The following is a 46,491-nucleotide window of genomic DNA, read 5'->3' on the forward strand; positions in this document are numbered from 1 at the left end:
CGGCGAGCATGGCAAGGGCTTTGCCGTCGTGGCGTCGGAAGTGCGCAAGCTTGCCGAGCGCAGCCAGTCGGCCGCGGCGGAAATCAGCGCCATGTCGGGCGACACGGTCCAGGCTGCCCAGGAAGCCGGCGAGATGCTGTCCCGCCTGGTCCCCGACATCCGAAAGACGGCTGAACTGGTCTCGGAAATCACCGCCGCCTGCCGCGAGCAGGATATCGGCGCCAGCCAGATCAACGAAGCGATCCAGCAGCTCGACAAGGTCACGCAGCAGAACTCCTCGGCTTCGGAGGAGATGGCATCGACATCGGAGGAGCTCGCAGCCCAGTCAGAAGAGCTGCAGACCTCGATCGCCTTCTTCAAGGTCGACACGAATGCATCCGTCCGGTCGGCGCAGAAGCCTGTCGCGTCGCGGCCTGTGGCGAAGCCGTCAGTTCACCGGCCGGTCGCGCATGCCGCGGCACCGAAGCAGAACTCCGTCGCCCATCAGCAGGCCCGCGTGAAGGGTTTTGCTCTCGACCTCAACCATGGCGGACCGGATGCCGGCGACGCCGATTTCAGGGAAAGTGCATGATCATGGCATCCTCTTCCAGCGAAGCACAGTTCGTCACGTTCAGCCTCGGCGAGGAAGTCTTCGCCGTCCCCGTCGAGGTCGTGCGCGAAATCCTCGACTATGAGGAAGCGTTCAAGATCCCGAACGGCCCCGACTATCTGCTCGGGCTGCGCAATGTGCGGGGGCAAGGCGTGCCGACGATCGATCTGAGACTGAAGCTTGGTCTCAGCAAGACCGTGCCGACGCCGCATACGCGCGTGCTGGTGCTCGACATCCCGCTGGAAGACCGCCTGCTGACTCTGGGCCTGGTCGCCGATCGCGTCTTCGAAGTGACGCCGTTCCGCAAGGAACAGATCGAACAGGCGCCGGATATCGGCGTGCGCTGGCGCTCGGACTATATATCCGGTGTGGTGCGTCGGGAGACCGGCTTCGTCGTCATCATCGACCTCGCCCGGCTGCTCTCCTCCAGCGACACCGCTTCGCTGGCGCCGAAGGAAGCCGCCGCCTGATCCCTGAGAATGACGTGGAGTTCTGCGTATGTCATCTGTCGCCAACCGCGCGCTGCAGCCAGTCAATGACGGCCTGAGCAAGCGCAATTTCGATCGACTTGCCGCTTTCATCTACGACTATTCCGGCATCAAGATGCCGCCGACCAAGCTGACCATGCTCGAGGGCCGCCTGCGCCGACGGCTGAGAGCCACCAACCAGCCGAGCCTCGATGCCTATTGCGACTTCCTGTTCAAGCAGGGCGGGCTCGAACAGGAAACCGTCTACCTGATCGACGCGGTCACCACCAACAAGACCGATTTCTTCCGCGAGCCGAACCACTTTAACTTTATGACCCGGCAGGTGCTGCCCGAGCTGCAGCGGCAGGGGGTGCGCACTGTGCGCGCCTGGAGTTCGGCCTGCTCAACCGGCGCCGAGCCCTATACGATGGCGATGGTGCTGTCGGAGTTCGTCGGCGACCGTACCGACATCAACTATACCATCCTTGCGACCGATCTCAGCACCGAGGTGCTGCAGGCCGCCCGGCGGGGCATCTATGCGAGCGAAATGGCCGATCCGGTTCCACCCGAACTGCGCCAGCGCTATGTCATGCGGGCACTGGCCAAGGACCGGCGCGAAGTGCGCATCGTGCCGCGGCTGCGCTCTAAGGTGGCATTCGCGCGGCTGAACCTGATGGATGACAAATACGGCATCGGCGATCCCGTCCACATCATCTTCTGCCGCAATGTAATGATCTATTTCGACAAAGATACACAGGCAGGTGTCTTGCGCCGCCTCTGCGACTGCCTTACCCCCGGTGGCTATCTCTTCATCGGCCATTCCGAATCCGTCGGCGGGTTCGATCTGCCGCTGAAGACTGTCGCCAACACTGTATTCCAACGGATTTGAGGGCAGATGCCGACCAAGAAGACCCGCGTGCTGATCGTCGATGACTCCGCCAGCGTCCGCCAGACACTTTCCCAGGTGCTGCAGCAGGACCCTGAAATCGAAGTGATCGGCACGGCATCCGACCCCTTCATCGCCGCCAAGCGCATTCGTGACGAGATCCCGGACGTCATAACGCTCGACGTCGAAATGCCGAACATGGACGGCATCACCTTCCTTCGCAAGCTGATGAGCCAGCACCCGATCCCGGTGGTCATGTGCTCATCACTGACCGAAGAGGGCTCGCAGACGCTGCTGCAGGCACTTGAAGCCGGCGCGGTCGACATCATCCTCAAGCCGAAGATAGGCGCTGCCGACCACCTTTCGGAGATCGGCGACAATATCCGCCACGTCGTCAAAGCCGCCGCCAAGGCGCAGCTCGGCAATCTGCGCCGCAACCGCGACAGGGCAATTGCCCATCCGCTCAATCCGGAGCAAAAGCTGACCGCCGACGCCGTGTTGCCGCCCCCCAGCGGCAGGGCCATGGCCAAGACCACGGAAATGATCGTCGCCGTCGGCGCCTCGACAGGCGGCACGGAAGCGTTGAGGGAAATGCTCGAAAAGCTGCCGGCCAATGCGCCCGGCATGGTGATCGTCCAGCACATGCCGGAGAAATTCACCGCCGCCTTCGCCAGCCGCCTCAACACGCTCTGCGAGGTCGAGGTCAAGGAAGCCGCCGATGGCGATGCCGTGCTCCGCGGTCATGTGCTAATCGCCCCCGGCGGGCTGCACACGCTCATCGAACGCCGCGGCGCCCGCTACCACGTCTCTGTCCGCGAGGGACCGCTGGTGTCGCGCCATCGGCCATCCGTCGACGTGCTCTTCCGCTCCGCCGCCCGCGCCGCGGGCTCCAATGCCATGGGCGTGATCATGACCGGCATGGGCGACGACGGCGCTCGTGGCATGGAAGAAATGCACAGCGCCGGCGCGTTTACGGTAGCCCAGGACGAGGCAACCTCGGTGGTGTTCGGCATGCCGAAAGAGGCAATCGCCAGAGGCGGCGTCGACCGGATCGCGCCGCTGGACCATATTGCCCGCGAAATCATGGCGGCGCAGGCAAGGTTTTGATCAGCAGGCCGGGCGCATAAGCCTATCAGCGCCCGGCATGATTCCAGCATGATTAAAGTCACGCGGCGGCTGCAGCCAGCTTCGCCTTCGGCCGCGCCAGGAACAGCACCGACAACGCCGCGACGACACACATCCCACCAGCCACCTGCAAAGCTGGCATATAGGAGGCGTAATCCGTCCGCACAGTGCCGGCGCCGAAGGCGGCGGTCGCGGCACCCAATTGATGGCCGGCAAAAACCCAGCCGAAGATGACATTGGCCTTGTCGCGGCCGAACTTCTCCGCCGTCAGCTTGACTGTCGGCGGCACTGTTGCCACCCAGTCGAGCCCGTAGAAGACCGCAAACACCGTCAACTGCGCAACGGCAAAACCGGACATCGACAGATAGATCAGCGACAGCCCGCGCAGGCCGTAGAACCAGAACAGCAGGTAGCGGTTGTCATAACGATCCGACAGCCAGCCGGCGAACAATGTGCCGCCGAAGTCGAAGATGCCGACCATGGCAAGCAGGCTCGCGGCATGCACCGAGTCGATGTTGAAATCACCGCAGATCGAAATCCAGTGGGTCTGGATCAGCCCGTTGGTGCTCAGCCCGCAGATATAGAAGGTTCCGAACAGAACCCAGAAGGTCGGCGATCCCGAAACGCTATGGAGCGCTTTGAGCGGCACCAGCAGCAATTGCCCAAAGGTCTTGTCGCGCGCCGGCGGTGCCACGATCGCCCGCTCGCCGAACGGCCCCAGGCCGACATCGGCCGGATAATCACGGATCAGCGCCAGCACCAGAAGCATGGCAACGATGAGCGCGGCCACCACCACGGTCAGCGCCATGCGCCAGCCGATCGTCTGGGTCAATGCGGCGATCATCGGCAGGAAGACGAGCTGGCCGGTGGCGTTCGACACGGTCATCATCGCCACCACGAGGCCGCGCCGGTGCGAAAACCAGCGCGTCGCCACGGTGGCGCCGAGCACCAGCGCCGTCATGCCGGTGCCGACCCCGAGAATAATCCCCCAGAACAGCACGAGCTGCCAATACTCAGTCATGAAGAACGAGCCGACAATGCCGACGGCGATGAGGCTGAGCGCCGCCGTGACCACCGCACGGATACCGAACTGGTTCATGAAAGCCGCCGCGAACGGGCCCAGCAGACCGAACAATATCAGACGGACCGAGAACACGGCCGAAATGCTCTCATTGCTCCAGCCGAATTCCTTCTGCAGCGGCTGCAGCAATACGCCGGCCGAACCCATGGCGCCGGCCGTCGCCAGCATGGTGAGGAAGGTCACGGTCGCCACCACCCAGCCATAGTGCAGGTTCCTGGTGCCCATCCACACCGACAATCTCTGAGACAGCATGTCCATTCCCTTCCAAATTACAGGTATATACCCTCTTTTGCCCAAAATCAGAGCACTGCAAGCAGCTGCTTGAGGTCATTCGTCTTGTCTTCGCCCAGCCGCTCGTCGAGCTTGACCTGGACGTCTTCCCAAACCGGTGTCGCGCTTTCGAGCAGCGCCCTGCCCTTTCCGGAGAGTGTCAACAACGCCTCGCGCTGGTCTTCGCCCGACGTCGTCTCCACCAGTCCCATCCGTTCCAGCACCTTGGTGTTGCGCCCGACCGTGGAGCGATCGAGTTCCATGATCCCGGCAAGGTCGGTCAGCGAAATCGGCTCATTGCGCCGGATATTGCGGATATGGCTGAACTGGCCGATATTGATGCCGAACGGGGCAAGCGCCTCGTCATAGAGCGCCGAGAGCCGCCGCGACGCCTTTCTGAGAAGGATGCAGTAACAGGATGAGCTCGTCATTTCGCGGGTATATACCCGCAGATTTCCGAAGGTCAAGCGGAACTTATAGCGACCCGCGAAAATTACCCCGACAGAATCGGTTGACGCCGCCAGGGTCTCGCGATACAAACAGAACATAAAGGGAACAAAGAGGTGAAATCATGCTTCATCAGGGAAGCTGCCATTGTGGCCGGATCGCGTTCGAAGTCGAGGCGGATTTCACCCAAGCGGTGGATTGCAACTGCTCGCTCTGCCGGAGACGCGGCAGCCTGCTGGCCTTTGCGCCGCGCGACCGGCTGAAATTGAAGACGCCTGTCGAGGCGCTTTCCACTTATAAATTCAACCGGCATGTCATCGACCATCACTTCTGCTCGACCTGCGGCATAGCGCCTTTTGCCGAGGCGGATATGAAAGAAGGCGCCAAGGGTGCGATGATCAATCTGCGCTGCCTGCCCGATTTCGACCTGTCGAGCATCGAGATCGTCAAATATGACGGCGCCAGCCATTAGGCGTGTCGCCTCCAAGCAGCATCACGACCAGAGATCGCTGCCGTCGATATGATCACCGGCATATTTGATGTGCTTGATCACATCGGTCAGGTCGAAGCTATCGGCCGAACTGTCGATCAGCGACTCGATGCGATGGTTCTTGCTCGAAAAGAAATCGACGATGCGGGTTTCACCCTGGTAGCCGTCGACCTCGATGACCAGATCGTTGAGATCATGGGTAAAGACCAGATCATCCTTCGAGACATAGTGGAATTGCAGCTTGTCGGTGCCGCTTGCATCTGAAATTTCGATCTGCGAGTCGGAATTGTTGATCTGGTACTGATCGTTGCCGCTCTTGTCGACCATGGTCACGTGCACGCCGGCGCGATCGTTTATGCCGACGGCATAGATGTCGTCGCCGGTGCCGCCGTTCATGCTGTCATTGCTGACCAAGGACTGAAGGCTGTCATTGCCCGTGCCGCCGATCAGCGTGTTCTTGCCGGCGCCGCCCATCAGGTAGTCGTTTCCGTCACCGCCGTCGAGATAGTCCTTGCCATTGCCGCCGAACAGGAAATCGTCGCCGACCCCGCTGAAGATCCTGTCGTCGCCGCCGTCGCCGCTGAGATACTGGCTGCCTATTGCACCCTTGAGAACATCGTCGCCGGTGCCGCCATAGGCCTCGTCGGACTGGTGGAGGCCGTCGACCGGCTGCGTGCCGTCATTGCCGCAATTGATCCGGTCGTTGCCGCCGCCGCCATAGAGATGGTCGAGCCCCGAGCCGCCATCGATCATATCGTCGCCATTACCGCCATTGATGGTGTCGTTGCCGGTAAGCCCATAGAGCCGGTCCTTGTCGGACGTGCCATCGAGTTCCTCGGATGCGTCTGTGCCTCGTCTCGTCGTCATGGCGAAATCCCAAAGGTGAGTCGGCCGCGAATTGCGTGCCGACGGGCGCAAATGCCGAAAGAATCATCCCGAACCATCCGGCGTGTCAGAAAAATTCTGTGAGCCGCAGCCATGCACAGGTCAACTTCTCTTCGAGAATCAAGGCATTAACGATTGTGGCGAAGCAAGTTTTAGGCAAGCTTTGCCCGCCCTGCCCTTGTCAAATGAATAAAGTCAACTAAATATGCGTCACAGCTGAAGACGGTACGTGGCCCGTAGGATTCAGGCTTTTTATGCTTTTTTGGGCTGAAATGCTTGACGCGACACAAAATAGCGGGAATCACCATTTCAGGCAAAAATCGTGAATTTAAATCTCAGGAAGATCGGGATTGGAACCTATGGGTCGCAGGCTGCGGCAAGTGCCGGTTTCTGTTGAAGAAACAGCCAGCGTCGTAACGGGTCCTTTAACCCTCTTCCTGTTACTTCGTTTGGGCTGATTCGCAAGGCTTGTGCGCCCGAAGGCTGCGAACCAATCCGGCACAGCGAAGTTTTTGTAAAAGATCGGCGTCAGAGAGAGTCGTAAAATATGGCAACCAAGGTCAAAGAGAACGAAGAAGCGGAATCTGAACGCGAAAGCGCGCCGGATGGTCCTCTTCTCGACCTTTCCGACGACGCAGTCAAGAAGATGATCAAGGCCGCCAAGAAGCGCGGTTACGTGACCATGGACGAGCTCAACGCCGTGTTGCCGTCCGAAGAGGTGACCTCCGAGCAGATCGAGGACACGATGGCGATGCTGTCCGACATGGGCATCAACGTCGTCGAGGACGAGGAGCTCGAGGAGCAGGCCCAGGACAGCGCCAGCGAGAGCGATAGCAGCGACGAGGAGAGCGAGAGCGAAGGCGGCGAGCTCGCCACCACCACCGGGACTGCCTTGGCAACCGCCAAGAAACGCGAACCCACCGACCGCACCGACGACCCCGTGCGCATGTATCTGCGCGAGATGGGCTCGGTCGAGCTCCTGTCGCGCGAAGGCGAAATCGCTATCGCCAAGCGCATCGAGGCCGGCCGCGAAACGATGATCCAGGGCCTCTGCGAGAGCCCGCTGACCTTCCAGGCGCTGATCATCTGGCGTGATGAACTCAACGAAGGCAACACGCTTCTGCGCGAGATCATCGACCTCGAAACCACCTATTCCGGTCCCGAGGCCAAGGCGGCACCGCAATTCCAGAGCCCGGAAAAGATCGAGGCCGACCGCAAGGCCGCCGAGGAAAAGGAAAAGAGCCGCAAGGCCCGCATGCCGCAGCTCGGCGGCGACGACGACGACATCACCAATGTCGGCGGCGACAACATCGTCTTTGAGGAAGAAGAAGAAGACGAGGACGAATCCAACCTGTCGCTGGCGGCCATGGAAGCCGAACTGCGTCCGCAGGTGACGGAAACCCTCGACCAGATCGCCGAGACCTACAAGAAGCTCCGCAAGCTGCAGGACCAGCAGGTGGAGGCCCGCCTCGCCGCCTCCGCGACGCTGTCGCCCGCCCAGGAGCGCCGCTATAAGGAGCTCAAGGACGAGCTGATCACTGCGGTCAAATCGCTGTCGCTCAACCAGAACCGCATCGACAGCCTCGTCGAGCAGCTCTACGAGATCAACAAGCGCCTGGTGCAGAACGAAGGCAAGCTGCTCCGTCTCGCCGAAAGCTTCGGCGTCGCCCGCGACGAATTCCTCAACCAGTATATGGGCGCCGAGCTCGACCCCAACTGGATGAAGTCCATCGGCAACCTCTCGGCCCGCGGCTGGAAGGATTTTTCCAGGAGCGAGAACCAGACGATCAAGGACCTGCGCCAGGAAATCCAGAATCTGGCCAGCGAAACCGGCATTTCGATCACCGAATTCCGCCGTATCGTGCAAATGGTGCAGAAGGGTGAGCGCGAGGCGCGCATCGCCAAGAAGGAAATGGTCGAGGCCAATCTGCGCCTCGTCATCTCGATCGCCAAGAAATACACCAACCGCGGCCYGCAGTTCCTCGACCTGATCCAGGAAGGCAATATCGGCCTGATGAAGGCGGTCGACAAGTTCGAGTACCGTCGCGGCTACAAGTTCTCGACCTATGCGACGTGGTGGATCCGCCAGGCGATCACCCGCTCGATCGCCGACCAGGCGCGCACCATCCGCATCCCGGTGCATATGATCGAAACGATCAACAAGATCGTCCGCACCTCGCGCCAGATGCTGCACGAGATCGGCCGCGAGCCGACGCCGGAAGAACTGGCCGAAAAGCTCGCCATGCCGCTCGAAAAGGTGCGCAAGGTCCTGAAGATCGCCAAGGAGCCGATCAGCCTCGAAACCCCCGTGGGCGACGAAGAAGATTCTCATCTCGGCGACTTCATCGAGGATAAGAACGCGCTGCTGCCGATCGATGCGGCGATCCAGGCCAACCTGCGCGAAACCACGACCCGGGTGCTCGCCTCGCTGACCCCGCGCGAAGAACGCGTGCTGCGCATGCGCTTCGGCATCGGCATGAACACCGACCACACGCTGGAAGAAGTCGGCCAGCAGTTCTCGGTCACCCGCGAACGCATCCGCCAGATCGAAGCCAAGGCGCTCCGGAAGCTCAAGCATCCGAGCCGCTCCAGGAAGCTCCGCAGCTTCCTCGACAGCTAAGAGATCTGCACTTGCGGTTTTCGAAAGCGGCCCTTCGGGGCCGCTTTTGTTTTATCGATTTGCAGTCGATTTCCCGCAAGCGTATCCTGTCCGCGGCTGCGGCATGGGGACGGCGTCGATGAGGCGGCGCCGAACGGGAGAGTTGCGATGTCTGCTGCTTATATCCTGCTGATCAACTGGACGGACCAAGGCATCAAGAATGTGCGGGACTCCCCGTCACGCCTGGATGGCGCCAAGAAAATGCTCGAATCCATGGGCGGCTCGTTCAAGGAATTCTATCTGACCATGGGCGAATACGACATGGTCGCCGTCTGCGAGGCGCCGGATGACGCCGTGTTCGCACGCTTCGTCATGACGCTGGCGATGGGCGGCTCCGTCCGGACCAAGACATTGAAGGCCTTCCGCGAAACTGCCTATCGCGAGTTGCTCGCTACGCTCTGACGCCGCGTGGCCAACCGAGCCGGTTTCAGCACCACCTCCAACAGATCGAAGGAGGCGGATGAAGTGAACAGTGCCGCATGATGTCAGCGTCCGCCCAGGACATCGGCCCCGCGGATCATCATCTCGAGCCCCCTCTCGAAAAAGCCCTCCGCGCCCATGGTCCGATAGTGCCGGATCGCCGCCCTCGTCAGCGGAAACCCTTCCGCCGCCCGATCCAGCGCCTCCTGCTCCGGCGGCGGCTCGGATTGTTCCTCGATGACGCAGCCGACCGTGTAGCGCCCGATCGCCACCAGCAGTTCCATCGCCTGCTCGACGCGCATGCCGGCGCCGGCCAGCACGGCGATATGCCGCTCAATATCGGCAAGTTCCTTCGGATCGGCCTCGGTGCCGGCATGCACACGCCCGCCGTCGCGAAAAGCCAGCAGCGCCCTGCGGAAACTGCGCGCATCCTCAGTGACGAATTGCCGCCAGTTCGCCGGATCGACCGGCCAGGTGTGCGGATGCCCGCGTCGCAGGATTTCCTTGTTCATCGCCTCGATCAGCGCCCGCTTGCTACGAAAATGCCAGTAGAGCGCCGGCTGCTTGATATCGAGCCGCTCGGCAAGCGCCCGGGTGGAAAGCGCATCCAGCCCCACTTCGTTCAGAAGTTTCAGCGCCTCATCGACAATCCGCTCGCGGTCGATCTTCATCCTCAGAGTTTTCCCCGTTGCCACGCCTCTTTATCATCGATAAGGAATTTATCAGTGATAAATTTTGAGTTCCACCATGAGAAAATCGCTGCTCGTCGTCTATGCGACGGTCATCCTCGACGCGGTCGGGATCGGCCTCGCCCTGCCGATCTTCCCGGCATTGCTGCGCACGGTCGGCCATGCCGATGATCTCGGCTGGCGGTTCGGCGCCTTCCTGGCGCTCTATGCGCTGATGCAATTCGTCTTCGCGCCGATCCTGGGCGCGCTGTCCGACAGGCATGGCCGCCGGCCGATCCTGATGCTGTCGCTGGCGGGCGCGGCGATCGATTATCTGTTCATGGCCTGCGCTCCGTCGCTCTGGCTGCTGTTCGTCGGCCGCGCGATCGCCGGCATTACCGGCGCCAGCATGGCCGTGGCTTCGGCCGCCGTCACCGATCTCACCGAGGAACAGGAGCGCACGCGCCGCTTTGCCCAGATGAGCGCCTATTTCGGCATCGGCTTCATCGCCGGCCCGGCGATCGGCGGCCTGCTGGGCGAAATCTCGGTGCGCCTGCCCTTCATGGCCGCAGCCGGGCTGAATGCCGCCAATCTGCTGCTCACATGGCTGCTCCTGCCTGAAACCCGGTCGCAGGGTCAACGCTCCGAAGAACACGCGCTCTCGCCGCTCGCCCATTTCCGCTGGCTTGCTGGCGCCGGCACGCTGATGCCGCTGGTCGCTATCTATTTCATCCTGGCCATTGTCGGCGAAGTCGGCGGCACCGTCTGGGTGCTCTATGGCACCGACAAATTCCACTGGTCGACGATGCTGACCGGCCTTTCGCTGGCCGCCTTCGGCTTCTTCCATGCGGTAACCCAGGCCTTCATCGCCGGCCCGATCAGCGAACGCTTTGGCGAACGCCGCACCGTGCTGATCGGTGTGCTGACGGACAGCGCGGCTTACGTCGCCATCGCGCTTGCCACCCATGGCTGGATGGCGTTTGCGCTGATGCCGCTCTTCTGCCTCGGCGGCATCGGCGCGCCGGCGGTGCAATCCCTCCTCGCGGCCGGCGTCGACAGCGGCAGCCAGGGCCGCCTTCAGGGCGTGCTCGCCAGCACCGCGAGCCTCGCCACCATCGCCGGACCGCTTGTCATCAGCATGGTCTATTTCGCCTCGCGCCACAGTTTTCCTGGCCTGGTCTGGGTGCTCGGCGCAGCGCTCTACATCGTCTGCCTGCCGCTGCTGGTGCGGCGCGAAATGCCGCGCATGTCCTGAGCGATTTCCCGCATTCCTTGCTGCCAAACGAAGCCGAACGCATTATAAAGGAACGATGGTTCGGCCGCGAAGCGGGACAAAACGATGAGATGGCATCTTTCCGCCTCGCTGCTCCTGCACGCAGCCCTTCTCCTCGCCCTGATCTTCCTGCAGCCGGTCCCCCTGCCGAAAGCACCGGGTGAACAGCCCGTCAACGTGGTGATCGTGACGCAGCCCGATCGCATGCAGCCGGTCGCTGCGGAAGACAGGCTGCGGCCGGCGCTCGACCAGCAGCAAAAACTCTCCCCCCTCACTCCGGAAGGCATGCTCCAGGCCGAAAACAACCATGCCGCCGAGAAGACCGCCAAAGCGACCACCGCGAAGCCCGAGCCACCTGTGGGATCGCTGATCCCCGCCACGCATCTCTACGCCGATGCCACGCTCGCCGACCGCCACAACAAAAGCGCCCGCGAGGCGATGAAGACGCTTGCCGGCGACGAGCGCATGATCCAGCTCTGCGACATCGAGGCCATGGAACAGGTCAGGCGCAGCGGCGCCACGTTCAAGCCCGACTACGTCATCGCCTATGCCATGGCCGACCTGAAACTCTCCGGCGACGAGGTCGATGCCGAGGGCGGCGCCTTCCTCAGCCACCGCAACTGGTACGGCCTGAAATTCCGTTGCAGCGTCTCGCCTGCCGACGGCAAGGTCACCGCCTTCGCCTTTCTGGTGGGGCAGCCGATCCCTCACGCGCAATGGGCGGCTCACAATCTCACGGCAGACGCGGATCCGGACGATTGAACCTTCGCCTATGCCGGAAATCCCGTCTTCGGATCAGCAAATTCAAATATTTATCGGATTCTCTCATCCTGAATGCAATCTGAACGCGGAATTCCAAATCCGTTCAGGCAGCGGCTGATAATTTCCGCTCAACACTTCGGAAACGGCCACTGCCGAGAACCCGGAGAACCAAGGAGAGTTGAGAAGAGAATGACCAATCTTATCACCAGGATCGCCGTCACGGCCATTGTTGCGCTCAGCACAGTCGGCGGTGTCGTGGCGCAGGCCAATGCCGCGCAGGTGGACGTCGTCATCAAGAAGCCTGTCGTCGTGGTGAAGCCGGTTGTCCGCAAACCGGTCGTTGTCGTCAAGCCAGTCGTCCGCAAATCCGTCCTGGTCGTCAGGCCTTTCGCGCGCAAGCCGGTGGTCATCATCAAGCCCGTGGTGCGCAAGCCCGTCTTCGTGGTGAAACCCTTCGTTCGCAAGCCGGTCGTCGTCGTCAAGCCGGTGGTGCTTAAGCCTGTCGTCGTGGTGCCGGCCGGCCGTTGCACGCAGGCCTTGGCGCTGCGCAAGGCCACCAATCACGGCCTCAACCGTGCCGCCGTCACCCTCATCACCCCGAACCGGATCACGGTGGTTGGCAAGATCGGCGGCGTCTCGACAAAGATGAGATTCGCCAACGCTGCCGGCTGCCCGAGCCTCTGAGCTTACGCCAATCGTCGGTCCGCCACGTCTCCCCACCCCCCCTGTCATGACGGATTGACGTACCCTCCGTGGCACAGCGCCACGGAGGGTTCATTTTTTGCGCCTCTCCTATTTATGAATCTAGGTGACACGCTTCGCTCTTTATTCTCGCGCATGTCGTTATCCCGAAACCGGTGACCACTTTCGGGCGACATGCGCTTGCGCTCATTGTTCTCGCGCATGTCACTATCCCCAAACCGGCGACCACTTTCGGGTGACATGCGGTGGCAGAACCTCCTACTGTTCGATCGCAAAGGTGATCGAGACATTGACCGTATAGGTATTCTCGCCGGCGGCGACCGGCACGGCAGCGTCCGCCCGCTTGGCCATCGACATCCGCTCCAGAGGCTGTGGCTGCGGCTGGCTGCTGGCCTCGCTGATCTCGATCACCCGACCGAGCTTGACGCCGGCGGCATCGGCAAGCGTCCGCGCCTTGGCAAAGGCATTCTTGACGGCGAGCTTGCGCGCCGCCTCGATCGTCTGTTCCGGATTGTCATTGGTAAAGCGGATATCGCCGCCCTGGTTGACGCCGAGCGTCACGGTGCGATCAAGAATGGCGCCGAGCTTTTTCAAGTCCCGGATACGCACCGTCAGCGTGTTGCTCACCTGATAGCCGGTCAGCACCGGCGGCTTCTGCTCGCCATTGCTGTTGTCGGGATAGACATATTGCGGCTGGGTCGAAAAATCCGAGGTCTGCAGATCCTTATCGGCAATGCCCTGATCCTTCAGACCCTTGAGCACCGCGCTCATCGCCTGGCTGTTGCCATCGAGCGCCGCCCGCGCCGTCTTTTCCAGCGTCGCAACACCGAGCGTCACGACCGCCATATCCGGCGCAACCGACGAATCGGCTTCCCCGGAAACAGCGATGACCGCTTCGCGCTTCTCCGCTTCGGCAGCACGGACAGCGACCGGCATGGCGATCATGGTGGCAAGGATGAGCGTGGTCAAACGGATCGGACGAAGGGTCATGGCAGCTTCCATAAGTTGCGGGTTCCAATTTGTCGCAGGCGATTGTGCAGCTTTTGCGACGGACGCTTGCCCGATGATAGGATTTCCGCTAGAGCCTCGCCAGACGTTTGACCATTGCGACGCGCGGCGCGCGTTTAGGGCCTGTAGCTCAATGGTTAGAGCCGGCGGCTCATAACCGCTTGGTTGGGGGTTCGAGTCCCTCCGGGCCCACCACTGCTGTCTTCGGACGTTGTTTTTCCATCGTTTTTTCCTCGATTTGTCTCACCGGAATTCCGGGTCGATGAAAGTGGGACATTTTTGCGTGCCATATGGCTCTTGCGTCGCTCAAAGCCGGCATCAATGATCAGCTTTGACTGAGCAGCTTTGGTGTAAAGCTGAGCCATCTTTGAATCGGACCAACCGAAGATCGCCATAAGCTGATGTTCGGTCGCTCCTGCTTCCGCCAGGATGGTAGCAGATGCCTTTCTGAGACCATGGGATGAGCATTCCGGCAGATGCGCGTCGTTGCACCATTGGCGCATCTTGTTTCCAAAGCCGTTCGAACTGAAAGGCTTGCCATACTCGGTAATCAGGAAGGTGGGCTCTTCGTGCGTCATGGCATCAAGTGCTTCGCGGAGATCATCAGTCATCGGAAGGCTGAGCCACCTTTCATAGTGCGCAGCGCCCTTCTGCGGTGAGAACTCAATTCGGTCGCCGTTCATGTTCTTCCAGCCGAGCTTTACAAGGTCCGACCGCCTCACACCGAGGTTGAGCATCAGCTCCATCGCAAGTCGTGCCATCGAGCCAAGGCGGTAGGTTTTACGAAAGCGCGCCACCTCTGCCTCGCTCCAGGTGTGAAAACCTGGAGACCTATGAATTTTCCCAACGCCGGTCGCGGGATTGAAGGTCGCCAGCTCGGCGCTGATGGCCCAGTTGAACAGCGCCTTCAGATATTTCACCAGCTTATCCGCCGCGCCGGGTGTGCCAACCCGCTTCATCTGGCTGGCTTCGATGTCCGATTTACGGATTTTCTTGAAAGGTAATTCGCCGACATTGGCGCAGTAGCGGTCGAGCACGCTCTTCTTGTCCTTCTTCGTCGCCGGCGAGTGACTTTGGAAGGCTTTGGAGCGGTAGTAATTCTGCACAAGCCAGAGCACCGAACCGGGTCGGATCTGCGAGATCTGTGGTTCATCCTTCTTGCCACGGTCGCCAGACATCACACGGTGATACTCCGCTGTAAATTCCTGCGTCACGCTGCCCTGTTCATCACGATGGGGGGACTTCATCCGATATTTGGGCATTCCCGGCACGCGGATATAAAAGCGCTCATTTCCGTGCCGATCAGTATCGATCGAGCAATACTTAAAGGGGACACGTCGGCTAACCGACCGTGTGGTCGAACGGGTTTTCACCATCGTCGTCCTCTTTTCCATTACGCTGCAATTCGACGAGTTTACGCCACGATGACAAGACGTCGCCTGTGTCCCACCGGCGTAGTGCGCCGACCTTAATGCCATGTGGCATCCATCCCTTTCTGATCCATTCGTCGAAAGTGGAAATGGATATGTCTAGCAGAGCCGCAGCCTCGGGCCTGCTAACGGCTATGGGTAGAGTGATTGTGTTCGGTATACGGCTTTGTGGGGCAACCATTGAAGTACGCGCCTCTCGACATAACGTCAGTCTTCATAGAATTGAAATGAATGCTCTGTCCCATCATAGGCCAGAAAATCTGTTCGCAAAATTGTAGGATTCTACATGAGGTGGGACGAGAGTCAGGGCGTCGAGCCCGGTACGACCGTCAAGAGCGCCGTGAGGCAACAAGGAACCGATAAACTGCCCAGGCACCCGAAAGAGTCTTCATGCAGTTTTGGGAGCGCCGCATAGGGACCGTCCAGGTGGAGTTGCCATGCCGGAAAACGGAACCCGCGCTTGGCGCCATCCAGGCCAAGCACCTGGCCGTTTTGACGCTTGGTATTCACCGCGACCCGCGAAACGCCAAGAAGATCGGAAAATGCGTCCGCATTGAGCATGTGCTCCTCGCCGAGGATCTCCGCAACGCGGCGCCGGCCACGTTCTAGCGCGGCCGCGAGGGCGGCTTCGAGTTCGCCATCCGGCGCACCAACCTTTCCCACCGGAAACGCGCCTTCGCGAACCACCGGATCATCCTCGACGATCGAGATCGTCTGTGCCCCAGCAAGCGAATCCACGACGACGCGGAAACTCACCTGATGGCCAGCCTTCTGGCTCGGTTGCACCGCCTTGGCATACTCCTTGAGAAGCGCTTTCTCGAAATCGGCCTATCGAGGCGGCTTCATCGATAGCGCGATGGTTGGGGTTTCGCTTGCGGTCGTTTTCGTGACCGGAATGACAATCCCCTTCCACAAATCAATGCAGGCAAGTGGGGTCAGTTCGTCAAGTTCGTTAATGCAACAACGATCGGGTGGCTGTTCGAAGTCGCCTTGCAAGTCAGCCATAACTGCAAATAGCGAAAATAAAGTGCGCAGTTTCCTGGGGAGCCCAAAGATTGACTGCAGTTTCTGTATTGACCTGAATGCAATGTCGCAGTTATCTGCATGACTGAAATAAGTTGCTCCAGTAAACGGGTGACGCCCACAGAGACACCCATTATGCCCGTAATTCTCACCGCCTGCACGCAAAGAAAGCGGGTTACCCCCAGTCCTTTGTTGTGCGCCCGAGATTTGCCAATCGGCACTTTAGGGCAAGTCGCCAACGCGTGGATGGCGAGGATCGCAACTGTTGCGGACGTGGCTCCGGCAAAGGATATTTATTGCGGCCGATCATTTGTGGAGGCAAAAAAAGCGGCGGACTTCGCGCAGGCGGATCTCCATGTCGTGTCGGCCGGACTCGGGCTCATCCACAGCCAGCAGGACATTCCCTCCTATAACCTTACTGTTTCCAAAGGCAGCCAGGATTGCATACTGGACAAACTCCAGGATCATGGCGACGCCGATTGGTGGGCCGCGCTTGGCGGCTACAAGACGATGAATGAAGTGCTCGACAGGTCGAGCGGCCTTATCATAATTGCACTTCCTTCCCCCTATTTGCGAATGGTGGCTCCGGCTCTTCAGGGCGTTTCGGACGCGTTGTGTGATAGGATAAGGATTGTCGGCGGTCGCGATGTACCCGAACTGAACCCTCGGCTGGAAGGCGTCCGACTTCCTTATGATGACCGCCTGGACGGCCCGCAAAGCACTCTGCCCGGCACCCGATCTGATTTCGCGTCCCGTGCCGTTCGCCATTTTGTCGAGAACGTCCTTTCCGCTGCGCCACTTGCGACAGCCAAAGAACATGCCGAACTCGTTGAGGTCGCGCTTGCGGGATGGGGTCGCCCCTCTTCCAAGTCGGGCACGCGGATGTCGGATTGTGATCTCAAATCCATAGTCCGAGATCACTGGTCGCGCGCCGATGGCCGGTCGACAAAGCTGCTTCGGATATTGCGAGATGAATTGAATATCGCCTGCGAGCAAAAACGATTTGTCAGATTAACGGCCGAGATCCGCGAAGAGAGGGCGCTATGAAGAGCGTCAAAGACAATCTGATGGTTCGGGCGGTCAAAACGCAACAAGGCGATCGTATCGACGTCTATGCGTTTTTTCTGCATGGCTCGGATCTGACGCGGATTGCCAACATTAGTCGTATCCATCGCGATGAAAAGGACCTGAAGGGCTTCCAGCGCAAGGAAATCAAAAGCCACGTTAAGGCCATCGTCGAGTTCCTAGACAGCGGCCCGGTCCTCTTTCCGAACGCTATTACCCTTGCTCTTTCATCCGAAGTGACATTTGACGTCTCACGCGGCCCAAAGCCAAAAGGGCTTTCGGAAGTCGGCGTTTCAGGCACGTTGAATATTCCGCTCTTTGAGGACGGCAAGCGAGCCGCTTGGATCGTCGACGGCCAACAGCGATCCCTGGCGCTCGCAAAAGCCAAAGACAGTCGCTTCCCCGTCCCTGTTGTCGGCTTCGTTTCACAGGATGTTCAGGTCCATCGCGAGCAGTTTATTCTGGTCAACAAGGTCAAAGCGCTGGACGTCCGGCTGATCAACGAACTGCTCCCTGAAGTCGGGTCACTCCTGCCAAAGGACCTTGCCGCCAACCGCTTGCCAAGCGAACTTTGTAATCTCCTCAATCRGCAGCAGAAGTCACCGTTCTATCGCTTGATCCGACGTGCCTCCGATGCCGGTGATGAGCAGAGCGTCGTCAATGACACGGCTTTGATTGATGCAATCAAGCAAAACCTCAAGGGCCCTCATGGGGCTCTCAACCAGTACAAGCTTTCGGCGGAAGCCTATGATCCCGACGCGATGTACGAGGCACTTGCTCTCTACTGGACGGCGGTCCGCGACGTATTTCAGGAGGCATGGGGCAAACAACCGACGGAAAGCCGGTTGATGCATTCTGCTGGCATCAAGGCAATGGGCGCATTGATGGATCAGGTGATGTTACGTGCCGATAGTTCTGCGACGCCGGAAGCCGAAGTCAGGGAGGCGTTGCACCGGATCGCGCCACTTTGCGCTTGGACGGAAGGAACTTGGGAGGGGCTTGGCCTTCAGTGGAATGAGATCCAGGGTACGCCGCAGCACAACCGACTGCTTGCCGAGCACCTGATGCAACTCGACCGTAAGCTATCGAGGCCGACGCGATGAAGTTCATTTTTGCCGACAGTCTCGATCACGTCGACCCCGGTTACGACTTTCTCCGGGACCGCTATTCGGAGGGCCGCACGCCTTACTGGGATGACGCTTATCCGCACGAAATCATGGGATATGCCCCATACAAAGGCATGCTCGTTTCGCGCGGGATCGTTGGCGGTGCAGCAGTTGGCGGAAAATATACGGAAGCACAGTCAATGCGCTTCCGCCGAGTGGGTGCGCGGGAGTTTCTCCGCCTCGACAAGCCAGCATTTGAACATCTGCCCATTTTTGGCGATTGCGGCGCGTTTACATATCATAAGGAAGATAGGCCTCCCTACACGCCCGAGGACACGGCAGAATTTTATGACGATGCGCGGTTTACCCACGGCTGCTCGGTTGACCATATCATTTTCGACTTCGACGAGAGCCTGACTGGTTTTGAAGGCGGCACTGAAGAAGCACGCCGGCGATTTGAGATCACGCTTGAGAACGCGGCCGCCTTTCGGACGGCAACGCAGCATATGTCAAGCCGCTTCACTCCGATGGGCGTCATCCAGGGCTGGTCCCCTGGCAGCATGGCCGAGAGCGCGCGCCGTCTGGTGGCGATGGGCTACGATTATCTGGCACTCGGCGGCACCGTTCCGCTGAAAGCGGCACAGATCAAATCCTGCCTGGTCGCGATCCGAGATGCCATTCCGCAAAGTACCCGCCTTCATATTCTAGGCTTTGCAAAAGCTGATGAGATCCATACCTTTGGCTCTTTTAACATCACCAGCTTCGACACGACGTCGCCGTTAATCCGCGCATTCAAGGATGCGAAGGCAAACTACTTCCTTCCGACCAAGACCGGTAAACTCGAATATTACACAGCCATCCGCGTGCCTCAGGCGCTCGAGAACCCGAAGCTGCAGCGCCTTGCAAAGCGCGGGTCGCTCAACCAGGAGCGCCTCGTTTCCATGGAGAAAACCGCGCTCGCGGCCCTGCGCTCCTACGATAAGGGCGAAGCGCAACTGGAAGAGACGCTCGACAGCGTCCTAGCCTACGCCACGCCCGCAGTCATGGGGACGACGATCGACGAATTACCCGGCGCCAAGGCAGTCAAGGACCTTCGCGATCGCTATGAGCGAACGCTTCGCGACAGGCCCTGGAAGCGGTGCAACTGCCCCATTTGTTCGTCGCTTTCGATCGAAGTAGTGATCTTTCGAGCGAGCAATCGCAACAAGCGGCGCGGCATTCACAATCTGGGCGTCTATGATGCCCTGGTCGACCAACTCCCAAGTAATAGTGGCCGAAATGACAAAATTGAAGTTCCAAGCGATCAGAGCCAGACAGAGCGAAGCGCACACAGTCCTTTCATTTGCAGCGCTAGCGTCTGATCTTCAGAGGTTTGCTGTTATCGAGCGGGTTGCACGCGATGACGCAGGTGCACTGAGCGGTTTTCAGCGTCCGCAGATCGCCGGCCATATTCGTGAGATCCGTGATTATCTGGAAAAGCCGGAAGCAATTTTGCCGAACCCGATCGTCGTTGCTTTCACAAACAGCGTCCAGGTGTTCGATCAAAGCGCCGACGGACGCTGCACGGTTGAAATCGACATCGCCGGCGGTGCACCCGGCATGGTAGTCGACGGCCAGCAACGGCTCACTGCACTGGGGCAGGTCCACGAGAAAGATTTCCAAGTTTTCGTGTCTGCAATCATCTGCCGCGACGACGAAGAACTCCGCCGCCAGTTCGTGTTGATTAACAACACACGGCCTCTGCCGAAGTCGCTGATTTATGAACTGCTGCCGACCGTCACCGGCCTACCGCGTCGCCTTGGCGACCGTTCAGTCGCTGCAGAGATCGCAGCGCGCTTGAACTACGACGCAAAGTCGCTGCTAAAAGGACAGGTGTATCAGCATACCAACCCAACCGGATTTATCAGGGACACCGCGATCCAGCGTGTAATCATCAATTCGCTGAGCGATGGCGTTATGCGGGAGCTCATTCGCGAGCCCGACGGCGCCGATCTTTGCTTCAAGCTGATCAGCGATTTCTATGGCGCTGTGCAATACGTTTTCCGCAAAGAATGGGTCGATCACACACCGAAGACATCTCGTCTTGTGCACGGCGCAGGGATCATGGCGCTTGGCTATGTCATGGAACTGTTGGCGTTGCTCGACGGGGCAAGAACGTCAGATGAGTTTTCCAAGGGCCTCGCCTGCCTGATCGACAATACAGCTTGGACGTCGGGGGAATGGAACTTCGGCGAAAACGACAAGCGCAACTGGAAGTCTGTTCAGAACGTCAATCGCGACATCGTCACGCTTGCACAGTACCTAGTTGGCATTGTTCGAGCTGATATCAAGCGCCGCCGTAGCCAGGCGACCGATGCATCCGAGACTGTTCCGCAAAAACTGGTGGGCCTATCATGACCTATTCTGTCAAGGAGTTATTCAAGACACTCCAGGGGGAAGGTGCCCAAGCTGGCCGCGCCGCGGTGTTTTGCCGTTTTGCTGGTTGCAATCTTTGGACCGGCCGCGAGGAAGACCGGCATAAGGCGGTGTGCCAGTTCTGCGATACAGACTTCATCGGGACAGATGGCGAAGGCGGCGGTAAGTTTCGCGATGCCGTCGAGCTTGCTTCGGCGATCGCTCGGACATGGGGGAGCGTTGAGAGCAGGCGCTATGTCGTCTTCACCGGTGGAGAACCGCTTCTACAAATCGATGACGCGCTGATTGCGGCGGTCCACGAACACGGTTTCGAGATCGCCATCGAGACGAATGGAACAATCGAACCGCCAAAGGGCATCGATTGGATCTGCGTCAGTCCAAAAGCCGGCGCGCCATTCAATCTCAAATCCGGCAGCGAACTGAAGCTGGTTTATCCGCAGGCGCGGCTGCTTCCGGACGATCTCCCCGACGTTTCCTTCGAGCATTACTTCCTGCAGCCGATGGACGGGCCAGATCAAATCGAGAATATCGCGGCCGTGACGGCATTTTGTCTTGAAAACCCCCGCTGGCGGCTCAGCTTGCAGACACACAAAATGATCGGGATCCCATGAAAATCACGCAAGCATTTACATTTGAGGCTGCCCATAGACTTCCGAATGTGCCCCCAACGCACAAATGCCATCGCATGCACGGGCACTCGTACCGGGTCGAACTGCAGCTAAAAGGCGCCGTCGATCCACAAACCGGTTTTGTGATCGACTTCTTTGATGTGGAGAAAGTTTTCGGGCCGGTTCTCGAAAGCCTCGATCATCATACACTCAACGATATCGACGGCCTCGAAAACCCGACGGCGGAGAATATCGCTGTCTGGATTTGGCAGAAGGTCAAGCCGCTACTCAACGAGTTGAATTCCGTGAAGGTATTCGAAACGCCATCCTGCTGGGCGGAATTTGAAGGCAATTAAAAGGAATCGGGCAATGTCGACGACTGCGCTGGTACTATTTTCGGGCGGCCAAGATTCAACGACCTGCTTGGCCTGGGCGCTCAACCGCTTCGAACGCGTGGAGACCGTTGGTTTCGATTATGGTCAACGCCATCGGATCGAACTCGAATGCCGAGACACGTTGCGCGCGAGAATGACCGCGCTCGATCCTGTATGGGCAGATCGTCTTGGAGATGATCACACGATATCGCTCGCCGCGCTCGGTGAGATTTCGGATACGGCGCTGACCAGCGGCATGCAGATCGAGATGTCCAAATCCGGCCTTCCAAACACGTTCGTGCCGGGCCGCAACTTGATATTTCTGACGTTTGCGGCGGCCTTGGCCTATCGGCGCGGCGTAAAGCATATCGTCGGGGGAATGTGCGAGACGGATTATTCCGGCTATCCCGACTGCCGTGACGATACGATCAAGGCCCTCCAAGTCGCCCTCAACATCGGAATGGAAAAACGGTTCGTCCTCGACACGCCGTTGATGTGGATCGACAAAGCGCAAACCTGGCAACTGGCCAAGGATTTAGGCGGCCCGCCGCTGGTGGATATCATCGTGAAAGATAGCCACACGTGCTATCTCGGCGTGCGGGGCGAGTTTCATGATTGGGGTTATGGCTGTGGCACATGCCCGGCCTGTGAGCTGCGGGCAAAAGGCTACGAAAAATTCGTCGCCGAAGAAGTGTGACAAGGAGAGGCGGGATGACGACGCGCAACAGGCAGTGGATTGAGGGCGGGATCTTTCTGGCTGGCTTTGCCGCCTGCATCCCACTCGCCAATTATATGATCGATCATGTCGGCACGGTTTGTGTGCCAGAGGGACCCTGCCTCATCCCTGTCGGCTTCGGCTTGACGGCACCGAGCGGGGTCCTGCTGGTCGGGCTTGCGCTTGTTTTACGCGATCTGGTTCAACGCCGCCTTGGGCTCTTGTGGGCGATCGGCGCGATTATCGTCGGCGCGTTCCTGTCGACGACCTTCACTGCACCGACCTTGGCCTTGGCCTCTGCCAGCGCTTTCTTAGCCTCGGAAATTGTCGATCTGTTCGTATTCACACCACTGCAGAAGAAAGGCTTGGTCAAAGCAGCGTTCGTTAGCAGCATCGCCGGTCTCATCGTCGACAGCGTGATGTTCTTGTGGTTGGCATTCGGTTCGCTGGACTTCCTCGCCGGGCAAGTTGTTGGGAAGGCCATCATGGCGATAGCGGCGCTCCCGGTGCTGTTTTGGATTCGTAACCGTGACCAACGACTGGGATTGATTGCGGCATGACAACGAAGGTAGAGGAACTTGGCATCTTTCGGGCTATCTGGCAGTCCCTTACAGATGTCGAAATTTCGTTCTTCCCTCGGGTAGAAAACGACAAAGGCGAGCTCATTGCGCTCGATGCTCAACTCGCCATCACAAGGATGGCCAACGAGATAAAACTCCTATCTCCGACCCTGAAGAAAGACGATCTCGACGATGCGATGAAACTGGCTCGCCAGTCGCTCGACGAGGTGACGTCGCAAACCGAGTATCAGGATGGGAAAGCGACAAGGCTTCTTACCATACTGACATTTATGTCAGCCTTTTCCGGTCTACTCTTCAATCGCCTAGCTGACGGCTATCCTATTGCGCACCTCTCCTGGACGGACGCTTCAAGCACCACAGTCAGCCTGTTTGTCATCATCTGCTATGTCGTATTCGCCATATTCACCCTTTTGGCGGTCTCGGGCGCGCTGGTGACCTTCCACGCCATTCGCGCAAGGTTTCGCTATCCTAAAGAGGCGGCTGAGGACTTACGCCCGAAATCACTACTATTCTACATGTCGATCTCTCGGACTCAGCCGGACCGATGGGGGAAGGCTTTCTTAGATCCTTTAGATTCATCAAAGCTCAAAGGCGACCTCAAAGTCGATTATTTGCGGAACTATATAATCGAGTCCTATCTTGTCGCGGCGAAAGTTGCAGACAAAATGCGATTTTTAGAGCCTGCCCAGCGCCTGCAATCCTGGGCGATCAAGGCGTTGCTACTGTGGCTTGTGCTCATTGCCGGTGCATTTGCCTTTGTACCGGCGGTAAAAAAGGAGTCTAATCCCATGATTCGCGCGATCGTCACTCCGACGTCAAGCACATGTATCATTGGTGGCACAGATGGTTTCGCAGAGGCGTCTGGAAAACGGTGCAATAAAACTCGCTAGCCCACGTGGCTCCGGGCCTTTGGTGCTGATCGACGCAGACAATACACTCTGGGATACGGACGGCGTGTTTGCCGAGGCTCAGTTGCGGATACTGGACGCGGTCGAAAAAGAGGTGAAGCTAACCGCTTCGACCGATGATCGTCTCGCCTTCGTTCGGGGCTTCGATCAAGATATTGCTGAACAACACCACCTCGGGCTCCGATATCCGCCTCGTTTGCTGATCGATGCCTTGGCTTATGGATTGCGGGGCGTACCTCTGAGGGAAGCCGTCCGCCGGGCTTGGAACGATGCTGCATACTCTGGAATAGAGCGTCAGATTGTCTCAGAAATTGAACACGATTTCCTAGAAGATATTTCAAAACAACCCAAACTGCTCAAGGGCGTCATGACTGGTTTGCGCGAGCTCGCCTCGATTGGCGCAACTATGGTCGTTTTCACCGAAGGGAGCCGGCGCAGAATTTTGCGTAGCGTGGAATATCACCAACTCAATGCTTATATTGATCGCGTTTTTGAGGCCCCAAAGACGGAAAGAATGTTCGCTCGTGTTAAGACTTTGACCAAGCCAAAACAGTCCATCTATGTCATTGGCGATCAACTCACTCGCGACATTGACCCTGCAAATAAGGCTGGTATCCAGAGCATCTTTGTTCCCGGCAAATTTCAGCCAAAGTGGGAAATTGAAGCCAAAGTTCAGCCAACCTTCCGCGCACAGTCTTTCGATGCCGCTACCGCCTTTCTCGTCAGTCGGGAGAATGACACCCCGCAGGACAGCAGCCACGATCGCCTGTGAACGTCGTCAGGAAGCCGGATCATCTAGCGCAACGAGAAGCAGTTTTATGCGATCTATTGCGGCCTCCTCAGGATGATGCTTGTTGTCGTAACGTGCGCTATGACATCTGCTCCGACCACGGAAATGGGACGGCCGTGGCGGCCCCCTCAGTTGTTGATCGTTCAACGGACTTAATTCGGATCCTGAAGTGCAGCGCTGACGATACCGCCGTCTCCAGCGGCAAGACCGCCCATACTCAGGATATAACCAGCAGTAGCTTTGATACCGGGGCCGGTGTTATTTACGCGGTCACCGATCATCGCAACACCGTGCCAATGCCCTCCCTTGTTCCAGTCAACAGCTCGCAGGCAATGTGCCAAGCCCTCCGACCAATCGTCGCGTTCGTCCTTAATAAGAGCGGCGGCAACTGTCGCGATCGCCTGCCAGCCTAGGCCGAAAGCGAAGACATATCCTGCCGTGCCGTTGGCTGGGTCCCCTTCTCGCAGTTGGCGAGCCGAGACCTTGCCTTTCATCAGCAGGTCCCACTCTGGGATATTGTCGATGACGACCTCCCAGACGTCGCGGAGCTTCTTCGCTACAATACCAACGCGTTCATCAGCCGGATCGACTTGCCGAAGATCGGTAATGTCGCTTTTCTCCTTATATTTCGACCCGTAAAGCGCCTCCAAAAGAATATGGTGAGCCTGCACCAAAGTCCCCATCGTAATGACATCAGGAGACTTTTTAGCTAGGGAATTCGAAAGTTCGTTCACACGCTTTTCGAATAGCGGCACATCCCTCATGATCCGCTTGGTGAGGACAACGACCGGATCGCGGCTTTCGAAAGCATAGCCCATTGATTGAGAAACCGGCTTCGCGTTAAGATTGAGGTCGCTGAAATGCTGTCGCAACTTCTCCTTGTTAACGTAGGGCAAGAGGACGACAGGAACTTCTTGAGATGTCATCCTACCGCGGTCTTGTTTGACCGCGTTGATGATTGCCGCCGCACGGTGTTGTCCGTCTGCTGGGAACATATCGACACTTTCGTCAATTTCGAGCATGCCGATTTTGCCATCTGCGGCGGTCGGAATAAACTTGTAGTCCGAGCCTTCCCTAAGAGGCTTTCCGGTTGAAGGAACAAGGATCAGTGCCAGGGATGAAAAGAAGGCGTCATCGCTATTGAGAAGATAGGGGACAATTTCATTGGTCACGCGCGTCTTGGCGAGTTTTCGCTGCGCCTCCTGTCCGCCCTTTCCGCCAAACACGTGATCCCAGTCGGTATTTTCCGGAAGTTTCACATATTTTGAAATCGCCGAAAACGACAAGCTTCCCAACCAGTATTCGGTCGAGAGCGTCTTTCCCTTAACGACGGGAATCTGAATCGCCATGATATCGGGGTTCCTTCACTGACTCACATTTTGCGGACCGAGTACAGGGGCCCTGGTGCTGGGCCTCTCTCGTTGTCCGATCACTCCAACTATCGCTACGCATTTTGGGCGACCGGCCCTCTTATATTTATAACCGGCATTCTTTCCGTCGAACACCGGTTCATCCAAGAATCGAACCGGATCACTTGTGTGGTCGACCGGTATATTCGTGCGTAGTCCCTATAACAATAAACTAATCGCTGACGCAGGGATACTTCTTGCATTTTACGATATACCACTGACAGTTGTTTTCCCATCTTGCTAGACGTTCAACCGGCAACAAAATCAAACGCTTGCGCTCCACCGTTCTCACCGTCATCGTCTGACTCGAACTTCGAATCGCAAGCACGGGTTGAGAATGGCAAAGGGTTTCAGCGCAACAACTGTCAAATCTTGGTTCCAGTACCGATGCGAGCGGAAGGTCCGATATGAATTGTCGAGCGACGAGGAACTCGCCAGCATCCCAGTTGTCAAAGACGTAAGGGAGCAGTCGTGGGCGATCCTCGGCAAAAAATTTGAAGATGGTATTGTCGATGCCCTGGGTGCTTTGGTCCTGAAGCCTAGACGGGATGAAAGAGCCCTGTCAGAGAGCCTCACCGCGGCATTTTTGAAGGGACAACGACCAGAGCGGTATGCGGCGCAGGTGAACCTATTTCCGCGGAACACCCCTCCGTTCCTTCAAGACAGCGGTCTTTTCCTCAATCGCAATATCGCTGACCTGCTTCGCATAAATCCATCGGCGTCGCGGCCGGGGTCAAGCGAACTGACGATCATCGACATCAAAGCCACACGTCGCGCCACGCCTTTTCACAAAGCTCAGGTCGCATTTTACGTTCGGGTGCTGGAAGAAGTCATTCGCGAAATGAACCATCCAAACCTCATGGTAAGCGATCAAGGCGAGATATGGCGCATTGCAGATCACGCGACGGCAGAATCGACGGAATATGACGTCGATCGTTTTGCGCTTACACCCTATCTTCGGCTTGTTGATGACTTTTGCGCCAATGTCCTCCCCGACATCGCGAGAAAGAAGCTGGGGGATGGCATCGATGAGACGTTTTTCCACATTTATTTCAAATGCGAACAGTGCAGTTTTCTAGAGCACTGTCGGCGGTCTATCGGACCCGAGCGGGTCCGGTCCTCCCGTGACGTGTCGGCTGTCGCCGGCCTGACGCATGAAGCCAAGCGCACACTCAACAAACGCGGCGTCTTCAATGTAGGACAATTAGCATCGGCGGAAGGGCTCGGAAGGATGCCAGGTCTGAGCTGGTCGCTCAGCAAGCGTGCACCACTGCTGGTGACCAGAGCAAAATCACTGGCTGCCGAGGCGATTCTGCGAACCGAGGACGAACATACCTACTTGATGCCGRCAAAGATTGATTGTGCGCTTCTCATCAGCGTCGATCACGATCCCGTCGATGACCGCATTGCTGCCTTGGGCTACGCCCGGATCGAGAACGGTAAGCCTGTCCGGCCACCTTCCATCGTCGTGCCAAAAACAGGTATTTTGGACGACGAACGCGACGCCCTTATCGTCGTGCTCAGCGAACTCATAATGGATCTGGGCCAGATCGACGATCACAACTTGGCGATCGACGAAGGCCGCAGCCAGGCCGAACCTCTTTTCGCACACATTTTCCTCTACGAACCATCCGAAGCGATCAATCTACAGGCGGCAATTGGCCGCCACCTCGACAGCGATGCGATCAGAAATGGCCTTCTGCACTTGGTGCGTCTGTTCCCCCCCGAAGACGTTGTCCCAGAACCCGAGTTTCGGGGCATGCATCATCTTCCGGCAACCGCTCTGCGAAGTGTCATTGAGCAGCTGTTTGCACTTCCCGTCGCGGTCGCCTACGACCTTCGCCAAGTTAGCCAAGCCGTTCTGGGACCCGGCGCGAATGCATATAGACCTAGTGCCGAGTTCGAACGACCGTTTTCCTCCCTTTTGTCTATCGAGGTCATCCGCGGATTGCGGGAAAACGCCGCCAAAGCGCAGTCTCGTGAGAGCATTGCAAAGGACGTCGATGCGCGATTGATAGCGATGCAGGGATTAATCTCTTGGCTTGTCGAAGAGAACCACAGTGCTACTGAGAAAGGAATTCCATTGCTCCGCTTAGCGAAGCGCCCCTTTCGCTTTCAGGCGAGTTTCGACCCTCTAAATGCGATCGACTTGGACATTTTGCTGGCATGCGAACTCCTTGAAAACCGCGCCGGTCTTCTAGAATCCCTCGTCAACCTAGCAAAACCATTTCAACGTCGGCGCGACGCCGGTCGCAGTTTGGCGAAGATCAGCCGGGACAGGGACTTCAAGGGCAGCCAATGGGGGAGCCGCCGGTTCATTTTCAAAGTACCCAGCGAAAGTCGCGAGGCGGAACTGTCCTCGGGCGATATGGATCTCATACTGCATGATGATACCCCAGACCTTCGCCTTAATCCGTCGCTGTGGCAGGACATTGCCTGCCGGATCGTTGATCTCGATCCACCTCTTCCCTCGAATCAAATCTGCGTTGAGGTCCGGAAGCAAGTTCTCGACAGCCTTACCTTTCAGGCGCTCCTAGATCGCACCGCAGACGATGGCTGGTTTATCGATAGGGCGTTTTTCGACGTGAACAGCCAGCGTGCCGCATCCTTCATCAGCTATCTCGGACGGGAACTCTCGGCATGACCATCCGCAACCAGATTCTCGAATTCCTACGGGACCCTTCGGCTTTTGGCGATTTGTCTGACGATCCTGATGTCTGGCGCGAGGCCTTAAACGACTTTGCAGTCCCTGGTCTGGCCCGTCATCACGACCATCCGCTGACATCGGCGCAGATTTCCGCTTGGCTCGGTTTGGCGAAGCAACGCGCTGGCCTGATCTTGGGGCCGCCGGGGACGGGCAAGACGCATCTTCTGGCCTGGCTGATCCTCGGCTACATTCAGGCACGAAGGCGCCGAGAAATGCGCGCTCGTGTCTTCGTTACCGCCTTCACGCGCAATGCGATCGGCAATGTCATCGACAGCGTGGCTCGAGGAAGTGCGCGCCACTGCGCGGGACTCTTCCAGACGCATTTTCTTGGAACCGCGCCGTCGAACGGCCTTGACCCTCTCATTCAACATAGGGCGATCCCGGGTAGAAAAGGTGCAGAAGCCGCGCTCGCTGACCTGGACCAGGAGGCAGTGGTGGCGGGCGGGTCGGTCTGGTCGCTTTACCGACTTCTTGGAGAAAGTGGCGCGGGCGACGGCTTCACCTCGGATCTGTTTGATCTTGTCTGCGTCGATGAAGCGTCGCAGATGGTTGTCTCTCATGGCCTGATGGCAATGGGGGGTCTTCGCGAAGGCGGTCGCCTTATCATCGCCGGAGACGATCGACAACTGCCGCCGATCCGGGCCGGCAGAGAAATCTCAATGGGAGAACGTCAATTGGGCGGCTCCCTCTACGCCCTCCTTAAATCGGCTGGCCTTCCTGAATATGCGCTAGACGAGACGTTCCGGCTCAATCAGCCGCTGGCGTCATTCCCCGAGAAGAAATTCTATCCTGGAGTCTACCGTTCATCGAATCCGGACAGTCGGTTGGCGCTGGTTTCGAACTGGAGGGATAGCCTGGAGTCTTGGGAAGAAGCCGTTCTCGATCCGGACTACCCAGTTACTGTCCTCCTATACGAGGGACCAACAGCGGCAACATCCAATCCATTTGAGGCACGAATTGTTGCCGGCTTGGCAGCAAAACTCGCAGATCGGATAGATGGAGCCAAGGATGACAAGGGCGTTTCGAGCGCCTTTTGGTCATCAAACCTCGCGATCTGCAGCCCCCATCGCGCCCAGAATTCGACAATCCGCAATCTACTGAGAGCCGACTTGCGCTCTAACGCGTTCGTAGAAACCGTTGATCGGATCCAAGGCAAGGAACGGGATGTCGTCCTGTTTTCATATTGCGTTGCTGATAGCGAGTTCGCTACGGCGGAGGCCGACTTCATCTTCTCATCGGAGCGTCTGAATGTCGGAATTACCCGGGCGAAGACGAAGCTGGTCGTCCTCATTAGCAAAAGTCTTCTACAGGCCGTACCGCATGACCAAGAGCAAGTAGACAAGGCGGAAATTCTGCGCGAGTTCGTTTTCGATACGACACCGGTCGCGCGGTTGCGCTTCGGAGAAGATGGAGGTTCAGCAGCGATTGTCGAGGTTCGACGCCGTGGCTTCATGCCGGAAAGCCCACTCGCTGCCCTCGACGATGTTCAAGCCAACGTTGGTGAGGAGCCTGTCCTTTCAGTAGAACTTTCACGCTTGCTGGAAGCGATAACCCGGGTTTCGCTGCGCTCAAAATATTCCTCCGCTACYGAGACAGAGTTGAAGGCGGCGCTTGCAACGCGCGAGAGCCTAATGCCCGGCCTCTCCCAACTCCATACCTTAGGGTTTGCTGAACTCCGCCAGCAACGCGGACCGCGGACCCCGTTTTGGACAGCGCGACCGATCGATCCTCGCCAACCGAAGCTCTCCGTCGACTATGCTGCGGTTGTGAAGGCACTGCCGAACGTCATCCGCGAATGCCGAAAAGGTGCGTTGGCGCCGCTATATGAGATTGTTCGCCAAAGTTTCGCATGGATCGATGATACCGGGCGTGATCGATTAAAGCCAACGATCGATCGGCTCGCAGACGAGGGACACGTGGTTTATGGCACGGTCAGCCATGGTCTGACGGTCGAATGGCCACAAACCGACGATCAGGCCGTCGATGAGCCTCTCGATGATCCGCCTGATCTCTCGGACGCCGACTTCGAGGCGTTGAATACGCTAGAAACGTTGGAGGCGGGCCGCATCAATTTTGGCGTTGTCGAAGGGTGGTCGTCGACGGCTATGCTGGCCGAGCAAATGGGCAAGCCTCGGTCGCAGGTCGCAGAAGCTGTGTCACGTCTATTGGCAAACGGATGGCTTATGGTTGCCGCCGATGGGCGTATTCGCAGTCGGATGGCAGAACTCGCGCGGGAAATCCGTTACGTCAAACAGCGTTTTGCCAAAGGCGATGCGACGAGGCGTCCCTATCTGGTTCGCAGTTTGAAAGTCGAATTGCGCGATCGAAACAAGCCGCGGCAGACGGAAGCGATTGCCGACGTCTTCCCGCCACTTACGTCAACGGCGTCGCCGCAATATGCAGCCTCTCTCCAAGCGCTCGAACAAGCGCTTGCGGGCCTATGGGGATGCAGGGCAAAGCTTGCCGGATTTCAGCGTCGCAGCCTTGAGACGATCACGAGCGCTTGGCAGGGGCGATCTGACTTCGAGACGTGCGTAATCGCCGCCGATACCGGCTCAGGCAAGACGGAAGCAGCGATCCTCCCGTTGATCTCGGCTGCTGGCGCCGACGCCTTGAGTGGCATCCGTGGAACGCGGGCAATTCTAGCCTATCCCCGAATTAGACTGGCCACCAACCAAGCGCAGCGATTGGTGCGCTATCTGGCACTTTACTCTGCGCAAGACGGCATGCCGGTTTTGAGCGCCGGCTTGCAGTTGGGTGGGGTGCCGGAGGATTTTTCGCAGCTTAAGGAATGGGATCTGGACGCTGGCTGGAAAGAACTTGGTGCCGGTCATTTCCTATTTCCGTTCTTCAAGTGCCCAGAGTGTGGAAAGAACCTTCATCTGCATGCCGGGCGCGGCCATCAAGGACTTGATCGTCTCGTCTGCGTCGAATGTGAATTCGAATATAACGGCTGGGTAGGCTCGAAAGTGCAATTGCGGACAAATCCACCGGCCTTTTTTCTACCGACCACGGACTCGTTGCACCAGTGGATGCAGGATCCAAGAGCAGGACGGATCTTCGGCGACGACACGCATTTTGCGCCGCCCAGGGCTCTGGTGGCCGACGAAATCCATTTGTATTCGCATATTCATGGCGCCCAGGTCGGTTATACCTTTCGCAGGCTGGCCGCGCGGGTTCAGCGGCCGAAATCGTCACCAATGCTGATGATTGGGATGAGTGCGACTTTGGGCGATCCTGCGAAGGTCTGGGGCGATCTAATTGGGAGAGAGACGGCAGAACTGATTGCCCCTTCTGATGAGGAAAAGGAGGTCAATCCACGCGGTCGCGAATACTTCTACTTCGTCCAGCCTGAGGTCGAATCCCGCGGACACGACGTAGCCGGCGCATCGACATCGATCCAGACGATCATGTGCCTATCACACGGCATGCGTAGACGGACGGGAAAGCATGGTGGATTTCGAAGCCTTGTCTTTCTTGACTCGATCGATAAGCTACGCCGCCTGCACAGCGCCTTCATGGATGCGGAAGATAACAGTCTGCCATCGTTGCGGACTTCTCGCTACGACAACGAGCCGGTCTCGGGTGCAGAGCGGGCAGCTTGCTGTCGCGAACCATATGGATGCGACGCGTTCCGCAATGGCGAGTGCTGGCATTTCGCGGCGACGGATCAGGCGCAATGGACCGCGAGAGGACCTCGGCGCTTGGATGGCCCGCTTGCGGTTGCTCGCCAACCGATCCACGCAGGGGCGAAGGGGGCTGTCGAGGAGACAATCAAGACCGCCGATATCCTTTTTGCCACCTCGTCGCTTGAGGTTGGCTACGATGACCCCGATATCACGATGGTCTACCAGCACTATGCGCCATCCAGTCTTGCTAGTTTCATCCAACGCAAGGGTCGCGGCGGACGCGGTTCGGACGACCGCCCCGTCACTGGGGTAACCCTGTCGATCTATTCTAGCCGGGACTCCTGGTGGTTTCGCCAGCCAAGGACGATGCTGGAGCCCAGAGCACTTCACACACCGCTCAACCCCTTGAACTATTTCGTGCGCAGAGGGCAGATCGTTGCAACGATGCTGGACGCCTTTGCTATCTACGAACGGGCCAGCGGCGGTTCTATTTCCTATCTTCGACCTGCGAATGACGCCATCCGACAAGCAGAAACGCTCGTCGAAGCTGCATTCGGACCAGAACCATGGCTGCAGTTCGAAGCGAACAGTGCTCGTCATTTCTGGGACAAGGTGATCGGAAACATGCATGAGGTCGGACGCATACGGTTCGCGAAAGAGTTTCGCGAGCAGTGCGACTGGATTCCAAGCGTCCTTTTTGAGACCGGTGACGGGCCGCAGTTGAGGCTCTTCACCGACGGAAAACCCGTGGGCGAGCGCCATGATATCTCCCTCGCCATGCAGTCGCTTGCGCCTGGAAATGGGACCCGCAGATACGATGGGATGGATGTATTCTGGCGACCTCCCGTTGAAGGTACAGAACCGTGGTTCGACGCCGCGGATTATCATCCGGATACGCTAACCTCTCTACCCGACGCTGCTCATTATCTGCCAGACGACGTATCTTCGACGCTGCCCGGCTTACAGCCATTATACATGCGTCCAAGGCAGATCACTTTGCGTCGCCTCGGAAAAATGCGAGGGGCCTCATGGCGCTCCGAGTGGATTATGCAGGGAGGTGCGGTGGCAACTGCCTCGGATGGCGCGCCGATTGCTACGCGTGTGGAACATGGCGCGCGCGGATCTCTTCGCGGATTTCCAATCCTCAAGACCGACCCGACCAAAAGATCGACGTTCGGAGGAAAAGTTCTCTCGCCATGGATCGAGCAGATGGACGCCCACCTTGGCAGCAGCACGAGTAAGGCCGCAACCGGCATCGCGGTTGCGAAAGTCTTCTGGGGCGCCGACGCCGAGGTACGCGTGGCCGATCCGAAGACAACGCCCTTGTCGATTACTCAGTTTTTTACAGTGCCGGGGAAAACGGAGCCTGTCTTACATGGCTTCCATATTCATCCGGAGGGAGTAACTTTCAGGCTTAACAACGACACTCTCGAGAAGACGATCGATCAAACTCTGAGTGAATTTAATACCGATACAGCATTGCTCCGCTGGCACGGATCTCAGATGGCCCGCTACATGATCGAAAGCCGGGCGCTGTCGTTTGGTGTCAATGCTTACCAGGCCAATCGTGCCGCCGAATTGATTTTCAGTGCCGTTGCATCTGACAAGCTTCGCAAGGAATTGTCCGCACTCCTGAAATTCTGGTCACCGAGAGATCTTTCGGTCGTTTTCGAGAACATCCGTGCAGAGATTTTGAGCGAGCATCCGCTGCTGACGGCGGATCGAGTGGCGGAAGTCGCCGCGGCCATGGGTGACAAGAGGTTCCAGCCGCTCCTTGCACAATCGATCAGTGCGGTGAGCGACCAGGCCTTGCTGAGACGATACCTCAAGAGTTGCGTAGTTCACAGTATGGCGATCCGGTTGAAAGAGGCTTTTGCCAGAGCGAGTGGCGGTGACCCTGATCAGTTGATGTTTCACACGCGGTTGCCGGTCCAGTTTATCGCAGCCGAGAAAGCAGAGATCACCGTCTGCGAGCTTGCGTCCCACGGGGACGGAACGACCCGTTCGTTCGTCGAAAACAGCGGAGACTTCGAAGAACTCTGGCGGACGGGTCTCATCCATGAGTGCCCTAACGCAGATGCAGATTCGATCGTCGACCAGTTCTTTGAGCGCCAAGTAAACCATTTAGAATGGCGCGATGCCGATCGGGCTGACAAACAAGTGCTTTCGGCCATTGCAGCAGCCATCGGGGTGCATGACGGCCCGATGCCGCCGACTGTTCAACGCATGCTGTTCGACCAGGAGATCATCGGCTCGGAGGTTTTCGCAATCTATGACGTCGCGATGGCAGTTCGAGCTCAAGAGATGGCGCTGCGGCAGACATTTGGACGCTTCCCGTCCATGTGGGAATTGGCCAGTTACGTCGTCCAAGCGGCGGTTGGAGACCGCTCCAGCGTTACCGGCCGTCTGTTAAGCGCTTACGAGCAAGTCGAAGATGCCACGATGGAGGGCAGTCTAAGCCCTACCAGTCGGCTGGCCGACCAGGTATTGAGACTGGGAATGAAAATGTGCGTCGATGGATGCAGGGCATGCGTTCATCAGTCCAGCGACCTAATGGGTGATTCCCTGGTTCAGTCTTTGACGAGCCGCTCATTACTCAGCCGTTTTGTCTGTTTGGAGGAATGATGCTGCGCCAAACCCGCGGCTATCGTGCGAAAACCGCCATTTGCTCGAGCGCGTCGTGCTCGCGAAGCCAGGAATAGACTGACGGGGTTACGGAACTCAGGGTTGCTTTGCCTGCAGCAAGCTTGGTCAGAAAATCGTCAACCTCACCGTTCTTCGTCATACTTGCCTTTTCAGCCTCGAGGTTGGAACGATCGTTGGAAAGAGACGCGATCTCGGCCGGCAGGTCGGCCATGGATAGCGCTGTTGAGCGATCGGCGCGTCCCGCAAGCGCCACCATCTCCCTGCCGATCTCGAGCGTATCTCCAAATCTCTGCAACAAGGTGCCGACAATGGCAATTGGTTTGTAATCGTTGGTGACTACTGTACGCCATTGATAGCGGATCGATCTCTCGGCAGCAGAAATCGCAGTTTTAAAGTCGTCATAGCTGCGTCCCGCAAGGTCGAGCGTAGTTTCGTCGGCAGCCCCACACAGCTGTCGTCCGGCATCAAGCGCTGCCTCTTTCATCTCTGAAAAGTTCTCGTCGTAGAAGTCGATGAGCGCAGCAACTTTACCAACGACAGTGAATCTAGCCGTAACGTTCGAGAAATCGCTGAGCTTGGCGTTTACTCGATCGAGTTGCGCACCGATCCTCTGTCGCTCCACCGCCGCCGGTATCGATGGCAGCAATTGTTCCAACTCCTCAAGCGCGTCGCTCATAGGGGTTCTGCCTTTTGATCGTTGCTGAGATCAACCAGGGCACCGCCCATCGCGCGAATATCGGTAAGTGAGGCTGCCCCCGCCTTGGCATTCAACTTATCGCGGACGTGCTCCAGCAGTTCACCGATGACGGTTTCACCGAGGGACGCCAGGTCCTTGAATTGTGCCAGATCGCGTGACGGCGCCTCAGCCGCACCTTTGAGCGAAATCACCTTGCCGGCTTCCTTTAGATCACTGACCTCTGCTATGAACCTCTGCACGGTATAGACCGCGTCGGATTCGATCACAGATTTAGTGCGGTTAAACATCGCCTTCCATTGCCGAACCTGGTCGGGGCTTGCCCCTGGCACAGATACCGAAACTGTGTCGATCGCCCTATCAACGCGTTCAATATGGTCGCGCAGGGCAGAACCTCGCCGCATTTCCGCCAGTCCCTCGACCTGGCTGGTCAGGCGTTCCCGTTCATATCGGAGAATATTTTGAAGCGAACCTTTGACGCTGGTGACGATATCTTTTGCGGTTTCAAGAAGAGCAACGCTTGAATCACTCACCGGAAGCGGCGCAAAGCGCAGGGTGACGCGAAACAATTCCAAGGGGCCCGCAATCCTTGAGACATCCGCCAGGCCGAATGACTTCGCCTCCCCTTGCGGGATCGAGATTATATCTCGAAGAGATGCACGCAACTGCCTATGCTGCTGGTTCGTTTTGCTGAGGTATTCGCGCCATTGCAATGACCGTGTAGCAGGGTCGCTCTCTGCATCGTCCTCATCGGAAAGAATAACCTTCAGTTGGTCACTCAGCAGCATGTCGGGTGTCGCAGCGCCTCTGAGCCAAGCTCGTGCCAATAGAATTTGCGCATAGGTGACTGCCGGTTCCCAACGATTGCCATCGACGAGACCGAGCCGTTGGGTCGCATATCGGTCAATCTCAGGCTCCAATCGCCGGAGCAGAGCGGCCAGAGCGCGCCTGTGCGTTTCAGCCTCGCCGCTACTCAAGCCCTTGTCGAGTGTTAGGGCCTGGAGAGCTTCCAGACCCTGGAAAACCCATTCATCCTTACTTATCCAGAAGTAACTCCGCTGCGCCGGCGCCGTCCCTTCCAACTTCACTTGGGTCTCGGTGAACAGCCTTTTGAAAGTATCTCTATCTAGCGAAACGCTTCTCGGATCGACCGACTGGACTAGCCCGTGCACGAGCTTGTTCCACTCCAGCGGGCTTAAGAGTTCGCCTGTTTCTTTCCAGTGACGCAATTGATCACGAGCCTTTTGAAGCTCCGACTTGTTGAAGGTTGGCCGTTTGGAGGGTGGAGACGCAGGCCTGGAAATTGAAACTGAACTTTGGTTCAGAGCAGTGCTTCGCCGCTCAGCGTCGTTATCCGAGACGACGGGAGGTTTGGGCAGCAACGGTCCATTCTCGAGAACGGGCGTCTCTACGGGAGCCGGCTTCGCCTCTGTCGGCGGATCCCCGATCCAAGGCACGCCAAACGCCACGTAAATTGGCTTTACGATTCCCGCGAACGCTACCGATCCATCTTCCAGTTTAAGCGTCGACGATCGGTTACGGTCACCCCAATAGGAGATTAGCCGTGTAACCTGCCCGCGATCGCTGTCTGATGGCAGGCGTGCCTCAATCATCTGCTCGAGAATCCCCGAGAGATTGCGGCTGTCCGGAAGGAGGGCCCTACTTTCCAATCGTCGCGTCGGAAACTCCCCGGCCTCGATTGCGTCGGCCTGCTCCAAGACTGGGCTTATGATTGCCTGCAACATCCCGCGCGGGGTTTTCCAAGTTAGGCCATTGTCGCGCTCATTAAGCGCATCGAAGAGATTTCCGAGCGCCTTCCGCGTGAATGGGTAGAGGCCAACATCGTCGACGGCGCCGAAGGTCGAGTGACAGCCTACCTTCAATGGACAGTTCAAACAGGGATTCGGCGCGTTTGGTGAGGATTGCTCCTTCGTCAAATCTCGCCACTGCGCTAACGCGCCAGAGCCCGCCCGGGTCGCCGACAAATAACGGGCTGTGAATTCCAGCCGCGCCTCCTCCTCTCGGAGGGCCGCGACGTCCTGCAACTCCCCTTCCCGCTTGGAGAGACCCAGATTAAGTTCGTGCGTGATGCGGCCACGATAGTTGGCTGGTAGGTCAGCGTAGTAAGCTGGGGTAATGCCAACAACGGAGATTAGGGGACAAAGATCGGACTCTCCGTCGACCGCACGCGTGTCGGCATTGGTGACCAGGACATCGATCAGACTATTATCGATGCCTTCCCAACTCGTAATGTCTTCCAGAAGCAGCACGAGACGCTGGCCACGCTGGGCGAGAACGGTCCGGACCTCGCGGAATAGGTCCTTCAAGCCCTCGGCGGAAACCCCCAGCAGATGCTGGACGGCATCGTTTCGCCGCCTATTCAATGCCTCCAGGAGCTTTGCGCTGTATGGAACTTGGTGTCCGATCTCCCTTAGCAGTTCCTCAGGATCGTCCCAATCTTCTTGGCGATAGGCTTCAATCGTATGAACTTCGTCTCGGATTTTTCCAGCCAGTCGCTCCGCACCTGCTCCGACACCGGAACCACGCACACTGCGGGCCGCGTCCGCCAATGTGCATATGTCGAAGAGGTTGAAGACAGCGGATTGAGAGTTGCGCTCGGAATCTTCGGTTTCTCCCTTACCATCGAGGAGCCTAAGGATGCGTCCAGGACCAGTCCACTCGTTCTTGACCGTGAGGTTGTCGATCAACTGACCAGGCAGGTTTGCAGCACACCAATCGACATCCTCGAGAGGCGGATCGTAGTATTTTGGGTCAAGCGCATTTGCGAGGTTGCTTAGGAAGTTTTTAGCCCGTCCCTCGACGGTTGCTCTTTGGCGCCTTCCAAGGCGATCAAAAAGCGATTTGAACTCCGCCGGTAGGCGGCTTTTCAGCTGATCGAGCGCGCCTTCAAGACTTCCGTCGGCCCGCTGGATCAGCAAAGTGACGTCTCGACCCTCAGGCCACTTCAGAGCCAGCCAGCGGATAAGATGTGATTTTCCGGATCCCGGTTCACCTTGAACGACACAGAAAGCGTGCTTGCGTGACGGAGCAGACAGCGTGTCTAGGACGGCAGCTTCGTCGGCCGACCGAATTTCGCCCTGATGACTCCCACGAACGTCAAAGCCCTTGATCGCACTGTGTGTAGCGAGAAAGATCGCCTCATGGTGTTCCAGAGCTTCGTTCGCGACGATGCTCGCGACTTCCTCTGCCCGCCAGCATGCCTTCATGGGTATGTTCATCACTTAGCGCTTCCTCGCACGGTAACGGCGTGAAAAGCTCCGACTCGGTGCGCGATATCGCCGGTCAAGCTGTAATAGCTTTGGCGGTCGCCAAGGATTTTCAGTTCGATTACGCCAGCGTCATGAAGATCCCGAAGCGCGGAACTGAAAACCGGCGACAGACGTCTATCCTCCGGGGTGATGCGGTTGTTTCTCGCACTCTCATGAAACATCTTGCCGCCATCGAGATAGGGGCCCGAATTCCGAATGCGAGACAGGAAGTCTTCGGCGGTCATTTCCACGTCGCGCGGCAGGTCGCCATTAGCGATCTCGCGAGCAATCCTTTTGGTTGCCGACACGTGAAACCGTGACGAACCGGATAACGGCAACTCCTCCATTAGCCCCAAGAATACGAGCCAGCGACGCCAACTCGCAAGCTTTGACGTGTTCATCCGCCGATCGCCATCGTCATCACTTCCGTCTGGAAGTGCCTCGTTGATCGCGTCGGCCGTTTCGGAGGCGGACATCACCCTGAACCAATTGGCGTCGCCTTCCTGCTGGCAACGCGCGAGCACCCAGGCATAGGCTTCCAAGATGACTGCGTCTTTCTGATCGCTGTCGAGCGAACGCAAGCGCCTGTGGGACCAGTCGGAGAATGAGAAATAATTACTGGTGTCGCATTCGGGATTGAGTTCAAGCCCTTTGTTCACAAGAGTGAGCGCGCCTAGAGCTGTCGCCGCGCCCTGAACTTGCGCAAACGATTCCTTATCGTCGACCAGTTGATTGTTTTCGGTGAACGAGGGATTGAGCCAGCTAGCGGCTTCGGAACGATCGATGCGTCCGTCGCTAGCGGCCACGAGGCTGACTAGCGACCAGACCCGCTCCGGTGTGCCTTGCGTGCTGGACAAGATGCTCATGAGAATAGACCTGGCAAGCGATCGAGATGAGATTGGTCGTATGGTGCGCGCTTGGACATAACCTGATCAAGTCGCCTCCCCTGGACCTCCATGCTCGGATCAGCAACAAGAATCAGTTGCGTGAGCAGATTATCATCAACCCACTTTTTCGCCTGCCTGAAAAGCAGTTCTGAATTGTCGTCATGGCGACGGACGATGAGCGCGGTTGCCACGCGGGCGGGAGAAACGGCATGACGGCCGATAATGCTCTGATGCTCCAAAACAAATCCGTACTCGACGGCCGTGTCCTTGATGGCCACCGCAATGGAAGGGGCAAAATCGGAGGCAATGATGAATTGCTCGACGCCGACGCCCGCCAGTTTGATAGCGATATCGTACGCGCTACCATTAATTTGCGGATCATCCGGCGCAACAATGGTAATGCCGCGTGGGATGCCTAGTGCCGGGGCCAATGCCGTAGTCCAGACGCCCTCGACGGAGTGATCGTGGGGTTTCTCTGGCGCTGAGATTCGCTGGGCTCTGCAATGCGGGCATCGACCGCACTCTTCGATCAGATCGACGTCAGACTCCTGCAAGAGCGAGAAAACACCTTGGAGGACGCAGGTTTTCTCAGGACGGCGCATGATAGCACTGAATTCGCGAACGCTCCGGGTCGCTTCATCCTGTTCTCGAGCACGGACCTCGAAAACCTCATCCCACGCGGCCGAAGCACCTTCTTCCAAAAGACGAAGATCTGCCAACTCGATTTGCCAACGTTCCTTCGAGGTGCCCGGTTCGCAAGCGACGATCTGGATCGCCCCGGCCCTTTGAAGAAGGTTCAGCAAGCTCATATTCCAAATGCGGTTATAGTCTGAACTGCGGGTGCTGCGGCTGTTCTCCGGTAGAGCGTTGAGGTCGACTGAAAAGCCCAACTTCTCCGCATTCCATGCAACATCTGTCCGGCTGCGGTAAAGGCTCGCCCATCTCGGTTCTGCCTTCTTGCGGGTAAGCCAGGAACCTGAAGCTTGCGAAAACGCTGATCTGACGTCGTCCAGAGCTTGGCCGTCGGTATCCGTGAATAGCGCAATTGCCAAGCCTTGATGGCCGTCTCGCGCCGCGCGACCGATCTCCTGGTAGTATCGGGACGGGCTGTCCGGGAGACAGGCATGAATGACGGTTCGTACGTTCGACTTGTCGACGCCCATACCGAATGCAGAGGTGGCGACAACAAAATCGATGTCAGCCTTTGCCCAGTCTTGGACAATCGCTTCCCTCTCCTCGCCGGCGGTCTCTCCGGTGAACAGGGCAATGCGGCGATAGCCCCGCCGTCTCTGACGTTCGAAGATTGCCTCTGCCGATGTCAGATTTTCGGTGAAGCGATCAGCTTCGTCGCGTTCAGCCGCGACAGTCGCATAGACAATGAGGGGCCTCGGCGCCCGATCGATCAGGTAATCGAGTTCGATCTCCCGGCCCTGAGCAGTCGGGAAAGACTTGATTGCAATGTCGAACTCTCGGCGTGGCTTGCGGGCGTCGATCTCCGACCATTCCCCCGTCGTCCCGTAAGCGGACCGCAAGACATGGCGCGCTGCTGGGGGAAGCGTTGCTGAGAGGATTAGTGTCTTTAGTCGAGGCTGTCGCTTCTTAAGATCGGCGACAAGTGAAGGAAGCCGCTGGAAGTCGGGCCTGAAAGTGCGCCCCCAACTCTCAATGATATGAGCTTCGTCGATAACAATGGTCGTTAGCCGACCGTCAAGCGGAGCCAGTTTGTCGTCCAGCGACGATGCCGCATCAAGCAAATCGTGCTGGGCAACACCGAGCGCCAGTTCCGGCGACATCAAGAGAACAGGCACTTCTCCCCGACGAAACGCGTTCAAAGTATCTTGTCGGTTATTTTTCTCGTCGGAGGTAGTGGCGCCAACGAGAGCGCGTGTATTTTCCAAACCGGGCATACCGGTGAGAGTCCGCTGATGGTCAAGCGCCAACGATACAGTTGGAGTAATAACAAGAACGCATGAACCTGGGTGGCGGCGACGCTGCTCCAATGCTTCGAGTTGAAAAATAAGACTTTTACCCGCCCCGGTAGGCATGCAAACCATAAGCCCCGCGGCATCTGGCATCGTTAGAAGGTGTCGGACGGCGGACTTTTGCGTGATTGATCGATAGCCGACGTAATTCGTGTGTCGAAGCAAGATTGCGTCAGCGGCCAATCTCTCATCGATTGCCCGCGGCTGGGAATCAAGATCATTAAGTGCCCTAAACGGGCCAGCGCTTTCTGACCAGGACTCGTCGGTCAGACGAACGACGGAGCCGGTAATATCCAGGCCGAAGCGAAATGCCTCCCGCTCCTCGAAGTCAAACTCGTGGATTTCAGTTGAGCGAAGGTCCATGCGGCCGCCGTTAAGGCGCACGAGTGTGCGCAACATCGCCAATCTGTCGCACCCCTTCGACTGGTGGATTGCTTGTAGACAAGCGCGTTGTGAATTTCCGATCCAATCAGGCGACGCCAAAATAGTATCCCAAAGGTTATTTCGAATAATCTTCGTTGCAAGCCGGTGGCTAAGTTTGACAGGGATTCTGCTGAGCCGCCTCTGCCTCTTCACTACAATACCTGCAATCTTTGAGCGCAAAGGCGGCCGAAGTCAAATCGCATTCTTTGCACTGGAAGTGCTGACCTTCTTATCTCACAGTTCAAGCACAGTCTAAGCTAGTATTCGAAATTCTCGCCGGGCAACCCTTACAATTCTTTGCCGCGTTCTTCATCGAGCGTTTCTGTGCGGTCCAACCGATTGTGGGCGACTGGAAGTTCTGACCAACAGACTGTGGTGCGACAGGTAAAAGCCATGAAAGCCATGCTCCCCGACACGATCACCAAGGCCTTCATCGCGAGCGCCGACCGAGATGCTTTTAACGGCTCGACCGCATCGACTCTCGTTTCAATTGGCGAAAGCGAGGCGGCTTTACGCCAGATCCTCTCGGACCTTGTCCAGCAAGGTGATATAACAGCAGTTTTCAGCAGCCAAGTGGTCAATATGCATCTCCCTCCCCGACAAGCAAAATCGACACGGCCGAGGCTCCGCTGTGCGCTTGAGCGCCCGCACCACCCGCATCGATTTTTGCTTGCCCCCTCCCTCTCCGCTGTTCCGCACGAACTCGCGAAGCAGCACTGCGGGCCTGCTTCGCGAAATCAACAAGGAGAGACTAAAATGACCACCATTCAGACCATCCCTTTGAAGAAGCTGGCGCTTTCCACGGCCAACGTACGCCAAGGCGTTCTGCGAACGTCGCCTATCATCTACGATCGCGCCGAACACTTTCGACGCAGCGGGCGGCATTTCCTCATGACCAGCAGCTTTGGCGATCTGTTTGAATGTCACTACCATATCGGGTAGGCTCTTCTCATTCAGGGAAAGGATCGACGATGGCGCTGTTCAAACTGCCTCTTTCAGGGAATGTGACTCAGTGGATCAACCCGATGACCTGGTTCATGAGTGGTAACCAGGTCAACGTCTATATGGGTGATTCCAGCGCCCCTGAGGTTGAAGCTGAAATCCTCGACCGCGTCGGCACCTACGGAAAGCAGCTGGGACAAATCGGGGATGTCCTGATTGTGCTCCTGAAGCACCTTCCCGATCGCGAAAAACTTTCCGAGACAGAGCGCACCGCCATCGAGGCTTTCGAGAAGATGGCCGATGAGATTGCGGACGTCAAACACCGGCATAAGCGACATGCCATGAGGCCCTGAGCGGCCTTTTCGAGCGCGTGCTTGTCATGCGTTGTCGTATGTCGCTATCTTGGAGCTCCGGGCATCTGCCCCGGCGCCGGTCGACTTTCCGCATGAGCGCGCTTTAGGCGACCTCTTTGAAGGAAGCTACAACGTAGTGTAGTGTCCTTTATCATATATAGGAGGGAGCGCTGTATGTTGGATTTTTCATCGCCGCAAGCCGTGGCTGCTCTTGTTGGAGGTACGGTGGCGGCGGTCACAGCAGTGTTGACTGTTATCGTTACGGTTTCCGTGGCCGAACGTAAGCTTAGGCGCGATTTCAGATTGGATTTTGCGGCTGAGAAGGCGGCGAACAATCTTTTACGCACAAGATGGAGACTTCGATCATTTGACCTTATTAAGGTCCATCTCGGCGGGTTCTCCGATGACGAACTTAGAAAAATTCTTGTGAGGGCTGGTGCAGTGCGTTTCAGTTCCAAATCGGGCATTGAGCTTTGGGGCTTGCTAGATCGGACACGCGATTTGCTCGGGCTTCATCGTGTTCCTTGGGATCCAGAGAATCGGCCTGAGGAGTGGGATGTGGTTCAGAAGGAGCAAGCGCGACAATGAACCAGATTATCCGCCTCGACGAAACGGAGCTACCGGAGGCCGTCGTCGCCTTACCGGATGCCGGGCGCGTCCGCTTTCTGGAATTCTTCACGGCGCAAATCCGAAATCCGAACACCCGCAAAGTCTATGCCCGCGCGGCCGGGGATTTTCTGACCTGGTGCGCCGGCCGGGGCGTCACTGCCCTCCCCGCCATCCAGCCTATGCATGTGGCGGCCCGGATTGAGGAGCTGGGCCGCCACATGCGGTGCCTATCGTCAAGCTACGCCTGGCGGCCATCCGGCACCTGTTTGATTGGATGGTGACGGACCATGTCATACCCACCAACCCGGCCCATTCGGTGCGCGGGCCATCCTACTCCACCAAAAAGGGGAAAACGCCTGTGTTGACCCCGCAGGAGGCACTCCAGTTGTTCGGCAGCATTCCGGCCGACACTTGGCCGGGAAACGTGGCCGGGCGGCTGATTGGGTTAATGACCACAACCCAGCTCTACGACCGCCGCAGCGATGAGGTGGAGCGAATTTTGATATAAAGTGCCACCATGCTTACAGACATTTTTGCCACTCGCTATGAAGAACGGGTTATCTGGACAGGCTTTTCCGAGAAGGAACGGCGGTTTAACGTTCAGATGGCGAAACTCATTACCGAGCAACTCTTTCCCTATTGGGTTGGTGGCAACGAAAACTCCGATGCCAAGGCCTCTCTAACGGCCGTGCATGATAGGGTTGCCATGGAGTTGGGTCTTGATGCGCTCAGCCCCAGGTCAGCGGTTTATAACCGCACCGTGAACGGCGCGCAGATACCGACCACCTACACGTGGAAAATGGATCGGATTATCAAGAATTTCCTTACCTACGACTACAACGAAAATCTTGACGCTGACGTGTTCATGAAACGTCGGTTGAGCCTCGTCGAACTCGCGTTCCGCACCAAGGGCTATCAAGTCGAGCGGGATAACCAGACTCTCGACGCCCGGATGGTGGAAGCTGACAAGCCTCGCCCTTACAGCAGCGGAATCCGTTTGCCGGGCAAGGCCAGCGATGCTGTGAAAGCACGGAATTGGCAGCTCAACCAGGCCTTCAACCGAGACATGGACGAGCTGAGCGCCCGCCTGCAGCAGGCCAAATTTGGCATGAACTACCACAACGGCTTTCTCCAGTTTTCGGAAGATGCCTTGGTGGCGCAACAGGTTGAAAAACCGTTTTGGGCTTTGGTCGGTGATCCGGTTTGGTCCAACGTGGATACCGATATGAAGGAAGCCGTTGACCGCCGTGACACCCAGGGCCGCGACCCGGCCTTCTACGCGGTGCGGGCCTTGGAAAGCACCATCAAAATCATCTCGGATACCAAGAAGTGGACCACCGGGAACGAAAGAGGTGCCGCCAACTACATCGACAACCTGGGAAAGAAAGCGAATGCCTTCCTCGAAACCTGGGAGGGCGACGCGTTGAAAGCTTTGTTCAGCAAAGTGCGAAATCCTCTAGGGCACGGCCCCGGAGCGGCGCCCATGCCGACCTTCACGCCGAGTCAGACGGATTGGATCATTGAGACGAGCATGAGTTGGATAAAGTCCCTCATCAGCCGAAGGTAGAGCGTTGCGATGAATGGATGGGTTGTCACGTGGGTGGGCATTGGCGGGGGCGTCGACCCGAAAAAAGTCGTGGCGGTTTTCAATTACCGCTATCGCAGCAGCACCATCCGGGACCAGATTGAACAACTTTGTATGATCCTGGCGCCTCATACCGATGAGGACAARCTGCGGTATGCCAAGAGCGCCAAGTCCAACCCCTATCCGTCCAAAGCAGATGTCTTTGGCTGTATCACTTGTGGGGATAACCCTTGGCTGTATGCTCGCCAGGTCAGCGACATTCGGCCTGACGGAAACGGCAGCTTAACGTGGGTCGAGYCGGATATTGAGAAGATGGAAAACGCTCGCCGCCGTCTGTTGGGTGATTAGAAGCTTGCCTGGTAAGCTCCGACATCCGCGACACGCTTACCCATCGCCCCCCGGCCAGTTCGTACCTGGGCACTACCTGACCTGCCACTGAACTTTCATCCAGTGGCGATTAGAGCCTCGGCGGTTCTGGATACGCCACTTGGCGCGGTGGTAGCAACCGGCGGAAACGCGAAGCTTTCATCTTGCGCAGCGTTGGAGCCGGTTGCGGCGAGGGTCCCGGCGTAATCCGCCGGGGTCAGATATCCGAGCGATGAGTGTGGC

At 57.8% G+C, this 46,491-nt stretch carries 39 protein-coding genes, 1 tRNA gene and 3 pseudogenes; 30 read left to right on the top strand and 13 right to left on the bottom strand.

The annotated features are described in order from the left end of the window. From AC1D06_RS27265 to AC1D06_RS27280, 4 genes are all read left to right on the top strand, one after another. Positions 1-571: methyl-accepting chemotaxis protein (locus tag AC1D06_RS27265; RefSeq protein ID WP_477988924.1), on the top strand; the 571-nt coding region annotated here is incomplete at its 5' end. Beyond that, a complete protein-coding gene (locus AC1D06_RS27270; RefSeq protein WP_477877941.1) occupies positions 568-1,059 on the top strand; it encodes a chemotaxis protein CheW in 492 nt (163 codons plus the stop codon). The genes AC1D06_RS27265 and AC1D06_RS27270, both read left to right, overlap by 4 nt. A 28-nt stretch (positions 1,060-1,087) precedes the next feature. Continuing rightward, on the top strand, positions 1,088-1,945 hold the full coding sequence (locus AC1D06_RS27275; protein ID WP_477877942.1) for a CheR family methyltransferase: 858 nt from the start codon (positions 1,088-1,090) through the stop codon (positions 1,943-1,945). 6 nt (positions 1,946-1,951) lie between these two features. Continuing rightward, positions 1,952-3,049 (top strand): protein-glutamate methylesterase/protein-glutamine glutaminase, encoded by a 1,098-nt coding sequence (locus AC1D06_RS27280; RefSeq protein ID WP_477988927.1) that lies wholly within the window; start codon positions 1,952-1,954, stop codon positions 3,047-3,049. A 58-nt stretch (positions 3,050-3,107) separates the two neighbouring features. Here the strand turns inward: AC1D06_RS27280 and AC1D06_RS27285 are convergent, their stop codons facing one another. Together AC1D06_RS27285 and AC1D06_RS27290 are read right to left on the bottom strand one after the other, a co-directional pair. Continuing rightward, positions 3,108-4,400 (bottom strand): MFS transporter, encoded by a 1,293-nt coding sequence (locus AC1D06_RS27285; RefSeq protein ID WP_477877944.1) that lies wholly within the window; start codon positions 4,398-4,400, stop codon positions 3,108-3,110. Between the two features lie 47 nt (positions 4,401-4,447). Continuing rightward, complete coding sequence (locus AC1D06_RS27290; protein WP_477877945.1) at positions 4,448-4,849, bottom strand: MarR family winged helix-turn-helix transcriptional regulator; 402 nt, start codon at positions 4,847-4,849, stop codon at positions 4,448-4,450. Positions 4,850-4,989: 140 nt separating this feature from the next. On the opposite strand from AC1D06_RS27290, the gene AC1D06_RS27295 reads away from it, so the two are divergent. Further along, positions 4,990-5,337: a GFA family protein gene (locus tag AC1D06_RS27295; protein ID WP_477877946.1), complete on the top strand. Its 348-nt coding sequence runs from the start codon at positions 4,990-4,992 to the stop codon at positions 5,335-5,337. 21 nt (positions 5,338-5,358) lie between these two features. Here AC1D06_RS27295 and AC1D06_RS27300 read toward each other — a convergent pair whose 3' ends face one another. Further along, positions 5,359-6,222: a calcium-binding protein gene (locus tag AC1D06_RS27300; protein ID WP_477877947.1), complete on the bottom strand. Its 864-nt coding sequence runs from the start codon at positions 6,220-6,222 to the stop codon at positions 5,359-5,361. Positions 6,223-6,787: 565 nt separating this feature from the next. Here AC1D06_RS27300 and rpoD point away from each other — a divergent pair. Both rpoD and AC1D06_RS27310 read left to right on the top strand, forming a co-directional pair. Further along, positions 6,788-8,860, top strand: a complete 2,073-nt coding sequence (gene rpoD / locus AC1D06_RS27305) for an RNA polymerase sigma factor RpoD (protein ID WP_477988930.1) — start codon at positions 6,788-6,790, stop codon at positions 8,858-8,860. Between the two features lie 147 nt (positions 8,861-9,007). Then, positions 9,008-9,301: a GYD domain-containing protein gene (locus AC1D06_RS27310; protein WP_477988932.1), complete on the top strand. Its 294-nt coding sequence runs from the start codon at positions 9,008-9,010 to the stop codon at positions 9,299-9,301. Positions 9,302-9,384: 83 nt separating this feature from the next. On the opposite strand, the gene AC1D06_RS27315 is transcribed toward AC1D06_RS27310, so the two are convergent. Next, complete coding sequence (locus AC1D06_RS27315; RefSeq protein ID WP_477988934.1) at positions 9,385-9,990, bottom strand: TetR/AcrR family transcriptional regulator C-terminal domain-containing protein; 606 nt, start codon at positions 9,988-9,990, stop codon at positions 9,385-9,387. A 76-nt stretch (positions 9,991-10,066) separates the two neighbouring features. Between AC1D06_RS27315 and tet the strand changes: the two genes are divergently transcribed. The 3 genes from tet (at position 10,067) to AC1D06_RS27330 (ending at position 12,706) form a co-directional block, all read left to right on the top strand. After that, positions 10,067-11,242, top strand: a complete 1,176-nt coding sequence (gene tet, locus AC1D06_RS27320; RefSeq protein ID WP_477988936.1) for a Tet(A)/Tet(B)/Tet(C) family tetracycline efflux MFS transporter — start codon at positions 10,067-10,069, stop codon at positions 11,240-11,242. Positions 11,243-11,326: 84 nt separating this feature from the next. Next, positions 11,327-12,022, top strand: coding sequence for a DUF930 domain-containing protein (locus AC1D06_RS27325; protein ID WP_477988938.1), 696 nt, complete (start codon positions 11,327-11,329; stop codon positions 12,020-12,022). A 189-nt stretch (positions 12,023-12,211) separates the two neighbouring features. Beyond that, positions 12,212-12,706, top strand: coding sequence for a hypothetical protein (locus AC1D06_RS27330; protein ID WP_477988940.1), 495 nt, complete (start codon positions 12,212-12,214; stop codon positions 12,704-12,706). A gap of 276 nt (positions 12,707-12,982) precedes the next feature. Here the strand turns inward: AC1D06_RS27330 and AC1D06_RS27335 are convergent, their stop codons facing one another. Beyond that, positions 12,983-13,714 carry an SIMPL domain-containing protein gene (locus tag AC1D06_RS27335; protein WP_477988942.1) on the bottom strand — a complete coding sequence of 244 codons (732 nt, stop codon included), beginning with the start codon at positions 13,712-13,714 and terminating at the stop codon, positions 12,983-12,985. Positions 13,715-13,851: 137 nt separating this feature from the next. Between AC1D06_RS27335 and AC1D06_RS27340 the strand changes: the two genes are divergently transcribed. Continuing rightward, a tRNA-Ile gene (locus AC1D06_RS27340) sits at positions 13,852-13,927 on the top strand. Between the two features lie 200 nt (positions 13,928-14,127). Here AC1D06_RS27340 and AC1D06_RS27345 read toward each other — a convergent pair. Further along, positions 14,128-14,493 (bottom strand): annotated as a pseudogene (locus tag AC1D06_RS27345) (tyrosine-type recombinase/integrase); the annotation flags it as partial. 100 nt (positions 14,494-14,593) lie between these two features. On the opposite strand from AC1D06_RS27345, the gene AC1D06_RS27350 reads away from it, so the two are divergent. Further along, the gene (locus tag AC1D06_RS27350; RefSeq protein ID WP_477988944.1) at positions 14,594-14,758 is read left to right on the top strand and encodes a hypothetical protein; all 165 of its coding nucleotides are present in this window, start codon (positions 14,594-14,596) and stop codon (positions 14,756-14,758) included. Positions 14,759-15,406: 648 nt separating this feature from the next. On the opposite strand, the pseudogene AC1D06_RS27355 reads toward AC1D06_RS27350, so the two are convergent. Continuing rightward, a pseudogene (locus AC1D06_RS27355) lies at positions 15,407-15,948 on the bottom strand (XRE family transcriptional regulator). Positions 15,949-16,320: 372 nt separating this feature from the next. Between AC1D06_RS27355 and AC1D06_RS27360 the strand changes: the two are divergent. From AC1D06_RS27360 to AC1D06_RS27405, 10 genes are read left to right on the top strand one after another with little or no spacing between them, the layout of a single operon-like run. Beyond that, on the top strand, positions 16,321-17,232 hold the full coding sequence (locus tag AC1D06_RS27360; RefSeq protein ID WP_477988945.1) for a hypothetical protein: 912 nt from the start codon (positions 16,321-16,323) through the stop codon (positions 17,230-17,232). Then, complete coding sequence (gene dbpB, locus AC1D06_RS27365; protein ID WP_477988947.1) at positions 17,229-18,353, top strand: DGQHR domain-containing protein DpdB; 1,125 nt, start codon at positions 17,229-17,231, stop codon at positions 18,351-18,353. The genes AC1D06_RS27360 and dbpB (AC1D06_RS27365) overlap by 4 nt, the downstream gene beginning before the upstream one ends. After that, positions 18,350-19,717, top strand: coding sequence for a tRNA-guanine transglycosylase DpdA (gene dpdA, locus AC1D06_RS27370; protein WP_477988948.1), 1,368 nt, complete (start codon positions 18,350-18,352; stop codon positions 19,715-19,717). The genes dbpB (AC1D06_RS27365) and dpdA overlap by 4 nt, the downstream gene beginning before the upstream one ends. After that, positions 19,635-20,753, top strand: coding sequence for a DGQHR domain-containing protein DpdB (gene dbpB, locus AC1D06_RS27375; RefSeq protein ID WP_477988949.1), 1,119 nt, complete (start codon positions 19,635-19,637; stop codon positions 20,751-20,753). The genes dpdA and dbpB (AC1D06_RS27375) overlap by 83 nt, the downstream gene beginning before the upstream one ends. Then, positions 20,750-21,382: a 7-carboxy-7-deazaguanine synthase gene (gene queE, locus AC1D06_RS27380; protein WP_477988951.1), complete on the top strand. Its 633-nt coding sequence runs from the start codon at positions 20,750-20,752 to the stop codon at positions 21,380-21,382. Before dbpB (AC1D06_RS27375) ends, queE begins: the two co-directional genes overlap by 4 nt. Continuing rightward, complete coding sequence (gene queD / locus AC1D06_RS27385) at positions 21,379-21,735, top strand: 6-carboxytetrahydropterin synthase QueD (protein WP_477988953.1); 357 nt, start codon at positions 21,379-21,381, stop codon at positions 21,733-21,735. The genes queE and queD overlap by 4 nt, the downstream gene beginning before the upstream one ends. A gap of 13 nt (positions 21,736-21,748) precedes the next feature. Beyond that, positions 21,749-22,450, top strand: a complete 702-nt coding sequence (queC, locus tag AC1D06_RS27390; protein WP_477988955.1) for a 7-cyano-7-deazaguanine synthase QueC — start codon at positions 21,749-21,751, stop codon at positions 22,448-22,450. Positions 22,451-22,464: 14 nt separating this feature from the next. Beyond that, positions 22,465-23,028, top strand: a complete 564-nt coding sequence (locus AC1D06_RS27395) for a VUT family protein (protein WP_477988956.1) — start codon at positions 22,465-22,467, stop codon at positions 23,026-23,028. Continuing rightward, the gene (locus AC1D06_RS27400; protein WP_477988958.1) at positions 23,025-23,939 is read left to right on the top strand and encodes a hypothetical protein; all 915 of its coding nucleotides are present in this window, start codon (positions 23,025-23,027) and stop codon (positions 23,937-23,939) included. Before AC1D06_RS27395 ends, AC1D06_RS27400 begins: the two co-directional genes overlap by 4 nt. A 22-nt stretch (positions 23,940-23,961) precedes the next feature. After that, entirely contained in the window at positions 23,962-24,729 is a 768-nt protein-coding gene (locus AC1D06_RS27405) for an HAD family hydrolase (protein ID WP_477988979.1), read from the top strand. A 170-nt stretch (positions 24,730-24,899) separates the two neighbouring features. Here AC1D06_RS27405 and AC1D06_RS27410 read toward each other — a convergent pair whose 3' ends face one another. Continuing rightward, complete coding sequence (locus AC1D06_RS27410; RefSeq protein WP_477988960.1) at positions 24,900-26,096, bottom strand: DNA sulfur modification protein DndB; 1,197 nt, start codon at positions 26,094-26,096, stop codon at positions 24,900-24,902. Between the two features lie 397 nt (positions 26,097-26,493). Between AC1D06_RS27410 and AC1D06_RS27415 the strand changes: the two genes are divergently transcribed. Then, positions 26,494-28,800 carry a hypothetical protein gene (locus AC1D06_RS27415; protein WP_477988962.1) on the top strand — a complete coding sequence of 769 codons (2,307 nt, stop codon included), beginning with the start codon at positions 26,494-26,496 and terminating at the stop codon, positions 28,798-28,800. After that, complete coding sequence (locus AC1D06_RS27420) at positions 28,797-35,117, top strand: AAA domain-containing protein (protein ID WP_477988964.1); 6,321 nt, start codon at positions 28,797-28,799, stop codon at positions 35,115-35,117. Before AC1D06_RS27415 ends, AC1D06_RS27420 begins: the two co-directional genes overlap by 4 nt. A gap of 19 nt (positions 35,118-35,136) precedes the next feature. Here the strand turns inward: AC1D06_RS27420 and AC1D06_RS27425 are convergent, their stop codons facing one another. The 4 genes from AC1D06_RS27425 to AC1D06_RS27440 are packed head-to-tail and all read right to left on the bottom strand — an operon-like array spanning position 35,137 to position 42,333. Further along, on the bottom strand, positions 35,137-35,814 hold the full coding sequence (locus AC1D06_RS27425) for a hypothetical protein (RefSeq protein ID WP_477988966.1): 678 nt from the start codon (positions 35,812-35,814) through the stop codon (positions 35,137-35,139). Beyond that, entirely contained in the window at positions 35,811-39,071 is a 3,261-nt protein-coding gene (locus AC1D06_RS27430; protein ID WP_477988967.1) for a hypothetical protein, read from the bottom strand. Before AC1D06_RS27430 ends, AC1D06_RS27425 begins: the two co-directional genes overlap by 4 nt. Beyond that, the gene (locus AC1D06_RS27435) at positions 39,071-39,967 is read right to left on the bottom strand and encodes a hypothetical protein (protein ID WP_477988968.1); all 897 of its coding nucleotides are present in this window, start codon (positions 39,965-39,967) and stop codon (positions 39,071-39,073) included. The genes AC1D06_RS27430 and AC1D06_RS27435 overlap by 1 nt, the downstream gene beginning before the upstream one ends. Then, positions 39,964-42,333 carry a DEAD/DEAH box helicase gene (locus AC1D06_RS27440; protein ID WP_477988970.1) on the bottom strand — a complete coding sequence of 790 codons (2,370 nt, stop codon included), beginning with the start codon at positions 42,331-42,333 and terminating at the stop codon, positions 39,964-39,966. The genes AC1D06_RS27435 and AC1D06_RS27440 overlap by 4 nt, the downstream gene beginning before the upstream one ends. Positions 42,334-42,786: 453 nt before the next feature. On the opposite strand from AC1D06_RS27440, the gene AC1D06_RS27445 reads away from it, so the two are divergent. From AC1D06_RS27445 to AC1D06_RS27470, 6 genes are all read left to right on the top strand, one after another. Continuing rightward, the gene (locus AC1D06_RS27445; RefSeq protein WP_477988972.1) at positions 42,787-43,335 is read left to right on the top strand and encodes a hypothetical protein; all 549 of its coding nucleotides are present in this window, start codon (positions 42,787-42,789) and stop codon (positions 43,333-43,335) included. A gap of 29 nt (positions 43,336-43,364) precedes the next feature. After that, positions 43,365-43,688, top strand: coding sequence for a hypothetical protein (locus AC1D06_RS27450; protein ID WP_477988973.1), 324 nt, complete (start codon positions 43,365-43,367; stop codon positions 43,686-43,688). Positions 43,689-43,862: 174 nt separating this feature from the next. Continuing rightward, entirely contained in the window at positions 43,863-44,276 is a 414-nt protein-coding gene (locus tag AC1D06_RS27455; protein WP_477988974.1) for a hypothetical protein, read from the top strand. Continuing rightward, a complete protein-coding gene (locus tag AC1D06_RS27460) occupies positions 44,273-44,578 on the top strand; it encodes a hypothetical protein (RefSeq protein ID WP_477988975.1) in 306 nt (101 codons plus the stop codon). The genes AC1D06_RS27455 and AC1D06_RS27460 overlap by 4 nt, the downstream gene beginning before the upstream one ends. Before the next feature lie 236 nt (positions 44,579-44,814). Continuing rightward, positions 44,815-45,864, top strand: a complete 1,050-nt coding sequence (locus AC1D06_RS27465) for an AbiJ-NTD4 domain-containing protein (RefSeq protein WP_477988976.1) — start codon at positions 44,815-44,817, stop codon at positions 45,862-45,864. A gap of 9 nt (positions 45,865-45,873) precedes the next feature. Beyond that, positions 45,874-46,230, top strand: coding sequence for a hypothetical protein (locus tag AC1D06_RS27470; protein WP_477988978.1), 357 nt, complete (start codon positions 45,874-45,876; stop codon positions 46,228-46,230). Between the two features lie 95 nt (positions 46,231-46,325). Here the strand turns inward: AC1D06_RS27470 and AC1D06_RS27475 are convergent. Beyond that, a pseudogene (locus tag AC1D06_RS27475) lies at positions 46,326-46,491 on the bottom strand (IS3 family transposase); the annotation flags it as partial.

The organism is Rhizobium sp. P2_G2, assembly GCF_056403555.1.

Bases quoted from the DNA above. Each gene is read 5' to 3' on its own strand.
- AC1D06_RS27270 (WP_477877941.1), top strand. From the start codon at position 568: ATGATCATGGCATCCTCTTCCAGCGAAGCACAGTTCGTCACGTTCAGC.
- AC1D06_RS27275 (WP_477877942.1), top strand. From the start codon at position 1,088: ATGTCATCTGTCGCCAACCGCGCGCTGCAGCCAGTCAATGACGGCCTG.
- AC1D06_RS27280 (WP_477988927.1), top strand. From the start codon at position 1,952: ATGCCGACCAAGAAGACCCGCGTGCTGATCGTCGATGACTCCGCCAGC.
- AC1D06_RS27285 (WP_477877944.1), bottom strand. From the start codon at position 4,400: ATGCTGTCTCAGAGATTGTCGGTGTGGATGGGCACCAGGAACCTGCAC.
- AC1D06_RS27290 (WP_477877945.1), bottom strand. From the start codon at position 4,849: ATGACGAGCTCATCCTGTTACTGCATCCTTCTCAGAAAGGCGTCGCGG.
- AC1D06_RS27295 (WP_477877946.1), top strand. From the start codon at position 4,990: ATGCTTCATCAGGGAAGCTGCCATTGTGGCCGGATCGCGTTCGAAGTC.
- AC1D06_RS27300 (WP_477877947.1), bottom strand. From the start codon at position 6,222: ATGACGACGAGACGAGGCACAGACGCATCCGAGGAACTCGATGGCACG.
- AC1D06_RS27310 (WP_477988932.1), top strand. From the start codon at position 9,008: ATGTCTGCTGCTTATATCCTGCTGATCAACTGGACGGACCAAGGCATC.
- AC1D06_RS27315 (WP_477988934.1), bottom strand. From the start codon at position 9,990: ATGAAGATCGACCGCGAGCGGATTGTCGATGAGGCGCTGAAACTTCTG.
- tet (WP_477988936.1), top strand. From the start codon at position 10,067: ATGAGAAAATCGCTGCTCGTCGTCTATGCGACGGTCATCCTCGACGCG.
- AC1D06_RS27325 (WP_477988938.1), top strand. From the start codon at position 11,327: ATGAGATGGCATCTTTCCGCCTCGCTGCTCCTGCACGCAGCCCTTCTC.
- AC1D06_RS27330 (WP_477988940.1), top strand. From the start codon at position 12,212: ATGACCAATCTTATCACCAGGATCGCCGTCACGGCCATTGTTGCGCTC.
- AC1D06_RS27335 (WP_477988942.1), bottom strand. From the start codon at position 13,714: ATGACCCTTCGTCCGATCCGTTTGACCACGCTCATCCTTGCCACCATG.
- AC1D06_RS27360 (WP_477988945.1), top strand. From the start codon at position 16,321: ATGCCCGTAATTCTCACCGCCTGCACGCAAAGAAAGCGGGTTACCCCC.
- dpdA (WP_477988948.1), top strand. From the start codon at position 18,350: ATGAAGTTCATTTTTGCCGACAGTCTCGATCACGTCGACCCCGGTTAC.
- dbpB (WP_477988949.1), top strand. From the start codon at position 19,635: ATGACAAAATTGAAGTTCCAAGCGATCAGAGCCAGACAGAGCGAAGCG.
- queE (WP_477988951.1), top strand. From the start codon at position 20,750: ATGACCTATTCTGTCAAGGAGTTATTCAAGACACTCCAGGGGGAAGGT.
- queD (WP_477988953.1), top strand. From the start codon at position 21,379: ATGAAAATCACGCAAGCATTTACATTTGAGGCTGCCCATAGACTTCCG.
- queC (WP_477988955.1), top strand. From the start codon at position 21,749: ATGTCGACGACTGCGCTGGTACTATTTTCGGGCGGCCAAGATTCAACG.
- AC1D06_RS27395 (WP_477988956.1), top strand. From the start codon at position 22,465: ATGACGACGCGCAACAGGCAGTGGATTGAGGGCGGGATCTTTCTGGCT.
- AC1D06_RS27400 (WP_477988958.1), top strand. From the start codon at position 23,025: ATGACAACGAAGGTAGAGGAACTTGGCATCTTTCGGGCTATCTGGCAG.
- AC1D06_RS27410 (WP_477988960.1), bottom strand. From the start codon at position 26,096: ATGGCGATTCAGATTCCCGTCGTTAAGGGAAAGACGCTCTCGACCGAA.
- AC1D06_RS27425 (WP_477988966.1), bottom strand. From the start codon at position 35,814: ATGAGCGACGCGCTTGAGGAGTTGGAACAATTGCTGCCATCGATACCG.
- AC1D06_RS27430 (WP_477988967.1), bottom strand. From the start codon at position 39,071: ATGAACATACCCATGAAGGCATGCTGGCGGGCAGAGGAAGTCGCGAGC.
- AC1D06_RS27435 (WP_477988968.1), bottom strand. From the start codon at position 39,967: ATGAGCATCTTGTCCAGCACGCAAGGCACACCGGAGCGGGTCTGGTCG.
- AC1D06_RS27440 (WP_477988970.1), bottom strand. From the start codon at position 42,333: ATGGACCTTCGCTCAACTGAAATCCACGAGTTTGACTTCGAGGAGCGG.
- AC1D06_RS27445 (WP_477988972.1), top strand. From the start codon at position 42,787: ATGAAAGCCATGCTCCCCGACACGATCACCAAGGCCTTCATCGCGAGC.
- AC1D06_RS27450 (WP_477988973.1), top strand. From the start codon at position 43,365: ATGGCGCTGTTCAAACTGCCTCTTTCAGGGAATGTGACTCAGTGGATC.
- AC1D06_RS27455 (WP_477988974.1), top strand. From the start codon at position 43,863: ATGTTGGATTTTTCATCGCCGCAAGCCGTGGCTGCTCTTGTTGGAGGT.
- AC1D06_RS27460 (WP_477988975.1), top strand. From the start codon at position 44,273: ATGAACCAGATTATCCGCCTCGACGAAACGGAGCTACCGGAGGCCGTC.
- AC1D06_RS27465 (WP_477988976.1), top strand. From the start codon at position 44,815: ATGCTTACAGACATTTTTGCCACTCGCTATGAAGAACGGGTTATCTGG.